General features: G+C 71.6%; 52 protein-coding genes and 3 pseudogenes (2 of these 55 cut by a window edge). 19 read left to right on the forward strand and 36 right to left on the reverse strand.

Going from position 1 to position 56,220, the window contains the following annotated elements; all coding sequences use genetic code 11:
• The 3 genes from B042_RS0119090 to B042_RS0119100 form a co-directional block, all read right to left on the reverse strand.
• A protein-coding gene (locus B042_RS0119090; protein ID WP_028649686.1) for a macrolide family glycosyltransferase crosses the window boundary here: on the reverse strand, positions 1-114 show its 5' end (the start). It extends 1,062 nt beyond the left edge of the window; 114 of the gene's 1,176 nt are visible here — the first part of the coding sequence; it begins with the start codon at positions 112-114; its stop codon lies beyond the left edge, outside the window.
• Between the two features lie 256 nt (positions 115-370).
• Positions 371-1,789 (reverse strand): LCP family protein, encoded by a 1,419-nt coding sequence (locus B042_RS0119095; RefSeq protein ID WP_028649687.1) that lies wholly within the window; start codon positions 1,787-1,789, stop codon positions 371-373.
• Positions 1,790-1,938: 149 nt separating this feature from the next.
• Positions 1,939-2,415 carry an RDD family protein gene (locus B042_RS0119100; protein ID WP_028649688.1) on the reverse strand — a complete coding sequence of 159 codons (477 nt, stop codon included), beginning with the start codon at positions 2,413-2,415 and terminating at the stop codon, positions 1,939-1,941.
• A gap of 336 nt (positions 2,416-2,751) precedes the next feature.
• Here B042_RS0119100 and glnA point away from each other — a divergent pair, with 336 nt between their 5' ends.
• Positions 2,752-4,176 (forward strand): type I glutamate--ammonia ligase, encoded by a 1,425-nt coding sequence (gene glnA / locus B042_RS0119105; RefSeq protein WP_028649689.1) that lies wholly within the window; start codon positions 2,752-2,754, stop codon positions 4,174-4,176.
• A 240-nt stretch (positions 4,177-4,416) separates the two neighbouring features.
• Complete coding sequence (locus tag B042_RS0119110; RefSeq protein ID WP_028649690.1) at positions 4,417-7,470, forward strand: bifunctional [glutamine synthetase] adenylyltransferase/[glutamine synthetase]-adenylyl-L-tyrosine phosphorylase; 3,054 nt, start codon at positions 4,417-4,419, stop codon at positions 7,468-7,470.
• A gap of 91 nt (positions 7,471-7,561) precedes the next feature.
• Here B042_RS0119110 and B042_RS26745 read toward each other — a convergent pair whose 3' ends face one another.
• From B042_RS26745 to B042_RS0119130, 5 genes and pseudogenes are all read right to left on the reverse strand, one after another.
• A complete protein-coding gene (locus B042_RS26745; RefSeq protein WP_231494153.1) occupies positions 7,562-7,897 on the reverse strand; it encodes a carbohydrate-binding module family 20 domain-containing protein in 336 nt (111 codons plus the stop codon).
• A pseudogene (locus B042_RS0119115) lies at positions 7,889-9,688 on the reverse strand (carbohydrate-binding module family 20 domain-containing protein); the annotation flags it as partial. The gene B042_RS26745 and the pseudogene B042_RS0119115, both read right to left, overlap by 9 nt.
• A 387-nt stretch (positions 9,689-10,075) precedes the next feature.
• On the reverse strand, positions 10,076-10,414 hold the full coding sequence (locus tag B042_RS0119120; RefSeq protein WP_028649692.1) for a hypothetical protein: 339 nt from the start codon (positions 10,412-10,414) through the stop codon (positions 10,076-10,078).
• Between the two features lie 78 nt (positions 10,415-10,492).
• Entirely contained in the window at positions 10,493-11,119 is a 627-nt protein-coding gene (locus B042_RS0119125) for a hypothetical protein (RefSeq protein WP_036555673.1), read from the reverse strand.
• Between the two features lie 92 nt (positions 11,120-11,211).
• A complete protein-coding gene (locus tag B042_RS0119130) occupies positions 11,212-11,790 on the reverse strand; it encodes a TetR/AcrR family transcriptional regulator (protein ID WP_028649694.1) in 579 nt (192 codons plus the stop codon).
• 95 nt (positions 11,791-11,885) lie between these two features.
• On the opposite strand from B042_RS0119130, the gene B042_RS0119135 reads away from it, so the two are divergent.
• Complete coding sequence (locus B042_RS0119135; protein ID WP_028649695.1) at positions 11,886-12,470, forward strand: dihydrofolate reductase family protein; 585 nt, start codon at positions 11,886-11,888, stop codon at positions 12,468-12,470.
• A 36-nt stretch (positions 12,471-12,506) separates the two neighbouring features.
• On the opposite strand, the gene B042_RS0119140 is transcribed toward B042_RS0119135, so the two are convergent.
• A complete protein-coding gene (locus B042_RS0119140) occupies positions 12,507-14,291 on the reverse strand; it encodes an NAD+ synthase (RefSeq protein ID WP_028649696.1) in 1,785 nt (594 codons plus the stop codon).
• Between the two features lie 219 nt (positions 14,292-14,510).
• Between B042_RS0119140 and B042_RS0119145 the strand changes: the two genes are divergently transcribed.
• The gene (locus tag B042_RS0119145) at positions 14,511-15,872 is read left to right on the forward strand and encodes a glutamine synthetase family protein (RefSeq protein ID WP_028649697.1); all 1,362 of its coding nucleotides are present in this window, start codon (positions 14,511-14,513) and stop codon (positions 15,870-15,872) included.
• Positions 15,873-15,939: 67 nt separating this feature from the next.
• Here B042_RS0119145 and B042_RS0119150 read toward each other — a convergent pair whose 3' ends face one another.
• Positions 15,940-16,245, reverse strand: a complete 306-nt coding sequence (locus tag B042_RS0119150) for a hypothetical protein (protein WP_051415799.1) — start codon at positions 16,243-16,245, stop codon at positions 15,940-15,942.
• A 43-nt stretch (positions 16,246-16,288) separates the two neighbouring features.
• Positions 16,289-16,486, reverse strand: a pseudogene (locus B042_RS27150) (porphobilinogen synthase); the annotation flags it as partial.
• Between the two features lie 186 nt (positions 16,487-16,672).
• Between B042_RS27150 and B042_RS0119160 the strand changes: the two are divergent.
• From B042_RS0119160 to B042_RS0119170, 3 genes are all read left to right on the forward strand, one after another.
• The gene (locus B042_RS0119160) at positions 16,673-16,924 is read left to right on the forward strand and encodes a metal-sensitive transcriptional regulator (protein WP_369797736.1); all 252 of its coding nucleotides are present in this window, start codon (positions 16,673-16,675) and stop codon (positions 16,922-16,924) included.
• 363 nt (positions 16,925-17,287) lie between these two features.
• Positions 17,288-18,142 (forward strand): 3-methyl-2-oxobutanoate hydroxymethyltransferase, encoded by an 855-nt coding sequence (panB, locus tag B042_RS0119165; RefSeq protein WP_028649701.1) that lies wholly within the window; start codon positions 17,288-17,290, stop codon positions 18,140-18,142.
• A 161-nt stretch (positions 18,143-18,303) separates the two neighbouring features.
• The gene (locus tag B042_RS0119170) at positions 18,304-19,344 is read left to right on the forward strand and encodes an LLM class F420-dependent oxidoreductase (RefSeq protein ID WP_028649702.1); all 1,041 of its coding nucleotides are present in this window, start codon (positions 18,304-18,306) and stop codon (positions 19,342-19,344) included.
• Between the two features lie 42 nt (positions 19,345-19,386).
• On the opposite strand, the gene npdG is transcribed toward B042_RS0119170, so the two are convergent.
• Both npdG and B042_RS0119180 read right to left on the reverse strand, forming a co-directional pair.
• Positions 19,387-20,082, reverse strand: a complete 696-nt coding sequence (gene npdG / locus B042_RS0119175; RefSeq protein WP_028649703.1) for an NADPH-dependent F420 reductase — start codon at positions 20,080-20,082, stop codon at positions 19,387-19,389.
• A gap of 66 nt (positions 20,083-20,148) precedes the next feature.
• Positions 20,149-20,331 (reverse strand): hypothetical protein, encoded by a 183-nt coding sequence (locus B042_RS0119180; protein WP_028649704.1) that lies wholly within the window; start codon positions 20,329-20,331, stop codon positions 20,149-20,151.
• A gap of 122 nt (positions 20,332-20,453) precedes the next feature.
• Between B042_RS0119180 and map the strand changes: the two genes are divergently transcribed.
• The 4 genes from map (at position 20,454) to B042_RS0119200 (ending at position 23,698) form a co-directional block, all read left to right on the forward strand.
• The gene (gene map, locus B042_RS0119185) at positions 20,454-21,305 is read left to right on the forward strand and encodes a type I methionyl aminopeptidase (RefSeq protein WP_081748887.1); all 852 of its coding nucleotides are present in this window, start codon (positions 20,454-20,456) and stop codon (positions 21,303-21,305) included.
• Positions 21,306-21,535: 230 nt separating this feature from the next.
• Positions 21,536-21,823 (forward strand): hypothetical protein, encoded by a 288-nt coding sequence (locus B042_RS24540; RefSeq protein ID WP_051415802.1) that lies wholly within the window; start codon positions 21,536-21,538, stop codon positions 21,821-21,823.
• 327 nt (positions 21,824-22,150) lie between these two features.
• Positions 22,151-22,405 (forward strand): hypothetical protein, encoded by a 255-nt coding sequence (locus tag B042_RS23880; protein WP_036555628.1) that lies wholly within the window; start codon positions 22,151-22,153, stop codon positions 22,403-22,405.
• A gap of 303 nt (positions 22,406-22,708) precedes the next feature.
• The gene (locus B042_RS0119200) at positions 22,709-23,698 is read left to right on the forward strand and encodes an LD-carboxypeptidase (protein ID WP_036555678.1); all 990 of its coding nucleotides are present in this window, start codon (positions 22,709-22,711) and stop codon (positions 23,696-23,698) included.
• A 37-nt stretch (positions 23,699-23,735) separates the two neighbouring features.
• Here the strand turns inward: B042_RS0119200 and B042_RS0119205 are convergent, their stop codons facing one another.
• Together B042_RS0119205 and B042_RS0119210 are read right to left on the reverse strand one after the other, a co-directional pair.
• On the reverse strand, positions 23,736-24,131 hold the full coding sequence (locus B042_RS0119205; RefSeq protein WP_036555631.1) for a type II toxin-antitoxin system VapC family toxin: 396 nt from the start codon (positions 24,129-24,131) through the stop codon (positions 23,736-23,738).
• On the reverse strand, positions 24,131-24,403 hold the full coding sequence (locus B042_RS0119210) for a hypothetical protein (protein ID WP_028649708.1): 273 nt from the start codon (positions 24,401-24,403) through the stop codon (positions 24,131-24,133). Before B042_RS0119210 ends, B042_RS0119205 begins: the two co-directional genes overlap by 1 nt.
• 161 nt (positions 24,404-24,564) lie before the next feature.
• Here B042_RS0119210 and B042_RS0119215 point away from each other — a divergent pair, with 161 nt between their 5' ends.
• Positions 24,565-26,535: an acyl-CoA dehydrogenase gene (locus B042_RS0119215; RefSeq protein ID WP_028649709.1), complete on the forward strand. Its 1,971-nt coding sequence runs from the start codon at positions 24,565-24,567 to the stop codon at positions 26,533-26,535.
• A gap of 80 nt (positions 26,536-26,615) precedes the next feature.
• Here B042_RS0119215 and B042_RS0119220 read toward each other — a convergent pair whose 3' ends face one another.
• Entirely contained in the window at positions 26,616-27,170 is a 555-nt protein-coding gene (locus tag B042_RS0119220) for a hypothetical protein (protein WP_028649710.1), read from the reverse strand.
• Between the two features lie 219 nt (positions 27,171-27,389).
• Here B042_RS0119220 and B042_RS25930 point away from each other — a divergent pair, with 219 nt between their 5' ends.
• Positions 27,390-27,857: a hypothetical protein gene (locus B042_RS25930; RefSeq protein WP_028649711.1), complete on the forward strand. Its 468-nt coding sequence runs from the start codon at positions 27,390-27,392 to the stop codon at positions 27,855-27,857.
• A gap of 254 nt (positions 27,858-28,111) precedes the next feature.
• Here the strand turns inward: B042_RS25930 and B042_RS0119230 are convergent, their stop codons facing one another.
• The gene (locus tag B042_RS0119230; protein ID WP_028649712.1) at positions 28,112-28,714 is read right to left on the reverse strand and encodes a TetR/AcrR family transcriptional regulator; all 603 of its coding nucleotides are present in this window, start codon (positions 28,712-28,714) and stop codon (positions 28,112-28,114) included.
• 130 nt (positions 28,715-28,844) lie between these two features.
• Between B042_RS0119230 and B042_RS0119235 the strand changes: the two genes are divergently transcribed.
• Positions 28,845-29,810 carry an alpha/beta hydrolase-fold protein gene (locus B042_RS0119235; RefSeq protein WP_028649713.1) on the forward strand — a complete coding sequence of 322 codons (966 nt, stop codon included), beginning with the start codon at positions 28,845-28,847 and terminating at the stop codon, positions 29,808-29,810.
• 50 nt (positions 29,811-29,860) lie between these two features.
• On the opposite strand, the gene B042_RS0119240 is transcribed toward B042_RS0119235, so the two are convergent.
• From B042_RS0119240 to B042_RS0119270, 7 genes are all read right to left on the reverse strand, one after another.
• Positions 29,861-30,625 carry an MBL fold metallo-hydrolase gene (locus B042_RS0119240; RefSeq protein ID WP_081748890.1) on the reverse strand — a complete coding sequence of 255 codons (765 nt, stop codon included), beginning with the start codon at positions 30,623-30,625 and terminating at the stop codon, positions 29,861-29,863.
• 172 nt (positions 30,626-30,797) lie between these two features.
• Entirely contained in the window at positions 30,798-32,087 is a 1,290-nt protein-coding gene (locus B042_RS0119245; RefSeq protein WP_028649715.1) for a thymidine phosphorylase, read from the reverse strand.
• A gap of 59 nt (positions 32,088-32,146) precedes the next feature.
• Entirely contained in the window at positions 32,147-32,557 is a 411-nt protein-coding gene (locus tag B042_RS0119250) for a cytidine deaminase (protein WP_028649716.1), read from the reverse strand.
• A complete protein-coding gene (locus B042_RS0119255; RefSeq protein WP_028649717.1) occupies positions 32,539-33,798 on the reverse strand; it encodes an ABC transporter permease in 1,260 nt (419 codons plus the stop codon). The genes B042_RS0119250 and B042_RS0119255 overlap by 19 nt, the downstream gene beginning before the upstream one ends.
• Complete coding sequence (locus B042_RS0119260; protein ID WP_028649718.1) at positions 33,795-35,351, reverse strand: ABC transporter permease; 1,557 nt, start codon at positions 35,349-35,351, stop codon at positions 33,795-33,797. The genes B042_RS0119255 and B042_RS0119260 overlap by 4 nt, the downstream gene beginning before the upstream one ends.
• Positions 35,348-36,934 carry an ABC transporter ATP-binding protein gene (locus tag B042_RS0119265; RefSeq protein WP_028649719.1) on the reverse strand — a complete coding sequence of 529 codons (1,587 nt, stop codon included), beginning with the start codon at positions 36,932-36,934 and terminating at the stop codon, positions 35,348-35,350. The genes B042_RS0119260 and B042_RS0119265 overlap by 4 nt, the downstream gene beginning before the upstream one ends.
• Before the next feature lie 158 nt (positions 36,935-37,092).
• The gene (locus B042_RS0119270) at positions 37,093-38,148 is read right to left on the reverse strand and encodes a BMP family protein (protein ID WP_028649720.1); all 1,056 of its coding nucleotides are present in this window, start codon (positions 38,146-38,148) and stop codon (positions 37,093-37,095) included.
• A 670-nt stretch (positions 38,149-38,818) separates the two neighbouring features.
• On the opposite strand from B042_RS0119270, the gene B042_RS0119275 reads away from it, so the two are divergent.
• Positions 38,819-39,310 (forward strand): Lrp/AsnC family transcriptional regulator, encoded by a 492-nt coding sequence (locus B042_RS0119275; protein ID WP_028649721.1) that lies wholly within the window; start codon positions 38,819-38,821, stop codon positions 39,308-39,310.
• 12 nt (positions 39,311-39,322) lie between these two features.
• Here B042_RS0119275 and B042_RS0119280 read toward each other — a convergent pair whose 3' ends face one another.
• From B042_RS0119280 to deoC, 6 genes are all read right to left on the reverse strand, one after another.
• Complete coding sequence (locus tag B042_RS0119280; protein ID WP_028649722.1) at positions 39,323-40,996, reverse strand: phospho-sugar mutase; 1,674 nt, start codon at positions 40,994-40,996, stop codon at positions 39,323-39,325.
• A 12-nt stretch (positions 40,997-41,008) separates the two neighbouring features.
• Positions 41,009-41,806, reverse strand: a complete 798-nt coding sequence (locus B042_RS0119285) for a purine-nucleoside phosphorylase (RefSeq protein WP_028649723.1) — start codon at positions 41,804-41,806, stop codon at positions 41,009-41,011.
• The gene (locus B042_RS0119290; protein ID WP_028649724.1) at positions 41,803-42,423 is read right to left on the reverse strand and encodes an N-acetyltransferase; all 621 of its coding nucleotides are present in this window, start codon (positions 42,421-42,423) and stop codon (positions 41,803-41,805) included. The genes B042_RS0119285 and B042_RS0119290 overlap by 4 nt, the downstream gene beginning before the upstream one ends.
• A gap of 7 nt (positions 42,424-42,430) precedes the next feature.
• Entirely contained in the window at positions 42,431-43,336 is a 906-nt protein-coding gene (locus tag B042_RS0119295; RefSeq protein WP_051415834.1) for an aldehyde dehydrogenase family protein, read from the reverse strand.
• Positions 43,337-43,418: 82 nt separating this feature from the next.
• On the reverse strand, positions 43,419-44,849 hold the full coding sequence (locus B042_RS0119300) for an aldehyde dehydrogenase family protein (protein ID WP_155989225.1): 1,431 nt from the start codon (positions 44,847-44,849) through the stop codon (positions 43,419-43,421).
• A 6-nt stretch (positions 44,850-44,855) separates the two neighbouring features.
• Positions 44,856-45,803 (reverse strand): deoxyribose-phosphate aldolase, encoded by a 948-nt coding sequence (gene deoC / locus B042_RS0119305; protein WP_028649727.1) that lies wholly within the window; start codon positions 45,801-45,803, stop codon positions 44,856-44,858.
• 301 nt (positions 45,804-46,104) lie between these two features.
• Here deoC and B042_RS0119310 point away from each other — a divergent pair, with 301 nt between their 5' ends.
• Positions 46,105-46,791, forward strand: a complete 687-nt coding sequence (locus B042_RS0119310; protein WP_028649728.1) for a hypothetical protein — start codon at positions 46,105-46,107, stop codon at positions 46,789-46,791.
• Between the two features lie 45 nt (positions 46,792-46,836).
• Here B042_RS0119310 and B042_RS0119315 read toward each other — a convergent pair whose 3' ends face one another.
• The 4 genes from B042_RS0119315 to B042_RS0119330 form a co-directional block, all read right to left on the reverse strand.
• Positions 46,837-48,096 carry a heparan-alpha-glucosaminide N-acetyltransferase domain-containing protein gene (locus B042_RS0119315; RefSeq protein WP_028649729.1) on the reverse strand — a complete coding sequence of 420 codons (1,260 nt, stop codon included), beginning with the start codon at positions 48,094-48,096 and terminating at the stop codon, positions 46,837-46,839.
• Between the two features lie 79 nt (positions 48,097-48,175).
• Entirely contained in the window at positions 48,176-50,329 is a 2,154-nt protein-coding gene (locus tag B042_RS0119320) for an acetoacetate--CoA ligase (RefSeq protein ID WP_028649730.1), read from the reverse strand.
• 89 nt (positions 50,330-50,418) lie between these two features.
• Positions 50,419-51,096, reverse strand: a complete 678-nt coding sequence (locus B042_RS0119325) for an HAD family hydrolase (RefSeq protein ID WP_028649731.1) — start codon at positions 51,094-51,096, stop codon at positions 50,419-50,421.
• Positions 51,097-51,149: 53 nt separating this feature from the next.
• Positions 51,150-51,782, reverse strand: a complete 633-nt coding sequence (locus B042_RS0119330; protein WP_028649732.1) for a DUF4126 domain-containing protein — start codon at positions 51,780-51,782, stop codon at positions 51,150-51,152.
• A gap of 265 nt (positions 51,783-52,047) precedes the next feature.
• On the opposite strand from B042_RS0119330, the gene B042_RS0119335 reads away from it, so the two are divergent.
• Both B042_RS0119335 and B042_RS23885 read left to right on the forward strand, forming a co-directional pair.
• Positions 52,048-52,374 carry a metal-sensitive transcriptional regulator gene (locus B042_RS0119335; RefSeq protein ID WP_028649733.1) on the forward strand — a complete coding sequence of 109 codons (327 nt, stop codon included), beginning with the start codon at positions 52,048-52,050 and terminating at the stop codon, positions 52,372-52,374.
• A 50-nt stretch (positions 52,375-52,424) separates the two neighbouring features.
• On the forward strand, positions 52,425-53,111 hold the full coding sequence (locus B042_RS23885) for a metal-sensitive transcriptional repressor family protein (protein WP_197024368.1): 687 nt from the start codon (positions 52,425-52,427) through the stop codon (positions 53,109-53,111).
• Here the strand turns inward: B042_RS23885 and B042_RS0119345 are convergent.
• Positions 53,096-54,472: an NAD(P)/FAD-dependent oxidoreductase gene (locus tag B042_RS0119345; RefSeq protein WP_036555634.1), complete on the reverse strand. Its 1,377-nt coding sequence runs from the start codon at positions 54,470-54,472 to the stop codon at positions 53,096-53,098. The two genes, B042_RS23885 and B042_RS0119345, sit on opposite strands and share 16 nt — an antisense overlap.
• Positions 54,473-54,736: 264 nt before the next feature.
• Between B042_RS0119345 and B042_RS24545 the strand changes: the two genes are divergently transcribed.
• Positions 54,737-55,717: a hypothetical protein gene (locus B042_RS24545; protein ID WP_028649735.1), complete on the forward strand. Its 981-nt coding sequence runs from the start codon at positions 54,737-54,739 to the stop codon at positions 55,715-55,717.
• A gap of 246 nt (positions 55,718-55,963) precedes the next feature.
• Here the strand turns inward: B042_RS24545 and B042_RS26755 are convergent.
• A pseudogene (locus B042_RS26755) lies at positions 55,964-56,220 on the reverse strand (SDR family NAD(P)-dependent oxidoreductase); its annotated part runs 112 nt beyond the window's last position; the annotation flags it as partial.

A 56,220-nucleotide genomic window follows, 5' to 3' on the forward strand; every position in this document is an offset into this window, starting at 1 on the left:
GGCGTAGGTGACGCGGTGGCCGCGGTCGACCAGTTCCCGGATGATCTCCAGGCTGGGCAGGACGTGGCTCACGGCGGGGACGCCGACCATGGCGACATGCAGGCGACGGGTCATGTGGTCTCTCCAAGGGCTGTCTACGGGCAGGGCTGGCGGGCGCCTGTCCTCGGCGGACGGCGCGGGGCGTCGGTGGACGCCGTGTTCCTAGCTGTAGATCAGGGCCTGGAAGTACATGCCTCCGAGCGAACAGGACGGCCGCCGTTCGGTCAACACGTTTTCCGTCCGGCGGGCCCTGCGGAGGGAACGAGACGGTGTCCCCCTGGAGCTTCCGTCGACCCGGTACGGGGAGGCCGTACGCGGAGGCCGATGGAGGTCAGCAGGCGTTCTGCGCCGCTTCCTCCTCGGCGGTGATCGCGCCCAGCTCCTCGGTGAGGGAGGAGTCCCCTCCGGGGCCGGTCCAGTCCGGACCGATGACGAGTTCGAGGGTGTAGGGCAGCCCTTCGGGCACCTCCTCGGTCACGGCGTCGGCCAGGCCGCCGGCCAGCAGCTCCGCAGCGGCCCGGTCTCCGGGGCCGTAGTAGACGGTGGTCACGTCGGGAAAGCGGAGCTCGGGGTTGCCGGTGCTGGGAACCTGGAAGCCCTCCGCCTGGAGCTGGAGCTGAACCTGCCCGGCCAGGCCGGTGGTGCCCGTGTTGTTGCGCACGTCGACGGTGACCGTCGAGGGGTCCGGAGCGTCCCCGACCGCGTCGTCCTCCTCTGGCCCGTCCTCCTCCCCGCCGTCGGCGAGGTCAGCCCCGGAGCTGATCGCCCCGAACAGCTCGGAGGCGGCGGGCTCGCTCAGGGCCAGCCGGTTGGGGTTCGCCGGGTGCGGGGTGTTGGGGACGGTCAGGAACTGGACGGCACCCAGATCGACCTCGCGCATGGAGATGGCCAGGTCGGTCATGGTGTCGACCGTCAGACCCTCGTCCGTGGTGATCGAGTCGGTCACCGCGCTGAGGAAACCGGTGATGGCGGCGGGGCTGGTCATCACCTCGCTGCTGAGCACCTGGCGCAGCAGCGCCCCCATGAACTCCTGCTGCCGCTCGATCCGGGACAGGTCGCTGCCGTCGCCCTGGCCGTAGCGGGAACGGACGAAGCCGAGCGACTCCTCTCCGTCGAGGGTCTGGAGCCCGGCGTCCAGTGTCAAGTGGGCCTTGGGGTCGTCCACGGGCTGGGGGATGCACATCTCCACTCCCCCGACCGCGTCCACCATGTCCTTGAACCCGCCGAAGTCCATCATGACGAAGTGGTCCAGGTGCACGCCGCTGATCTGTTCGATGGCCTTCCACTGGCAGCCCACCCCGCCGAAGTTCATCGCCGAGTTGAGCTGGGTGGCCTGCGCGGCCATCCCCTCGTAGCCCTCGACGGCCTCGCAGGCCGGTAGGTCGACAACCAGGTCGCGAGGCAGGTTCACCAGGGTCGCCGACCCGCTGTCGACGTTGACGCTGGCGATGAGCATGACGTCCGGGCGCTCCCCCTCGGCGTCGCCGTAGGCGGCGTTCTCCCCTGAGCGGACATCGGATCCGAGGACGAGCAGGTTGATCACGCCCTCGACATCGACCGGGCGGTCCCAGGCGTCGGTGTCCACCTGGGTGGTGGTGATGTTGCCGACGATCCCCTGGTACCAGCCGTACCCGCCGAGACTGATGATGATGGACACCGCCGTGACCACGCACGCGACCCACTGTCCCGCGGACATGCGCACTCCGGCGAAGGTACGCGGCACACGGGGGGCGGAACGTCTTCTAGGCATGAGGACCTTCGCGGGGAATGGTGGGAGACCCACGGGGGCGGGCGGTGGGGATCGCCCGGCAGATCATGGGATTTCCCGAAAAAATGGAAGTGAACGGATGCTAACAGCAGTGGATAGCGGACGCGTCACCCCGGCACGGGGCACACCCCCTAGTAACGGGTGGCGACGGTCCCGGCGGCGCGGTCGTGCAGTCCGCGTGTGTCCCGGTCGTAGACGACGGCGGGGATGACCAGGCACAGCAGCAGTGTGCGCACGGCCATCGAGACCGGCCAGGGCCAGCGGCGCTCACCGGTCGCGGTGATCCCGACCCCGGCCATACGTCTGCCGATCGTGGTGCCGAGGAGGGTGAGCAGCACGAGGTTCATCACGGCGAACACGGCCAGGGCCCCGGTCTGGACCACGGGGGCCGCCTCCTCAGAGGCGGCCGGGACCGGGCCGGCCAGCCCGGCTCCGACGGCGGCACCGGCGATCAGCACCGAGAGGACCCAATCCAGCACCAGCCCCGTGAGGCGTCGGGGTACGGAGGCGACCGACCCGCTGCCGTGCTCGGGAAGGCCCAGGCGGTTTCCGCGGTAGCGGAAGTCGTCCTCGGGGGCGGCCGTGCCGCTGCGCCTTTCGTCACTCATGTCCTTCACGGTATCGGCACCGCGCACCTCCCCTTCCCTGCCGTGCGGCTCCGATCCGGCGGACACCTCCGCGAACGGGACGGCGGAGCGGCGAGGAGCCTCCCGAGGGCCTACCATGCCGCCCTTTTCGTCCAGGCACGCGATGGAACCTCCTGTTAACACCGGTTGGTCTGCGACAACGTCGGGGTCCGTAACATGCAAGAAACAATAGAGACATGGCGTGGAAACCACCCACTTCTAGCTTCGATGACGAAGCCGGGAGGCGGCATGCGCCCGGGCACCCGCGACGGAGCGGGTCGGAGCCAGCCGCCTCAGCCACCTGCACGGAGGTTCGTTTTGTTCAGCAGCGTCGACGAGGTGCTCGCCTTTATCCGGAATGAGGACGTCAAGTTCCTCGACGTCCGTTTCACGGACCTGTTCGGAGGCGTGAACCACGTCACCCTTCCGACCGAGAACGTCGACGAGTCGACGTTCACCGACGGCCAGATGTTCGACGGTTCCTCGATCCGCGGCTTCCAGGCCATCCACGAGTCCGACATGCTGCTGCTTCCGGACCTGAGCACCGGCGTCCTGGACCCGTTCCGCAAGCACAAGACGCTGAACATGACGTTCTTCGTCCACGACCCGCTCACGCTGGAGTCCTACAGCCGCGACCCGCGCAACGTCGCCCGCAAGGCCGAAGCCTACCTGCGCGGCTCCGGCGTGGCCGACACCGCGTTCTTCGGTCCCGAGGCCGAGTTCTACATCTTCGACGACGTCAAGTTCGAGACCCGGGCCAACACCGGCTTCTACGAGATCGACTCCGTCGAGGGCGCCTGGAACACCGGCTCCTCCATCGAGGGCGGCAACCGCGGCTACCGTCCGCGCTACAAGGGCGGCTACTTCCCCGTCGAGCCGGTCGACCACTACAGCGACCTGCGCTCGGACATGGTCCGCGCCCTCATCGAGGCCGGCATGGAGGTCGAGCTCCAGCACCACGAGGTCGGCACCGCCGGCCAGGCCGAGATCGGCGTCAAGTTCGGCACTCTGCTCCAGCAGGCCGACAAGGTGCAGCTCTACAAGTACATCGTGAAGAACGTCGCCAACGAGGCGGGCAAGACGGCCACGTTCATGCCCAAGCCGCTCTTCGGCGACAACGGCTCCGGTATGCACTGCCACCAGAGCCTGTGGAAGGACGGCTCGCCGCTGTTCTTCGACGAGTCCGGCTACGGCCAGCTCTCCGACACCGCCCGGTACTACATCGGCGGCCTGCTCAAGCACGCCTCGGCGCTGCTCGCCTTCACCAACCCGACGGTGAACTCCTACCACCGCCTGGTGCCCGGATACGAGGCCCCGATCAACCTGGTCTACAGCCAGCGCAACCGCTCGGCCTGCATCCGCCTGCCGCTCACCGGTTCGAACCCGAAGGCCAAGCGCATCGAGTTCCGCGTGCCGGACCCGTCGGCCAACCCGTACCTGGCCTTCTCCGCCATGCTCATGGCCGGCATCGACGGCATCAAGAACAAGATCGAGCCGCCGGAGCCGGTCGACAAGGACCTCTACGAGCTGCCGCCGGCCGAGGCCCAGGCCATCAAGACGGTGCCCGCGTCGCTGGACGAGGCCCTGGAGGCCCTGGAGGCCGACCACGAGTTCCTGCTCGAGGGCGGTGTCTTCACCAAGGACCTGCTGGAGACCTACATCGACTTCAAGCGCACCGAGGAGATCGACTCCCTGCGCCTGCGCCCGCACCCGCGCGAGTTCGAGCTGTACTACGACATCTAAGCCCGCGACGCTCTGACGTGCGCCCCTGGGGGCCGCCCCCACCGGGCACGCGTCAGGGCCTGCGGCGAAGGCTTCAGAGGCCATCGACGGCGTTCCCCGCGCCGGCGATGGCCTCCTTCGTTGTGTGCCGTGTCCTCCCTCCCCGACCGAACCCCGGTGGGAAGGGGTGGCACGGCAGTCCGGTGCCTCCAGCGCCGGGCGCACTACCTTGGAAACGTGGCAAGGGACGGTAGGAGCACCATGACGGCAGGCGCACTCGCCAGGCGCGGATTCAGTGACAGCAACCGGGCACTGCGCCTGTTGGCGGAGGCCGGTCTGGACCCCCAGGCCGACACCGACGTCATCTCCGCGCTGGCCGAGGCGCCCGAGCCCGACCGGGCCCTGCTCGGACTGATCCGGGTCCTGGAGGCCGACGGAGACGCCGGGGAGGTGCTCGCCGCACTGCGTGAGGACGCCGACCTGCGCACCCGGCTGTGCGCCGTGCTGGGCACCAGCACGGCGCTGACCGACCACCTGGTGCGCCATCCCGGCGACTGGCGGGAGCTGCGCGGGGCCGACGCCGCACGCACGCCCGCTCCGGAGGAGCTGCGGCGCGGCCTGCTGCACACCGTGGGCGCGGACCCGGACGCGGCGGCACCCGTCGCGGCCGTGTTCGACGGGCAGTCCCTGGACGGGCTCAAGCACGCCCTGCGTGTGGCCTACCGCAGGCGGGTACTGCGGTTGGCTGGGCGGGACCTGTCAGGTCTGAGCCCGGTCGAGGAGGTCGCCGCCGAACTGGCCGCGCTGGCCGCGTCGACGCTGGACGCCGCCCTGGCCGTGGCCCGCGCCGAGCGCCCCGGGGACGCCGCGCGGTGCCGTCTGGCGGTGATCGGCATGGGCAAGTGCGGCGGACGCGAACTGAACTACGTCAGCGACGTGGACGTGGTGTTCGTGGCCGAGCCCGCCCCCGCTCCCGAGGGCGGGGAGCCCGTGGAGGAGCAGGCGGCGATGCGCGCCGCGACCAGGCTGGCCACCGCCATGATGCGCATCCCCTCCGAGACCGACGCCGAGGGCGTGCTGTGGGAGGTGGACCCGGCGCTGCGGCCGGAGGGCAAGAACGGGCCGCTGGTACGGCCGCTGTCGAGCCACGTCACCTACTACGAGCGCTGGGCCAAGACCTGGGAGTTCCAGGCGCTGCTCAAGGCCCGGCCGATCGCCGGGGACGCCGGCCTGGGCGCTGCCTACAGCGAGGCCATCTCCCCCATGGTGTGGGAGGCGGCGGGCCGCACGGACTTCGTCGAGGACGTGCAGGCGATGCGCCGACGCGTGGTGGCGCACATTCCCGCGGGCCAGGCCGAGCGCGAGCTGAAGCTGGGACCGGGCGGGCTGCGCGACATCGAGTTCTCCGTCCAACTGCTCCAGTTGGTGCACGGACGCACGGACGAGCGGCTGCGCTCGGGCAACACCCTGGAGGCCTTGGCGGCGCTGTCGGAACACGGGTACGTGGGACGACGCGACGCCGCGGGGCTGGCCGAGGCCTACCGGTTCCTGCGCCGGACGGAGCACCTGCTGCAGCTGGAGAAGCTGCGGCGCACCCACCTGATGCCCGATCCGAGAAGCCCCGACGGCCCCGACCACCTGCGGCGGCTGGGCCGGGCACTCGGGTTCACGGCAGATCCGGTGCGGGAGTTCACCGAGGCGCGCAAGAAGGTCTCGGCCGAGGTGCGGCGCCTGCACGAGAAGCTCTTCTACCGGCCGCTGCTCAACGCCGTGGCCCGTCTGCCGGAGGAGGAGGTGCGGCTCACACCCGACCAGGCGGAGGTGCGGTTGTCGGCTCTGGGCTTCGCCGACCCCTCGGGGGCGCTGCGGCACCTGAGGTCGCTGACCTCGGGGGTGTCCCGGCGGGCGGCGATCCAGCGGACGCTGCTGCCGGTGATGCTCGGCTGGTTCTCCGACGCCCCCGATCCCGACGCGGGCCTGCTCGGGTTCCGCCAGGTGAGCGACGCCCTGGGGACGACACCCTGGTACCTGCGCCTGCTGCGCGACGACGTGCGGGTGGCCGAGCGGATGGCCTGGCTTCTGGGCACCAGCCGCTACGTCACCGAACTGCTCGTACGGGCCCCCGACTCCGTCGCGACGCTGGCCGACGACGCCGACCTGGTGCGCCGCAGGCCGGAGGTCCTCGCGGCGGAGGCCGACGCCGCGCTGCGCCGCTATGAGCGGGCCGAGGAGTCGGTGGCGGCGCTGCGGGCGCTGCGCCGCCGCGAACTGCTGAGGACGGCCGCCGCCGACCTGTTGGAGGTGTCGTCGGTCCAGGACGTGGGCACGGCGCTGACCGACATCGCGGCGGTGACCATCGACGCGGCGCTGAGGGCGGCGATCGGCAGGGGCGTGGCCGAGACCGGCGGCGAGCGGCTGACGCGGATGTGCGTGGTGGCGATGGGCCGGTTCGGCGGCGGCGAGCTGACCTACGCCAGCGACGCCGACGTGATGTACGTGCACGATCCGCTGCCCGGGGTGGACACCGGCGCCGCCACCCGCCAGGCCCTGGCGATCGTGCGGGAGCTGGCGCGTCTGCTGGAGATGCCCGCGGCGGAGCCGCCCCTGAAGGTCGACACCGACCTGCGTCCGGAGGGCAGGAGCGGTCCGGTGGTCCGCACCCTGGACTCCTATGCCGCCTACTACGGCCGGTGGTCGCAGGTGTGGGAGAGCCAGGCACTGCTGCGGGCCAAGACGATCGCGGGCGACGCGGACCTGTGCGCGTCGTTCACCGCGCTGATCGATCCGCTGCGCTACCCGGAGGGCGGGGTGGAGCCGTCGGCGGTGCTGGAGATCCGCAAGCTGAAGGCGCGGATGGAGGCCGAACGTCTGCCCCGGGGAGCGGACCCGACCCTGCACACGAAGCTGGGCCGGGGCGGGCTGTCGGACGTGGAGTGGGTGGCGCAGCTCATCCAGTTGCGCCACGCCCACGAGCACGCGGACCTGCGGACGACGGGGACACTGGAGGCCCTGGACGCGGCCGTGGCGCACGGGTTCCTGGCGGCCGACGACGGTGCCGTGCTGGACCAGGCGTGGCGGCTGGCCTCCCGGGTGCGCGGGATGGTGATGCTGGTACGCGGGCGCGGCGGTGACTCGCTCCCCTCGGACCTGCGGGTGCGGGCGGCCCTGGCGGAGGCGCTGGGGTACCGGGCCGGTGAGGGCTCCGGGCAGGGTGAGGAGGTGTCGACGGGCACCGCCGAGCAGTTGACGGAGGACTACCTGCGGACCACGCGGCGGGCCCGGGCCGTCATGGAGCGCGTCTTCTACGACGACTGAGGGGCGCGAAACGGGGGCACCCCCGCGCGCAGGGGTGTGCGCGGGGGTGCCCCGCAGGGGAGCGGGCGGCCGCCTCGCCGGTGGTCCGGTGTCAGCTCCAGTGGTCGGTGAAGACCTGTGTGCAGTCGCCGTCGGCGGTCGCCGACCGGTTGCCGCCGGACTCCCACTCGACGTGGCCGGCGCCGTCGATCTTCACGTACTTGTACTCGAACCCGGTACCGGCCGGCAGCGCGGTGGAGCCGCCCCACCGCGGGTAGCCCGCCTCGTCGGTGCCCAGCGGCAGGCCGTCGGCCGGGTTCCAGGAGCCGAGTCCCAGGGCGGAGCCGACGACGTACACCTCCTGGCCGGGGTCGGTCTCGGCGCGGACGTCGAACTCGGTGGTGATCGTGGTGCAGGCGGGGCCGCCGCCGGTCGATCCCCAGGTCACCGCGCTGGAGGGGGGACCGGTGCGGTTGGAGCCCTCTTCCCAGACGGTGTTCCCGGAGCCGTCGGCCTTGACCAGCTTCCACTCGTCCCCTGCGTCGATCGCGGGCGAGCCGGTCCACACGGGGTAGGTGTCCTCGTCGGTGGTGAGCCGCACCCCGTCCCCGGGGTTCCAGGAGCCGAGCCCCGGGACGGAGCCGACGACATAGACCTCCTGGCCGGGGTCGGTGTGGACGGTCGCGGAGAGGGTGCCGGTCTCGCTGCCTCCGCACTCCTCGGGGGCGTCGCACTCACCGCCCACGTGCAGCGCGACGGCTCCGTCCGCGGGGACCGCGACGGTGACCTGTCCGCCGGAGACGGTGAACGTGCCGTCGCCGGCCGCGTTCTCGTAGGTGCCGTCGGGCAGGCGGGTACCGGTGGTCAGGTTCCAGGTGCCACCTCCGGCGTTGAAGGCGGCGAACCCGCGTGATCCGCGGTCGAAGGCCAGGCGGGAGCCGCCGTCTGTGGCGCGTTCCACGACGGCGGTGCCGCCCGTGGCGTTGCGGAAGGCGGCCATGCCGGCGACAGCGGGGTGGCGGTGCTCGCAGATCCAGGCGGCGCTGGCGCAGTCGGTGTCCTCGGTGATCCAGCCCGCCGGGTTGCCGTCGACCTCGCCGACGCTGGGCGGCCCCTGGGCCTCGTTGTGCCCGAACTCGTAGCTCGACATCACCTTCGGTTGCCCGTAGGGGTGGGCGAGCATGAACGCGGTGGCCAGGTAGTAGCGGTCGCCGTCCTTGTGGGTGAGTGCGGGGGCCGAGCGCTGGGTGTCGTGGTTGTCGATGAACACCGTGGCCTGGTCGTCGGAGAGTCCGCCGTAGTCGGGCAGGTCCGCCAACCCGGAGATGCCGCCGTCGGCGAACTTCGAGGCGATGTCGCGCTGGTAGTCGAAGTTGGTGACGCGACCGCCGTCGAAGGTGTACTGGGTGTAGGGGATGGTGGCGTCGCCGTAGACCTCGTAGTAGACGTCCGGCCTGCCGCCGAACCCGGGCACGTCGCCCAGGCCGCCGAAGATGTCCTGGACGTGGGCCTCGGGGACGTGCTTGGCGGCGTCCACGCGGAAGCCCGCCACTCCCAGGTCCACCAGGCCGTCGAGGTAGCGGCTGATCCGCTCACGGACCAGGGGGTCGGCCGTGTCGAGGTCGGACAGCTCCAGCAGGCGGCAGTTCTGCACCTGCCACTTGTCGTTCCAGTCGGAGACGGTCTCGTAGCAGGGTTCGAAGTCGGCATAGCCGTAGGAGGCCGAACCGTCGCCGAAGAGGTCGGGGTAGTCGTGGTACTCCCATGCGGTGCCGGCGCTTCCGGTGCCGGAGCCGGGGCCGGTCATGTGGTTGATGACCGCGTCGACGTAGATCTTGACGCCGTGGTCGCGGCAGGTGTCGACCATGGCCTGGAACTCCGCGGCGGTGCCGCGCCGGGTGTTGTCGATGCGGTAGGAGACGGGCTGGTAGTCCTGCCACCAGGGGTACGCGGCGCCTTCCGCCGAGGGGATGACCACGTGCTCCTGGGGAGGGGAGACCTGGACACCGCCGAACCCGTTCGGGCCGAGGAAGTCGGCGCACTCGGCGGCGACGGAGTCCCAGGTCCATTCGAAGAGGTGGACGATCGTCTCACCGTTGTGGTCGGCCTGGGCGGTCGGTGCCTGCGGGGGCTGCTGGGGCGTCTGCTGGGGGGCCGCCGAGGCGGGTGCCGCCGCCAGCGCGGTGCCGAGGGCGAGGGCCGCCAGAGCCCCGCCCGTCCTGTGTCGTCGTGGGCTCATACATGCTCCTTGGGGGGTTCGCAGTGGGCCGCTCCACCGCAATGCCACACCCTTGCATCAGATGCAAGAACTTGCGTGGCGGTGATGAATCTAACAGAGAAGCGGTCTCCTGTGAACGGAACTCCACATGCACGCCCCAGCCCTCACCCTCCGCAATCAAATCCGCGTCAAAGTGCGAAAACAGGGGAGTTCCCCTCTCCGGCCCTCTATGGACCACACAGTGCGCACCTCTTCGACCTGCAGAAAGAGATTCGCAAAATCTTGCAGAGATTCCGCAATACCACACTGGGAGTCATGGTGCGCAGGAAAAAGCCGGTGGCGGCGGGGGCCACCCCGCCGCCACCGGCGACTGCGCGGATCGGTCGGCCGCAGCCGACACAGGACGTCCTACCAGAACACCGCCACGGCGATGTTGACGATGGCGAGGACACCGGCGACGGTGGCCAGACGGGTGGAGGGCTTGCGCAGGTTGAGCACGCCCAGGACCACCACGGCCAGGGAGACCGTGAGTTTGACGGCGACCTTGACGTGGTCGAGCTCACCGATATCGGCCATCTCGGCGACGCCGACGAGGGCGAGACCGGTGACGAGCTGGAGGAGCGAACTGTGCAGCAGGACTTTCGGCGACTTCTCGTTGCCGGAGATCACCTGCATGAGGAAGCCCGCGACGATGCCGGCCAGGCCGAGCATGTGCAGGAAGACGAGCGCGGAGTAGAAGATGTCCATGGCGCCAGGCTACTACGGCACGTAGTACTCACCCGCGTTGATATGACACACTGACGTAACGATGCCCAGTCCGCCCGTTCAGCCCTGGCTCGGGGAGAACCGACGCCACAGCAGCAGGGCTAGGACCAGGGTGAGGGCCACCGCTGCCACCTGGAGGGTCTCGCTCTGCGCGACGAAGGCGCGGACCCTGGACAGCACCGCGGGCTCGACCACCGTGACCGTGTCACTGGCGCAGACCGCCGGCTCGGCGCCGCGGCCGTAGCGCAGGCAGGCGGTGCTCTCCAGGCGCTCGCCGTCGCGCGTCCCCTCCGGCACCCGCGTGCGCAGAGTGAACACAGACTCGCCGCCCTCGGGAACGTCCACCCCCCAGGACACCACGGCACCCTCCCTCTCGCCGCCGCCGACCCCGGTCACCTCGAGTCCCTCCGGCAGGTGCTGGACGAGCAGCGCCCCCCGCAGGGGCGCACCGTGGGCGTTGGCGACCCTGGCGCGGAAGACCACCTCCTCCCCCGGCCGCGGACTCCTCTCGTCGGCGGACATCCGCAGGCTGACGAACGCGGACCGGTCCAGGCCCGCCCGCGCGGCGGTGCCCGTCACCCCGTCGGCCGACACCGGAGCCCCGACCCCGACCGCGACCATCGCCCCGGCCACCGCGACGGCGATCCTGCTCCACCAGCCCATACCACTCCCCCGATCCTCACCCATGGTCACAACAAGACAACTACGGGCAATGACCAGGGGCGAGGGGACACGCCCCGGCGGCGGTTCGTCACCGAACCGAGTCCCGGGGGCCGGTGTCACCCCTCGGGAACGATCCGCTCCACGACGGCGGCGACCAGTTCGGGCACCGAGCCCTCGGGAGCCAGGACGCCGGGAAGCGTGAGGTGCTCGGTGACCAGCTGGTTGAGGGCAAGATAGAGCAGGACGACCGCACCGCGTCCGCCGGGCATCCCGGCACGGGCGTGGAGGTCGATGTTGGCCTCCAGGTCCTCACGGACACGGCCCGTGAGCCCGCTCCGCAGTTCAGGGCGGCGCGCGGCCTCCAGTTGCAACTCCAGCAGTGCGAGGTGGACCTCGGGAGCGCGGAGCATCCGACGCACCACGCCGTGCATGAGTTCGGTGAGCCCCGCGCGGTCGCGGGACACCTCACGGACCCTCTCCCATTCCGCGGGAGCGGGCATGAAGCGCTCGTAGGCGCGGAGGCCGACCCCGGACAGCAGGGCGTCCCGGTTCGCGAAGTAGTTGGAGGCTGTGCCCATCGGCACCCCCGCGCGCGCGTCGACCGCGCGGAAGGTGAGTCCGCGCGCGCCCTCCTCGGCGAGTACGTCGATAGCCGCGTCCAGCAGCGCGGTGCGCCGCTGCGGATTTCTGACCATGTCCCTCCCGTCGCATCACCTTGACCGAACCACTCCAGCCAAAGTACTTTACTTGAAGTACTTCAATTATAGTGGTTTTGGGTTCGAGGAGGGCCATGCGCACGCTCACCTATGTCGTCGGTGTCACCCTGGACGGTTTCGTCTGCGGCCCCGACGGCTCCTTCGGCTTCTTCCCAGTCGCCCAGGGCACCGTTGAACACCTGCTGCGCGAACTCCCAGAGCTCGTGCCCACCCACGCCCGGGGCCATCTGGGGCTGGATCCGGACACGCCCAACAAGCGCTACGGCACCCTGATCCAGGGCAGGGGCAGTTACGAGGTCGGGCTGAGAGAGGGCATCACCAGCCCCTACGCCCACATGGAGCAGTACGTCTTCTCCACGGCGCTGGCGACGGACACCGATCCGGCGGTGACCGTCACCGGCACCGACCCCGTCGAGACGGTCCGTCGGCTCAAACGTGAGAAGGACGGTCTGGACCTCTGCCTGATCGGCGGCCCGACCCTGGCCGGGACCCTGCTCCCAGAGGTCGACGGGATCCTGCTCAAGCGCTACCCCGTCCTCGCCGGGGCCGGCCGACCGCTCTTCGACACCGGATTCGACCCGACCGCCTTCACACGCGTGGAGACCACCGCCTTCGACAGTGGGGCGGACTTCACCCTCTTCCGCCGCACGGCCGTGTGAGGGGCACACCCCGCGGCGCGCCCGCTCCGGGGCCGGTCACACGGTCCAGCGGTTGGTGATGGGCAGGCGGCGGTCCCGGCTGAGGTTGCGGGAGCTGATCTTGGTGCCGGGCGCGCTCTGGCGGCGCTTGTACTCGGCCCGGTCCACCAGCCTGATGACGCGGCGGACCAGATCGCGGTCGAACCCGGCGAAGACCAGTTCGGCCTCGCCCTTGTCGGTGCCCACGTAGGCGTCCAGGACCGCGTCGAGCACCTCGTAGTCGGGCAGCGAGTCGCTGTCGAGCTGGTCGGGGCGCAGCTCGGCGCTGGGCGGCTTGCTGATCGAGTTCTCCGGGATCGGCGGCACCTGGCCGCGGCGCTCGGCCTCGGCGTTGCGCCAGCGCGCCAGGTCCCACACCAGGGTCTTCCAACAGTCCTTAATGGGCGCGAACCCGCCCACGGAGTCGCCGTAGAGGGTGGAGTAGCCGGTGGCCGACTCGCTCTTGTTGCTGGTGGCCAGGACCAGGTGGCCCTCCTGGTTGGAGACGGCCATCAGCAGGGTGCCGCGCACACGGGCCTGGAGGTTCTCCGCGGCCAGGCCGCTCAGAGGAGTGTCGGCCGACGCCGATGCCCGCTCGAAGGCGGTCACCATCGGTGCGATGGCCACCGTGCGCGCGGCGAAACCCTGGCGTTTGGCGAGGTCCTCCGCGTCGGCGACCGAGTGCCCGCTGGAGTGCTCACTGGGCAGGAGCAGTCCGTGCACCCGGTCCGCGCCCACCGCGTCCACCGCGATCGTGGCGACCAGCGCGGAGTCGATGCCGCCGGAGACGGCGACGAGCACGGACGCGAAGCCGTTCTTGACCACGTAGTCGCGCAGACCCACCACCAGGGCCTGGTACACCTCACCGGTGTCGGAGAGCGGGTCGGGGCGGGGCGTCACCGTGTTGCGCCGGGGCTCGTAGGGCGCTACCGGGGTGCCGGAGAGGGTGTGGCGGACGATACGCAGCCCGTCGGCCCCGTCCGGGGCGGCGGCCGGACCGGGGTCGTGCGCCTCGGGCAGGTCGAGGTCGGCCACCAGGAGGTGCTCCTCGAACTGGGGGGCACGGGCCACGAGCTCGCCCTCGGCGTCCACCACCAGCGAGTCGCCCTCGAAGACCAGGTCGTCCTGGCCGCCGACCATGTTCACGTAGGCCAGCGCGGCCCCGATCTCCCGGGCGCGGCGCTGGCACAGGTCCAGGCGCACATCGTCCTTGTGGCGCTCGTAGGGGGAGCCGTTGAGGGAGAGGACGAGTCCGGCCCCGGCGACACGGGCCGCGGTGGCGGGCCCGCCCTCCTGCCACAGGTCCTCGCACACGACCAGGGCGACATCCACGCCATGGACGCGCACGACGGGCAGGGTGTCCCCGGGGACGAAGTTGCGGAACTCGTCGAAGACCCCGTAGTTGGGCAGGTGGTGCTTGGCCGAGGTGAGCACCACCCGGCCGCGGTGCAGGACGGCGACGGAGTTCTGGGGCGCCCCCGCGGGCTGGCCGCTGTGCCCCCCGGCACCAGAGCGGCCCTCCCGGCGCGAGAGGAAGCCCGCCACGACCGGGGTCTCCCCCAGACCCGCGCTCTCCAGGTCGGCCGCGAGTTCGCGCGTGGCGCGCACGGAGGCCGACACGAAGGAGTTGCGCAGCGCGAGGTCCTCCACCGGGTAGCCGGTGACGACCATCTCGGGCATGACCACGAGGTGGGCGCCCTCCTCCGCGGCCCGGCGCGCGGACTCCACGACGAGGCGCCGGTTCCCGGCGAGGTCGCCGACCGTGGGATTGACCTGGGCGAGTGCGATTCTCAACTGTGCCACGCCTTCGAGGGTAGCGTTCCCGCTCTCCGGGGCCGGGGGCACCTCCCCCCGGCTCCCACCAGCGGTGACGCCGTTGCGGTGCGCGCCGCCGAGGCCGGGTGTGCGCGGAAACACTCCGGAAATATGCGCGCGGCACACTGGGTCTGGGACACTGTGCCCGACGCGGCTCCGCACGGGGCGGACCGGGATCGGACACGACCGCATCGAGGAAGGTTGAACGTGAATCGACAGCAGGAATTCGTGCTCCGCACGCTGGAGGAGCGCGACATCCGGTTCGTGAGGCTGTGGTTCACCGACGTGCTCGGGTACCTCAAGTCCGTGGCCGTGGCCCCGGCCGAGCTGGAGGCGGCCTTCAGCGAGGGCATCGGGTTCGACGGTTCGGCGATCGAGGGCTTCGCCCGGGTCTACGAGGCGGACATGCTGGTCCAGCCGGACCCCTCGACCTTCCAGGTGCTGCCCTGGCGCAACGAGCCGCACGGCACCGCGCGCATGTACTGCGACATCCTGATGCCGGACGGCTCTCCGTCGCCGGCCGACCCGCGGCACGTGCTCAAGCGCCAGCTCAGCAAGGCCTCCGACCTCGGTTTCACCTTCTACACGCACCCCGAGATCGAGTTCTACCTGCTGAAGAAGTTCCCCGAGCACGGGGAGTTCCCCGAGCCCAACGACTCGGGCGGCTACTTCGACCACACGCCGCACAACAGCGCGCACGACTTCCGGCGCAGCGCCATCAACATGCTGGAGTCCATGGGCATCTCCGTGGAGTTCAGCCACCACGAGGGCGGCCCGGGCCAGCAGGAGATCGACCTGCGCTACGCGGACGCGCTCACCACCGCCGACAACGTCATGACCTTCCGGCTCGTGATGAAGGAGGTGGCGATGGAGCAGGGCGTGTACGCCACGTTCATGCCCAAGCCCTTCACGGAGTACCCGGGTTCGGGCATGCACACGCACCTGTCGCTGTTCGAGGGCGACCGCAACGCCTTCTACGAGCCGGGGGCGGAGTTCCAGCTCTCGAAGGTGGGGCGCGGGTTCATCGCGGGGCTGCTGCGGCACGCCGACGAGATCACCGCCGTCACCAACCAGTGGGTGAACTCCTACAAGCGGCTGTGGGACGACCCCGCCGCCTCCGCGGGGGCGGGCGGAGAGGCCCCCGCCTACATCTGCTGGGGCCACAACAACCGGTCGGCGCTGGTGCGGGTGCCGATGTACAAGCCGGGCAAGTCCAACTCCAGCCGGATCGAGATCCGCTCAATGGACACCGCCTGCAACCCCTACCTGGCCTACGCGGTGATCCTGGGCGCGGGCCTGAAGGGCATCGAGGAGGGCTACGAGCTTCCCCCGGGCGCCGAGGACGACGTGTGGGCGCTCACCGACGCCGAGCGCCGGGCGCTGGGGATCAAGCCGCTGCCGCAGAGCCTGGACGAGGCGCTGCGGATCATGGAGAACAGCGAGCTGGTCGCCGAGACCCTGGGCGAGCACGTGTTCGACTTCTTCCTGCGCAACAAGAAGGCGGAGTGGAACTCCTACCGCCGCCAGGTCACCCCGTACGAGCTGGCGCGCTACCTGCCCACGCTCTGAGCGGTTCCCGCGAAGAGCCCCGGACGGTGAAGGCCGACCCCGCGGGGTCGGCCTTCACCGTGTCCGCCTACCGGGGCCGGGGCACCCGGGCGAGGTGCCGTGCGGCCTCCCGGGCGCTGTAGGTGATCACCGCCGCCGTACCCGACCGCTTGTACATGGTGAGCCTCTCCACCAGGCCGGGCAAGTAGTCGACGATCAGGCGGGTACCGGAGTGGGTGAGCTGTGCCCACTCGCCGGACACGCAGAACGGCACCAGGGGCACATCGACCTGGTCGTCGCACTTCAGACGTGCGAACAGGTCGATCGTGTGCAGGGCCGGTTCGAGCAGGATCGTGTCGGCCCCCTCGTCGACCATCCTGCGTGCCACGCTCACGGCCTGCTCCGGCCGCGACGGGTGCACCCTGGAAGGAGGCACGGTCGCCCTTGGGCTCGGCGTTCATCGCGGTGCGGTACCCGTCGTACATCCGGATTGCCATGATCAGGTGCGGCATCAGGGCGACGTCACGGTGTCCGGCCTCGTCGAGGACGGTACGCACGCGCCCGGTGAGCCCATCGACCATCGCTGCCGGACCAAGGATGTCGGCACCGGCCTCGGCCTGGTGAACGGCTTGCACGCCAAGGACGTCGAGCGCCGCACCGTGGTCGTACCGCCCCTGCCGGTCGGTGAGAACGCACCCGCGCGACGCGGTGTTCGCGGGCGGACCGGGGGGGTGAGCCCCGCCTCACCGAGAGCGGAATAGGTACGGGTGGGGGTATGTTGGCAACGATCGAGGTGATGCGAAGTGGAACTCAAGCCGGAGATGATCGGTGACGCCCTCACGCGGCTGCGCCGCGCCCAGGGCCAGCTTTCCGGGGTGATCTCGATGATCGAGGAGGGCGAGGACTGCGTCGACGTGCTGCAACAGCTCGCCGCCGTGTCCAAGGCCCTGGACCGGGCCGGATTCAAGATCGTGGCCACGGGCATGCGCCACTGCGACGCGGCCCGCCAGCGCGGCGAGGAGCCGCCCATGACCGAGAAGGAGCTGGAGCGGCTGTTCCTGGCGCTCGCCTGACCCTGCCCTCCCACCTTTCGAAGGGCCCGCGCGGCGGGCCCCTCCGCCGCCGGAACAGTCCCGGGGGTGCCCCAGCGGTGCCGGGTCCGGTCCGTACCGCTCAGTTCCGGCCAGACCCGGACCTATGCCCCGGGGGTGGTCGGCGGCCGGACCGCCCCACCGTCCCCTTGCGCCCCTCCCGCCCCGGGGAATACCGCACGGCCGGAAAACGGTTGTATCCCAAGGAATGCGGCATCGGACCGGCATGCGATGATGCTGATGCCCGGCCCGTCCGGGCCTCTCACGCCAGAGGGCGCGAGACCCCATTCGTCCACACGTCCGGAGACACCCCAGGTGCTTCGAGACAGACGGAGGAAGACACACATGACCACCTCAGCCCAGAACTCCTCCGACGGGAAGACCCTGTACGGCGGAGTCACCAGCCGCCGTGTCACCGTCCGCGACCTGGCGCGCGCCAAGAAGCACGGCGAGCGCTGGCCGATGCTGACCGCCTACGACGCCCTGACCGCCCGTATCTTCGACGAGGCCGGGATCCCGGTCCTGCTCGTGGGCGACTCGGCCGCCAACGTCGTCTACGGCTACGACTCCACCGTCCCTGTCACGGTGGACGAGCTGGTCCCCCTCACCGCGGCCGTGTCCCGTTCCACCAAGCGCTCCCTCGTCGTGGCGGACCTGCCCTTCGGCTCCTACCAGGGCTCGCCCCAGCAGGCACTGGAGTCGGCGAGCCGCTTCATGAAGGAGGGCGGTGCCCAAGCCGTCAAGCTGGAGGGCGGCCACACGGTGGCCCCCCAAGTGGAGATGCTCGTGGCCGCGGGCGTCCCGGTGATGGGCCATCTGGGTCTGACGCCCCAATCCGTCAACACCCTGGGCGGCTACCGGGTGCAGGGCCGGGGCGAGGCCGCCGCCCGGCTGCTGAACGACGCCAAGGAACTGGAGCGCGCGGGTGCCTTCTCCCTCGTGCTGGAGTGCGTACCCGTCGACCTGGCCGCCCAGGTGACCGCCGAGCTGACCATCCCCACCATCGGCATCGGCGCGGGCCCGGCCACGGACGCCCAGGTGCTGGTGTGGCAGGACATGGCCGGTCTCAGCCCCAAGGTGGCCAAGTTCGTCAAGACCTACGCCGACCTGGCCGGGACCCTGCGCGAGGCCGCGGCCGGCTTCGCCGACGAGGTCGTGGGCGGCACCTTCCCCGAGGAGCGCCACTCCTACGCGAGCTGACGGACGCCGTCGCCGTCGGCTGGGCAAGGCCCGGTCGACGGCCGCGCGTCCGGGTCCGCGCCTCGCCCGGGTGCGGCCCACCCGACAAACCGAACAGAACTCGGTAGTACAGTCGCTGCGTACTCATCGCCGAAGCGGGCCGGAGCCCGCCGGGAGGACACATGCGCATCTCGATGCCGCTCCAGTACGCGGGCGACCCCAAGGCCGCCGTGGACCAGGTGGTCGAGCTGGAGAAGGCCGGTCTGGACACCGTGTGGGTGGCCGAGGTCTACGGGTTCGACAGCCCGACCCTGATGGGCTACATCGCCGCGCGCACCGAGACGGTGGAGATCGGCTCAGCCATCCTGCCGCTGTACAGCCGCACCCCGGCCCTGATGGCGATGACCGCGGCCGGACTGGACGACCTGTCCGGCGGCCGCGCCATCCTCGGCATGGGGGCCAGCGGCCCGCAGGTGATCGAGGGGTGGCACGGTGTCCCCTACACGAAACCGCTGACGCGCACCCGCGAGACGATCGAGATCTGCCGCAAGATCTGGCGGCGCGAGGAGCGCCTCACCCACGACGGCAAGGCCTTCCAACTGCCCCTGCCCCCGGACCGGGGCACCGGCCTGGGCAAGCCGCTGAAGCTCATCAACCACCCGCACCGAGCGGACATCCCCATCTACGTCGCCGCGCTCGGTGAGAAGAACGTCGCGATGACCGCGCAGATCGCCGACGGGTGGCTGCCGCACCTGTTCATCCCGGAGAAGGCCGACCTGGTGTGGGGCGATTCCCTGGCCGCGGGGAAGGCCGACCGCGACCCGGCCCTGGGCGAACTGGAGATCGCCGCCGGGGGCCTGCTCGCCGTCGGCGAGGGCGAGGAGACCAAGAAGCTCCTGGACTTCGTGCGGCCGATGATCGCACTGTACGTGGGCGGCATGGGAGCCAAGGGCAGGAACTTCTACAACTCCGTCGCCCGCCGCTACGGCTACGAGGAGGCCGCGGAGAAGATCCAGGACCTGTACCTAGACGGGCGCAAGGAGGAAGCGGCCGCGGCCGTTCCCGAGGAGTTCGTGGAGCTGACCAACATGGTCGGCCCCGAGAGCTACGTGCGCGAGCGTGTGGAGGCCTTCCGTGCGGCGGGTGTCACCCGGCTCAACGTCACCCCCCTGGGCGGCGACCCGGTGGCCCTGGTGGAGAAGGTCAAGGGCTGGCTGTCCTGACCCGGGGCGGGGCCGCGGAGCGCTTCCGCGGCCCCGCCGCCGTCAGAGCCCGGTGACGCGCAGCGCGGCGTGCGTCTTGTACCGGCGGTTGACCGCGATGAGGTTGGCGGTGAGCGCCTCGACCTGGTGGGCGTTGCGGAGCCTGCCGCCGAAGACGCCCCGGACTCCGGGGATGCGGTCGGCCAGGGCGCGCACCACGTCGGTGGCGGACCGGTCCTCACCCAGGACGAGGACGTCGAGGTCGACCTCCTCGACCTCGGGGTCGAGCAGCACCGTCGCGGACACGTGGTGGAAGGCGGCGGTGACGCGGCTCTCCGGCAGCACCTCCGCGGCCTGCTGGGCGGCGCTGCCCTCGGCGACGGGCAGAGCGTAGGGGCCGCGCTTGTCGAACCCGAGCGGGTTGACGCAGTCCACGACGATCTTGCCCGCCAGGGGCTCGGCCAGGGAGACGAGCAGGTCGCGGTGGCCCTCCCAGGGCACCGCGATGATGACGATGTCGCCCTCGGCGGCGGCGGCCGCGTTGTCCAGGCCCCGGACGTCGATCCGCGTCCGCTCGGCGGCGACCAGGTCGGCGGCGGCCGTCTCAGCTCGCTCGGCTTTGCGGGAGCCGATCACGACCGGGTTGCCCGCCAGGGCGAACCGGCGGGCCAGCCCGCGCCCCTGGTCGCCCGTGCCCCCGAGGACGGCGATGGTGGCTCCCGCGATGTCGACGCCCTCCGGCGTGGTGGTGTCAGTCATGCACCGAATCCTGCCAGAGCGCACCGGGCCGGGCCGACGGGCCGCCCCGGTGCGTCGGGGCGGGCCTCAGCGTCCCTGTTCGTCCTCGGCCTCCCAGTCCTCGTTGCGCTCGGCAGCGATCGACAGTGCGCGCGCGGCCGTGGCCTCGTCCCCGTAGGGGCCCATCCGCTGCTTGTTCGGACAGCCCGCGCCGTGTTCGACCCGCATGTGCTTCAGGCAGTACCACCAGTCGCCGTGGACGTCGTTCACCGTCGCCCGCCTCTCCCGTGTCCCTCAGCGGTCGTGGGAAACGTACCCGCCCCCGGGCTCCCCCACCACCGGCTCTCCTGGTGAACATGGGGGGCGCGGGAGACGAACTAGAATGTCTACCCATGACTACTCCGCTGGTTCCTGGGCGCATCTCGCCCCAACGTTCGGTCCCCCCGCACATCGTCCGGCCGGAGTACGTCGGCCGCAAGCACCCGGTGGAGGGGGTTCTCGGGGACGTGCAGACGCCCGAGACGATCGAGCGGATGCGCGAGGCGGGGCGGATCGCCGCCCAGGCGCTCCAGGAGGTCGGCAAGCGCGTGGAGCCGGGGGTGACCACGGACGAACTGGACCGGGTCGGCCACGAGTTCCTGCTGGACCACGGTGCCTACCCGAGCACGCTCGGCTACAAGGGCTTCCCCAAGTCTCTGTGCTCGTCGCTCAACGAGGTGATCTGCCACGGCATCCCGGACGACACCGTGGTCTCCGACGGCGACATCGTCAACATCGACATCACCGCCTACAAGGACGGCGTGCACGGTGACACCAACGCCACGTTCCTGGCCGGGGACGTGGCCGAGGAGCACCGCCTGCTGGTGGAGCGGACCCGCGAGGCGACCATGCGCGCGATCAAGGCGTGCCGCCCGGGTCGGCGGATCAACATCATCGGCCGGGTCATCGAGTCCTACGCCAAGCGCTTCGGCTACGGGGTGGTCCGCGACTTCACCGGCCACGGCGTGGGCCCCGAGTTCCACTCGGGGCTGGTGATCCCGCACTACGACGATCCGCGCGCGGACACCGTCATGGTGCCGGGGATGACCTTCACGATCGAGCCGATGATCACGCTCGGCGGGGTCGACTACGACATGTGGGACGACGGCTGGACGGCCGTGACGGCCGACCGCGCGTGGACCGCCCAGTTCGAGCACACGCTCGTGGTCACCGACTCCGGCTCGGAGATCCTCACCCTGCCCTGAGCCCGTCAGCCGTACCGCCGGCCCCGGGTGCCCGCCGCGCGTCCGGGGCTTTCGCCGTGCCCTCCGCCAGACGGCCCCATCAAAGCCCACACACAACCCATTTCGTCAATCTGGTTACAAAGCGCACATAATCGGACACGATTCGCGCATGCTCTTAGGCGTGCCGCCCGAACGGGCGGGAAGCCGACCGGCAGCACCACACGCCGGCCGACACACGAGGAGAAATCCGTATGAGCATGAAGACCGTCTCGCGAGTCCTGGTCACCGCCGTCGCGGCCCCGATGCTGGCCTTCGGCCTGCCCAGCGCCGCCTTCGCGGACAGCTTCTTCGAGGCCAACGCCACGTGGGCGGGCCCGAAGGGCGCCGGCTCCCAGAGCGTCTGCAGCGCCGCCACCGACCACGGCCACCACCACGGCCTCCTCGGCTACGGCGGCGGCTACGGCAAGAAGGGCTGCGGCGACGACTTCAAGAAGCGTCCCTGGGCTCCCGGAAGCGTGACCAACGGACTGTTCGACTAGCGCGGCGGGCGCCCCGGGCGCCCGAAGCCGTGAACCGAGCGCCGGGGGGTGAGCCGCCCCCCGGCGCTCGGGCGTTCGCATCCCCGAGAGCACGCCACCCCCGCCCGACATAGGGCACTTCACACCCCCACACCGGACTTATCCGCACTCACTTCGTCAAGTAGGTTACAAACAGTGAATAGACAACCACTTTCTGCGCATAACCTTCGACGTGACGCTCGAACGAGCAACACCAGACCGGATGCGGGAACCGGCTGTCGGACGGGAGCACAGGGCCCCCGTCGGGCCGGATCACGAACCGCCGGTCGCACACAGGGAGGAGTTCCCATGACGATGAAGACCGTCTCGCGAGTCCTGGTCACCGCCGTCGCGGCCCCGATGCTGGCTCTCGGCCTGCCCGCCGCCGCCTTCGCGGACAGCCTCTACAAGGCCAACGCCACCTTCGCCGGCCCGTACGGCGCCGGCTCGCAGAGCATCTGCAGTTTCGCGGGCGACAACCACGGCTTCGGCCACGGCTTCGGCCACGGCTTCAGCAAGAAGGGCTGCGGCGACGACTTCAAGAAGCGTCCCTGGATCCGCTAGCCGACCGGCGTCCCGGAACCCCGAGAACCGGGACCGCCACCGGGACCGGAGCAGCCGACCGCTCCGACCCCACACAGCGCCCCCCGCGTCCGACACCCGGACGCGGGGGGCGCCCACGTGTGCGCGCACCGCCGCTTCGGGGGCTAGAGTCACGCTGTGCCCACCCTCACCTCCCGCGATAAGGGGAAACACCCGCTGCGCGCCCCTCCCCGGCGCTCCCGGTCGACGCAACCGCGATGGTTCGACGACCGTCGAACCGTGGGAGAACACCGACGAAGGGGACGGTGACGGGTGGGGGACACGATGATCGAGACGCGCACGGACCGCTCGGCCGGGGCCGGGACCGCCGCGTACGCCCGCGGCGTGCGGCCCCTGGTCCGGCCGCCGCGGCTGCGGGCGGGCGACCGGGTCCGGCTGGTCGCGCCGTGCAGCCCCGTCCCCGACCCCCGGCTGAGGGCCGCCTCCGAGGTCCTGGAGGCCTGGGGGCTGCGCGTGGAACTGGCACCGCACGTGCGCGCACGGCACCCGCGCCTGCCCTACCTCGCGGGCGAGGACGCCACCCGGGCCGCCGACCTCCAGCAGGCCTGGTGCGACCCCGGCGTCGCGGCGGTGTTCTGCGTGCGCGGCGGCGACGGCGCGCACCGGACCCTGGAGCACCTGGACTTCGACGCGATGCGCGGTGCCCCGCCCAAGGCGCTGGTGGGGTTCAGCGACATCACCGCGCTGCACGAGGCGTTCGCGGTGGAACTGGGCGTGGCCACGGTGCACGGACCGGTGGTGGGGACCAAGTACTTCGTGGGCGACCCCGTCGCCCAGCAGGCCCTGTACACGGCCCTGTTCGCGCCCGAACACGGGACCGTGCTGACCTCGCCCGGAGCGCACGCCCTGGTGCCGGGTCGCGCCCGGGGGGTGACGTTCGGCGGGAACCTGAGCCTGCTCAACGACGGCCTGGCCGCCCCGTACAGCAGGCTCTCGGCGCGCGGGGGGCTGCTCATCCTGGAGGACGTCGGGGAGGACGTGGCGCGTCTGGACCGCATGCTCACCCACCTGCTGCGCACGGGGTGGCTGGAGGGGGTCGCCGGGATCGTCCTGGGCACGTGGACCGACTGCCCGCCCGGCCTGGGGGTGGTCGCCGACCTCATGCGCGACCGGCTGTCACCGCTCGGCGTCCCGGTGCTGTGGGGGCTGGAGTTCGGGCACTGCGCCGCCCAGCTCACGGTCCCGCTGGGGGTGCCCGCCGTGCTCGACGCCGAGGGCGGGGTTCTGGAGCTGGCCGTACCCGGCCTGGCATGAGCCGCCCGCACCGCCCCGGGGGCGGCACCGGCCCCGCTCACAGCAGAGTCACCTGGCAGTACCCTTCCGCCGCCTTCGCCAGACGAGCGTCTCCTGTGAACAGCGGGCAGTCGAACATCCGGGCCGAAGCGGCATAGGCGGCGTCGTATCCCGTGACACGGCCACGCAGTTCCCACATCAGAGGAAAAAGACGCCGCACACCGATCAACTCGATCTCCATGTGCTCCGCCAAGTCCTCCAGAATCCCGCGTGCGCGTTCCTCGGTGATCTTTCCACCCAAACAGAACCCCCGGACCGCGGAGAAGACCTCCACCGGCATATGCTCGGGGGCCGCCCAGGCGTGCTCCCCGGAGAGGAGCTCCCGGGCCCGCTCGCCCTCGGTTCCATCGAACGCCAGGGCGTTCACAAGAGCACTCGCGTCAACGACGACCATCAATCGCCGTCCGATTCCTCATAGATTCCATACCGTTCCGTACGATCCCGGCGTCCAGCACGGATGATCTCGGCGGCCGATACCGCTTCGCCCCTGACGCCGTCGCCGCGCCCCGCGTACCTCCGCAGTACCTGTGCGTTGCGTGAACGCCGGGCCTCGGTCTCGACCAGGTCGAGCAGATATGCCTGGAGCGACTGCCCCCGACCCTTGGCCAGACGGGCCAACTCGTCTCTGGTCTCTTCCCTGACACCTCTGATCTGCAAAGCAATCATGCATGCATGATGCATGCGATCACTATCGGCGGCCAACACGCGGCCACCGACCGGGACCTCTGCGGTGGGGACCGCCACAGGCGTGTTCCCGACATGCCCGATCCAGGAGTGGTAGTACGAAGGTGGCCGCGTTTTCTCACCGGACACCGCAGGGGGACGAGATGACCGAACAGGCACTGCGCGTGAACGAGAACGAACTGCGCCAACTCCTGGACGGGCGCTGGGCGGGCGTGCGCCAACGCGCCCGCGACCTCCTGCGCGGCGAGCGGTTCGCGCCGGTGTCGGGGCTGTCGGTGGAGGAGCACCGCGCCCGCGTCCTGGACCAGCTCAAGGCGCTGGCCGCCGAGGACATCTCCGGCTACGGCTTCCCCGAGTCGGTCGGCGGCAGCGACGACGTGGGCGCCTCCGTGGCCGCCTTCGAGATGCTGGTGGCCGATATGTCGCTCATGGTGAAGGTGGGCGTGCAGTGGGGGCTGTTCGGCGGGGCGATCCGCGCCCTGGGCACCGAACGCCACCACGCCGAGTACCTGCCCGGTGTGATGAGCGTCGACCTGCCCGGCTGCTTCGCGATGACCGAGACCGGTCGCGGTTCGGACGTGCAGCGCCTGCGCACCACGGCCGAGTACGACCCCGCCACCGAGGAGTTCACCGTCCACACGCCCGACGAGTCGGCGCGCAAGGACTACATCGGCAACGCCGCCCGCGACGGCCGCGTGGCGGTGGTCTTCGCCCAGTTGCGCACCGGCGGCCGCGGGCACGGCGTACACGCCCTGCTGGTGCCGATCCGCGACGCGCAGGGCGCCCCGATGCCCGGCGTGCGCATCGAGGACTGCGGGGCCAAGGCCGGGCTCAACGGCGTCGACAACGGCCGCCTGTGGTTCGACCGGGTACGGGTGCCGCGCGCCAACCTGCTCGACCGCTACGGCGCGGTGGCCGCCGACGGCACCTACTCCAGCCCCATCGACAACGAGAACCGCCGCTTCTTCACCATGCTCGGCACACTCGTCCGGGGCCGGATCAGCGTGGCCGGGGGCGCGGGCACGGCCGCCAAGGCCGCGCTGGCGATCGCGCTGCGCTACGCCGACACCCGGCGCCAGTTCACCCGGCCCGCCGCCGACGGCGAGCCCGAACGCGAGGTCCGCGTCCTGGACTACCTCGCCCACCAGCGCAAGCTCCTGCCCGCGCTGGCCCGCAGCTACGCCCTGCACTTCGCCCAGGAGGAGCTGGTCACCCGCCTGCACGAGCTGTCCCGCGCACCCGAGCGTGACGAACGGGCCCAGCGCGAACTGGAGTCGCGGGCCGCCGGGCTCAAGGCGGTCGCCACGTGGCACGCCACCGCCACCATCCAGACCTGCCGCGAGGCGTGCGGTGGCGCCGGATACCTTGCGGAGAACCGTATTCCCCAGCTCAAGGCCGACTCCGACATCTTCACCACGTTCGAGGGCGACAACACGGTCCTGCTCCAGCAGCTCACCAAGGGACTGCTCACCGACTTCCAGGAGTCCTTCGGAGACCTGGACCAGTTGGAGCTGGCACGGTTCATGGCGGGCCGGGTGTTCGGGGCCGTCATCGAACGCACGGCGGCCGCGCCGCTCATCGAGAGCCTGGTCTCGGCGCGTCCGGGCCGGAGCACCGAGGAGGACCTGTACAACCGGGGCTGGCAACTGGAACTGTTGGAGGACCGCGAGCGGCACGTCGTCGAGGGTCTGGCACGCCGCCTGCGACGGGCCCGCAAGGACGGCGGCGACGCGTTCGAGGTGTTCAACCGGGCCCAGGGCCACGTGCTCGCCGCGGGCCGGGCACACATGGACCGGGTGGTATTGGAGGCGTTCGTGGCGGGCATCGACCGCTGCGGCGACACCTCCACGGCCAAGCTGCTCAACCGGGTGTGCGACCTGTACGTACTCTCGGTCGTGGAGGAGGAGCGCGCCTGGTTCCTGGAGCACGAGCGGCTCTCCGCCACCAGGTCCAAGGCGGTCACCGCGGCGGTCGACGACCTGTGCCGGGGGCTGCGGCCCTACGCGGTCACACTGGTGAACGCCTTCGGCCTGCGCGACGAGTGGCTGGGGGCACCGATCGCCCTGGGCGCCGAGCACGCCCGCCAGGGCGACGCTCCCCCGGCAAGGGGCTGAGCGGGGAACCGGGCCGGGGGCGCGTACCCAGGCCCGGGGCCGCACCGGCCACGGCACCTCCTGCGGGCCGGAAACGCCGGTCAGGCTCCGGCGACCGTGTCGAGGGGGCCGCTGTCGCCGGGGGCGCTCTCACCGCGCAGGCGCGCGGGCTCCCACCACCACCAGTGCGAGTCCGGCACCCAGGCAGGCACGTCCCCGTCGGCACGGGTGTCGGCGGCGGCCTCGGCCAGCGCCTCGTCGATGCGCGGCAGCGCCTCCAGGTCGCCCGGCCGCAGGAAGACCTCCCAGTCGACGAACTCCTCGCCCAGCAGTTGCAGCATGGACCGCCGCCAGCAGGCCGGGCGGTAGCCCTCGTGGCGGCCGTGCTCGGCCGCGGTCTGGCTGCGCACCACGTACAGCCCGAGGCGGTCGGGGTTGCTGCCCGAGGCCAGGAGTCCGGCCAGCCGGCCGGCGAAGTCTCGGCCGGCCGGGGAGCGGCGTTCGGGGCGCGTGGTGGCCCGGTACAGGTCCAGCAGCGCGGCGAAGGCGTCGTCGATCAGTGCGTCGCGGTCCCGGCGCCGCTGCGCGCTCTCCTCGAAGGCTTCCAGTGCCCTCCCGGCGAGGCCGGGCAGGTCCCTGTCAGCGTCCGCCCGCATGGTCGCACCACCTGTCCCATCGACTCTCCGACCGATATCCGTGCCGGGTCGGGCCCGGCCCCTTCGATGATAGACACCGGCCCGGCGGCACAGGAATCGGACCGGTTCGGGGCCCCGGCGGCCGAACCGGTGCCCCTCTGACGGAAATGGCCGGAAGCGGCCACGGAGAGCGTGACCGGGGTCTCTGGTAACAGAGGGTTCCCGCGATAGTTTGGCGCGGTGAATACCTCCCAAGATCAGAACACGGCCGACGACCCACCCCCCGGTGCGGAAGAGACCGATGCCGAAAGCCCCGGTGCGGTCAAGGGGACCGACGCCGGTGCGGCCTTCCTCAGCGGCGCGCCCGCCCCGGCCGGAACCCCCGGGATCCTCTCCGCTGAGACCCTCAGTGTGGCCGGAGTGCTGTTCCTGGCCCCCGTCCTGTTCAGCAGCCGCGTCTTCCAACTGTTCGGCTGGTTCGTCCTCACCGACACCGGAGCCGAGCAGCCGGCCCTCATCAGCGCGGAGATCGCGGTCGCGGGCGGGACCGGCGCCCTGGCCGTACTGTCGGCTGCGGTCTCCCTGGTGCTCAGCGGCACCCGCACCCGCGCCTGGGCCCGCTGGACCGCCGCCGCGACGGTCCTCGTGGGCCTGGTGGCGCTGGTGGCCTCCCTCATCACCTTCGTGAACGTGCCGTCCGGGTCCTGACCTGCGACGGCGTCCCGATCGGCGGCCCCGCGAGAAGAGTTCGGCGGCCGTGTCGATCAGCAGCACCCCCGTTCGTCCCGGGGATGGACTCATCCGTGCCGGTGTCCTGCTCGCCCGGATGGGGCGAAGGCGGGAGGCCCGAGCCATGCCGGGACGCGCGGTGGAGCCGTGCGGCGACGAGCGCGGGCTGGGCACCCCGGAGGGCAAGATCGCCGCTCTGGGCCGAGGGGCCGCTCACACCGGTGCGACGGGTCCTACGCCGGGGGTGACGGTGACCGCCGCAGTCCCCGGAGGAGCAGCGCGATCAGGCGGCGCGGGTCGTAGCGGGGATCGCTGCCGTGTCCGACGCAGAGGTTGCCGATGCCGCGCATCAGTGCGTAGGCCTCCGTGTCGGGCCTGATCTCCCCGGATTCGACCGCGGCACCGAGCAGCCGCGCGCAGACGGGGACCAGGCGGTCGAGGAAGTAGTCGTGCAGCGCGGCGAAGCCGCCGCTGTCCGACCGCAGCGCGTCGGCGAGCCCGTGCTTGGTGACCAGGAAGTCGACGAAGAGGTCGACCCACTGCCGCAGGGCCTCGAACGGCGAGTCGGTGTCGGCGAGCAGTCGCGGACCGGCCTCGGCGCAGGCGTCGACCTGGTGCCGGTAGACCGCGACGACGAGGTCGGCCCGTGTCGGGAAGTGGCGGTAGACCGTCCCCATGCCGACGCCCGCCCTGGCCGCGATCTCCCGTATCGGCGCGTCGACGCCGGAGGTGACGAACACCGCGGCGGCGGCGTCGAGCAGCTTCGCCTGGTTGCGCCGCGCGTCGGCCCGCTTGCCTCGGACCGACGCCTCCCCGGGCCGACTCGTACCGGTCACGGTGTGCTCCCCCCTTGGGTGTCTCTCAGCGGAACACTACTCCGCTTGAAAAGCGGAGCGCTGTTCCGTATGTTAATCGGAACGATGCTCCGTTTTTTGTCGCCGCGGGGCCCGAAAGGAAAGAGCCGCCATGAACCCGTCGACGTACACGTCCGGTACCGCCGGACCGCCCTCCCCCGTCCTCTCGGTCGCCCCGGTCGTGCTGCCGGTCCCCGGCCGCCCCGTCGACCTGGAGGTACGCGTCTCCACACCCGTGGCCGGGGACGACCTGCCGGTCCTCCTCCTCTCGCACGGGCAGGGCTTCTCGCGCCACCTCTCCTCACTCCACGGCTACGCGCCGCTCGCGAACCGCTGGGCGGCTCGGGGTTTCGTGGTCGTCCAGCCCACACACCTGAGTTCGACGACACTGTCCGGGGTCCTCCCCCCGGACAACCCCGAGGGGCCGATGTACTGGCGGTCACGTGCCGAGGACATGACGCACGTCCTCGACCGGCTGGACCTGATCGAGGCCCTCGTCCCGCAGCTCCACGGACGCGTGGACCACAGCAGGGTCGCGGTCGCCGGGCACTCGATGGGCGGGCACACCGCGAGTCTGCTGCTGGGCGCGCGGCTCACCGACCCCCTCGACGGAACGGAGGCGGACCTGGCCGAGCCCCGGATCGGGGCCGGGGTGCTGCTCGCCGCGACCGGCAGGGGCGGTGACGCGGTCACCGGATTCGTGGCGGAGAACTACCCGTTCCTCCAGACCACGGACTTCTCCCGGATGACGGCACCCGCGCTGGTGGTCGCCGGGGACAAGGACGCCTCCGCGCACCTCACCGTCCGAGGACCGGAGTGGCACGCCGATCCGTACTTCCTGGCCCCTGCGCCCAAGTCCCTGCTCACCCTGTTCGGCGCCGAGCACGGGCTCGGCGGGGTCTCCGGGTACGACGTCGCCGAGACCACGGACGAGAGCCCGGAGCGGGTGGCGGCGATCGCTGAACTGACCTGCTCCTACCTGCGCAGCGCGCTCTACCCTGGGGACACCGCCTGGCAGGAGGCGTGCCGTGCGCTGGCGGCCGACCCGGACCCGCTCGGGCGGGTCGAGTCGAAATAGGCTTGTCCCGGGGTGGTCCCGATTACGGGTCCCGCCCCGGGTACCGGCGGCTACCAGACCCGGGAGGCCATGGCCCTCGCGGTGTCGACCGCCTCGGCGACGGGCATGCGCGTCAGCGGCCCGTGTCCGGGCAGCAGGAGGTCGGCGTCCAGGCCGGCGATGGCGTCCAAGGAGGCCAGCATGGCCTCGCGGTCGTGGTGGAAGATCGACGGCAGCGGCTGGGGCCCCTCCAGGCGGGAGATGGCGTGCCCGGTGACGAGGGTGTCCCCCGTGACCACCGCGCCCGCCTCGGGCAGGTGGTAGCAACTGTGGCCGGAGGTGTGGCCGGGGGTGAACACCGGAACGGGCCTGCCCGGAAGGTCCAGCGGACCCTCCTCCCGCGGGAAGGGGAGGGCCTTCACGGGCTCCTTGCTGGTACCGCCCGCCTTCAGGACGTGCAGGGTCCAGGAGAGCACGCCCGGCCGCCACGCCTGGGACAGGATCGTGGCGGGGGTGACCTGCTGCACGTACTCGCGGGCAGCGTGCGCCACCTCGCGCCCGTCCGTGTACACGGGGGTGCCGTAGCGTTCGGTGAAGCGGGGCAGCGACCCGATGTGGTCGACGTGGGCGTGGGTGACCAGGATCCCCCGCACGTCCTCGGGCCGGTGCCCGATGTGGCGGATGGACTCCTCCAGCGCGTCGATGTCGCCGGGGTAGCCGCCGTCGATGAGGGTGAGGTCCTCGCCCTCCTCCAGGATCACCCAGTTCACGTGGGCACCGCCGACGAAATGGACACCCTCGGTGGCCTCGACCACCGCACCCGAACTCGCTGACACGACTCTCCCGACTCCGAAACCGACAGTGTGAACGGGGCCGCTCAAGCCCGGCACAAACGTAGCAGTAACACCGCGTCCGGGCCCGTGGAGCGTTCCGCCCCACGGGCCCGCCCCGGCCCGGTCGAACCGCGCGGCCTCCGTCCGGCACGGCCCCTTCCAGGTCGCTGGAAGGTCAGGCCACGCGGTCGATGACCAGCGGGACGGCCGCGAAATCCGTTTCGCGTCCGATGTCGAACGCGCCCTCCAGTACCGCCTCGGCCCGGTCGAACCGCGCGGCCTCGTCTGCGTGCAGGGTGAACAGCGGCTCACCCGCCCCGACCGGCTCCCCCGGCTTGGCGTGCAGCACCACTCCCGCGCCGAAGGACACCGCGTCCTCCTTGCGGGCGCGCCCGGCGCCCAGCCGCCACGCCGCGAGCCCCACACGGTAGGCGTCCAGCCGGGTGAGGGTCCCCGAGACGGGTGCGGACACCGTCCTGGTCTCGGCCGCCTCGGGCAGCGGCGCGTCGGGGTCACCGCCCTGGGCGCGGACGAGCACCCGCCACGAGGCCAGGGCGCTGCCGTCGGCGAGCGCCTCGGCCGGATCCTTGACGCCGCCGCGGCCCGGTGTGAGCCCGGCCGCGGCGAGCATCTCGCGGGCCAGTGCCACGGTCAGCTCCACCACGTCGGCCGGTCCGCCGCCGGAGAGCACCTCGACGGCCTCGGCGACCTCCAGGGCGTTGCCCACGGTGCGGCCCAGCGGCGCGGCCATGTCGGTGAGCAGCGCGACGGTGCGCACGCCGTGGCCGGTGCCGATGCCGACCATCGTGCGCGCCAGTTCACGGGCGGAGTCCAGGTCCTTCATGAACGCGCCGGAGCCGACCTTGACGTCCAGGACGAGGGCACCGGTGCCCTCGGCGATCTTCTTGCTCATGATGGAGGCGGCGATCATCGGGATCGACTCGACGGTGCCGGTGACGTCGCGCAGCGCGTACAGCTTGCGGTCGGCGGGGGCCAGCCCGGGGCCGGCCGCGCAGATCACGCCTCCGGTGTCGGTGAGCACGGTGCGCATCTCACCGGTGGAGAGCGAGGCCCGCCAGCCGGGGATCGACTCCATCTTGTCCAGGGTGCCGCCGGTGTGCCCCAGCCCCCTGCCCGACAGTTGCGGTACGGCGGCGCCGCAGGCGGCGACGGTGGGGGTCAGGGGCAGGGTGATCTTGTCGCCCACCCCTCCGGTGGAGTGCTTGTCGACGGTCGGCCGTCCCAGGCCGGTGAAGTCCAGCCGCTCCCCCGAGGCCAGCATCGCCTCGGTCCAGCGGCCCACCTCGGCAGCGGTCATCCCGCGCAGCAGGACCGCCATGGCCAGGGCCGACATCTGCTCCTCGGCGACCTCGCCCCGGGTGTAGGCGCCGACCACCCAGTCGATCTGCTCGGGAGTGAGCTCTCCCCCGTCGCGTTTGGCACGGATGACGTCGACGGCGTCCATGTCGCTCCTTCCACACGGGAGGGCGGCCCAGGAAGGGCCGTCCTCATCGGTTCCCTGGGTCACTGCGCGAGGTGCTGCGGTCCGAAGGCCTGCGGGAGGACCCGTTCCAGGGGCATGATCCCCTCGGGGGTGTCCACGAGCAGGTCCGGGCCGCCGTGTTCGTAGAGCAACTGTCGGCAGCGCCCGCACGGCATCAGGGCCCGGCCCCGGCCGTCCACACAACTGAACGCGGTGAGCCTGCCCCCGCCGGAGGCGTGCAGGGCGCTGACCAGACCGCACTCCGCGCACAGGCTGAGGCCGTAGGAGGCGTTCTCCACGTTGCACCCGCTGACGGTCCGGCCGTCGTCGACCAGGGCCGCCGCCCCCACCGGGTAGTCCGAGTAGGGCGCGTAGGCACGGGACATGGCTTCCCGTGCCTCGGCTCTCAGGGATTCCCAGTCCACACCGGCCATCAGCGGCCCGCCCTCCACTGTCTACCGATCCCGGCCGGCGCCCGGAGCCGCTGCGCCGCCAGGGACAACACCAGAAGGGTAGCGATGTGCGGGCTGTAGGTGGACAACTCGCGCGGCAGCGAGTCGGTGGTGAAGTACCAGGCCAGCAGTGCGGCGGCGGCGAGCGCGGCGGCGATCGCGACGCCCTTGCGGTCACCGCGCACCTGCCAGAGGGCGACCGCGAGCAGCACCACGGCCAGGAGCAGCAGCAGGGCGTGGATGGCCTCGCCGCCGCCGCGCACCTGGAGTGCGTCGGTGTAGCCGAACAGCCCGGCGCCCATGGCCAGCCCGCCGGGGCGCCAGTTGCCGAAGATCATCGCGGCCAGGCCGATGTACCCGCGGCCGCCGGTCTGCCCCTCCTGGTAGATGTCGGAGGCCTCCAGCGCCAGGAACACGCCGCCCATGCCCGCGAGGCCGCCGGAGACGACCACGGCGAGGTACTTGTAGCCCAGGACCCGCACGCCGAGGGACACGGCGGCGTCGGGGTTCTCCCCCGAGGAGCGCAGCCGCAGGCCGAAGGCGGTACGCCACAGGACCAGGTAGCTCACCGGGATCAGGAGGATCGCGATGAGGGTCAGGGCGGACATGCTGTCGGTCAGCCCGATCACCAGGTGCCCCAGGTCGCTGACCAGGAACAGGTTCCGGTCGGCGAGGGGTTGGAGCAGCCCCTCCACACCCGGCAGGCTGACCCTGGGGAAGTCGGGGGTGGTGGGCGACTGGGCGGCGCCCGCACCGGGCACGTCCGCGTACAGCAGGATCGACATGTAGCGCATGGCGCCGAGGGCGAGGATGTTGATGGCCACGCCGGAGACGATGTGGTCGACGGCGAAGGTCACCGTGGCCACCGCGTGCACCAGTCCGCCCAGCATGCCGCCGACCACGCCGGCGAGCAGTCCGATCCACGGGCTGTCGAAGCTCCACGCGAAGTAGGCGCCGAACCACGTGCCCAGGATCATCATGCCTTCGAGGCCGATGTTGATGATGCCCGAGCGCTCGGCCCACAGACCGCCCAGTGCGGCGAGCCCGATGGGCACGGCGAAGGCGATCGTGGTGCGGACGGTGCCCGCGTCGGTGAGCATGTCCTGTCCGGTGACGACCCGCAGTCCGGCCAGGGCCACGAAGACCGCCCCGGCCAGGGTGAGGAAGCGCCAGCGGGCCCATCCCCGGGGGCGGATCGGCGACGGACGCACCGCCCTGGTGACGTCGAGTTCCTGACTCATCGTGCCTCCCCGCCGTGTTCTCCGTCGGCGGCCGGCACGGTCGCGTCCCGGCCCCGCTCGTCGGTCCCGCCCTCGGGCGGGGCCTGCGCGGACTCCGCGCCGGGCCCGGCGACCGTGCCGAGCTGTCTGCCGATCTGCTGCTGCTGGTAGCGGCGGCCCCAGCGGTGCACGACCTCGTAGACCACGACGACCGTGAGCACGATGGTGGCCTGGGCGATGACCGCGATCTCCTGCGGGATGCTGTCGAAGGGCAGGATGCCCGACGCCTGGGTGAGGAAGGACCAGAACAGGGCGGCGAAGGCGACGCCCACGGGGTGGTTGCGGCCCAGCAGGGCGATGGCGATGCCGGTGAAGCCGATCCCCGTGGGGAAGTCGAGGGCGTAGTGGTGGGAGTGCCCGAGCAGTTGGGGCAGGCCCACCAGTCCGGCGACCACGCCGGAGAAGACCATGGCCAGGAAGACCATCTTCCTGACGTTGACGCCACTGGCCTCGGCCGCCGTCTTGGACTGCCCGGTGGCCCGCAGTTCGAAGCCGAAACGGGTGCGGTTGAGCATCACCCAGTAGGCGACGCCGACCGCGACGGCCAGGAACACGAAGCCGAAGATCCTCTCGTCCGAGCCGAGGAAGGACGCCGGAATGCCCGGGACCCACGCCGACTCGGGCATCGGCGGGGTGCCGATGTTGTTGGTGCTGATCTCCACCGCGATGCGGTCGGTGCTGAGCAGGTAGGCGGTGATGCCGGTGGCGATCGCGTTGAGCATGATCGTGGAGATCACCTCGGACACACCGCGGGTGACCTTCAGGTACCCGGCGATACCCGCCCAGAACCCGCCGACGACGACCGCCGTCAGGACCAGGACGATCTGGCTGATGACCGGCGGCAGGACGAGGTAGCCGCCCACGGTCGCCGCCATCAGGGCGGCGAGCCGGTACTGCCCGTCGACGCCGATGTTGAACAGCTTCATCTGGAAGCCGATCGCCACCGCCACGGCCGCCAGGTAGTAGGTGGTGCTGTCGTTGATGATCTGCACCATGCTGTCGGGCCGGGTGCCGTACTCCAGCATCCGGGCGAACGTGTGCAGGGGGTCGATGCCGCTGGCCAGGAGCACGAGCGCGGTCACGGCGATCGCGATGGCACCCGCGGCGAACACCGCGGCGAAGGACAGCGCCAGCATCCCCGACAGGCGGCGCAGCAGCAGGAGGGCCAGCAGGGAGCCGAGGGCCCCGCCCATCAGGGCCGCGACCGGTTCGATCAGGCTCAGGTCCAGCAGCCAGGCGGCCAGCAGGCCGCCCGCCACCGACAGCACCAGGGCCGTGGGGACGACCAGCACGCCGTGCAGGACGCCCCGGTCCCGCTCGAAGGCGTCCCCGTCGGCCGACGCGAACCGGTCCGTGGCGAACACGAACGCGAACGCCGCCACCACACCGATCATCAGCGCGGCCCACCACAGCAGCACCAGGTCGAGGCCGAAGGTCAGGCCCGCGCCCAGTACCACCGCGAGGACCGGGCGCGCCGGTCCGGAGAGCACTCTGTCAACGGGGGCGTCGCTCATGCCCGGCCCCCGTTCTCGTCGTCGGCACCGGTGTCGCCTTCCTTGGGGCCGTCCAGTCCGGCGCCGGTCATGGCGGAGCCGAGCTGTTCGGGGGTGACGGTGGTCGGGTCTGCCTGGGCGACCAGTCGGCCGCGCAGGATCACGTGGATGCGGTCGGACATGCCGATGAGCTCGTCGAGGTCGGCGGAGACCAGCAGTACCGCGAGTCCGGCCGCGCGGGCGTCGCGCAACTGCTCCCAGATGGCGGCCTGGGCTCCCACGTCCACACCGCGGGTGGGGTGGGCGGCGACGAGGAAGCGCGGTGCGCCGCTCATCTCCCGGCCGATGATGAACTTCTGCTGGTTGCCGCCGGACAGGGCGTCGGCGATGACGTCGATACCGGGGGTGCGCACGTCGTACTCGGAGACGATGCGCGCGGCGTCGGCGCGCGCCCCGGACCGGTCGATCCAGGGGCCGCGCACGCTGGGGGGCTTGGTCTGGTGGCCGAGGATCCGGTTCTCCCACAGGGGGGACTCCAGCAGGACGCCGTGCCGGTGGCGGTCCTCGGGGATGTAGCCGACCCCGGCCTCGCGCAGGCGCAGCGTGGACCAGCCGGTGACGTCGCGCCCCTCCAGGCGGACGCGCCCGGAGGCGAGGGGGCGCATGCCCATGACCGCCTCGATCAGCTCGGACTGGCCGTTGCCCTCCACTCCGGCGATGCCGACGATCTCGCCCCGGTGGATGTCTGCGCTGACACCGTCCACGACGGCGCGCCCGCCGGGCGCACGGACGGTGACCGCCTCCAGGGAGAGCACGACGTGGTCGGTGACGGTGGACTCGCGCAGTTCGGGGACGGGCAGTTCCCCGCCGACCATCATCGTGGCCAGGTCCCGCGCGGTGGTGGCGGCCGGGTCGACGGTGTCCACGGTGGTGCCCCTGCGGATCACCGTGATCTCGTCGGCCACGGACAGGACCTCGTCGAGCTTGTGCGAGATGAAGATGACGGTGAGGCCCTCCCGCTTGAGTCCGCGCAGGTTGTCGAAGAGCTCGTCGACCTCCTGCGGGACCAGGACCGCGGTCGGCTCGTCGAGGATGATCGTCTCGGCGCCGCGGTAGAGGACCTTGAGGATCTCCACGCGCTGGCGGTCGCCGACTCCAAGCTCCTCCATGAGGCGGTCGGGGTCGATGCCGAGCCCGTACTGCTCCGACAGCTCCCGGACGCGCGCGCGGGCGCGCTTGCCGATGCCGAAACGGCGTTCGGCGCCCAGGACCACGTTCTCGAGGACGGTGAGGTTGTCGGCGAGCATGAAGTGCTGGTGCACCATGCCGATGCCGTGCTTGATGGCGTCGGAGGGCGAGTGGAACCGCACCTCCCGACCCTTGACGTAGACGTGGCCCTCGTCCGGCCGGTGCATGCCGTAGAGGGTCTTCATCAGGGTGGACTTGCCCGCGCCGTTCTCGCCGACGATGGCGTGCACGGTACCGGGGGCCACAGTGATGTCGATGTCGTGGTTGGCCACGACGCCGGGAAAACGCTTGGTGATCCCGTGCAGCTCGACGGCGGGGGATGGGGTGGTCCCGCCGCCCGATGAGGTGCTGCTCATCAGTCTCCTCGGGGAACGGGCGGCGGAGCCGCCGGGCCGGGGTCCGGCCGCGGGCGCCGTCGCCTGCGACAGTCGGCGGCGGCACCGGAACGGGGGTGCCCGCTCTGGTGCCGCCGCCGGTGGGGTGCCTCGGGGCGGGCCCGGGCACCGGATGCGCCTTACGGCTCGGTCGGAACCTCGATCTCGCCGTCGATGATCTGCTGCTTGATCTCGTCGAGCTGCGCGGTCAGCGGGTCGATCAGGTCGGAGTTGGTCTGGGTGTAGTCCACACCGCCCGAGGCCAGGTCGAAGCGCTGGACGCCGCCCTCGGCCTCGCCGTCGACCGCCGACTGGATGAGTTCGAACACCGACACGTCCACCTGCTTGATGGCGGAGGTGAGGACGAAGGGCTTCTGCTGCTCCTCGGCGTTCTCGTACTGGTCGCTGTCGACGCCGATGAACAGGAACTCGTTCTCCACGGCGGACTGGAGCACGCCGTTGCCGGAGGCCCCGGCGGCGTGGTAGATGACGTCGGCGCCGCGGTCGTACTGGGCCTGGGCGGTCTCGCGGCCCGCGGCGGGGTCGCTGAAGCCGCTGAAGTCCGGCGGCTGGCTGATGTAGTCGATCTCGACCTCGACGTCCTCGCTGATGTGCTGGACGCCGGCGACGTACCCGGCCTCGAACTTCTGGATCAGCGGGTTCTCGACACCGCCGATGAAGCCGACGTGGTCCTCCTCGGTGGTCAGCGCGGCGGCGGCGCCGGCCAGGAAGGAGGCCTGCTCCTCGGAGAAGACGAGGCTGGTGACGTTGTCGACGTCGGCGATCTCGGAGTCCACGATGGCGAAGTGGACGTCGGGGTACTCCGGGGCGACGGCCCGGACGGCGCCGTCGTAGGCGAACCCGACGGCGATGACGACGTCGAAGCCCTCCTCTGCCATGGTGGACAGGCGCTCCTCCTTGGCGGAGTCGGCCTCACCGTCGGCGGGCTCGAAGTCGCGGGTCTCGACGTCGAGTTCCTCCGCGGCCTGGCTCAGGCCGCGGTAGGCCGAGTCGTTGAACGAGCGGTCGCCGCGGCCGCCGACGTCGTAGGCCAGGCCCACGCGGAGGGCGGTGCTCTCCTCGCCGCTCCCGCTGGCGCCCTCGGCGGATTCCCCGGCCCCGTTGTCACAGGCGGTGAGGGCCAGCGCGCCCGCCGCCGCGACGGCGGCGAACTTCACTGCGTTGCTGCGCTTCACTTCGGTCGCTCTCCCCTTCGACGTCTCAACCGCCCGCAATAGCGCGGACGGCTTGAGTTCTGCTGCCGGACGATATCCCGTGTCCGAATAGTCATGAAACACACAGACTGAGTTGTTATGAAGGCGAGAGCAGAGCGACATGAAATACCCGAAAAAGTTACAAAGAACACATTACACAGCGTCCAGGTTCGGCATCCGAGCGTCCTGTCCGGCCCCCCATGCAGGGACGGAGCACCATGCCGGAGGCGATCCGCCCCGCGGATCCGCGCCCCGGGGCGAGCGGCCGCTCCTCCCTGGTTTCACGCCCGCGACGCCTTCGGTACCCGTGGTTTTCGGTGATCCGCACAGGGAAATCGGCGGCCCCGGATCGGAGATTCCTATAAAGACCGTCTTGCCCCGGTTTCAGGCCCACCGCCGGGGCCGCCACCCGCGAGCCGGGGAGGGCTTCGTCCGGATTCGGGCGTAGTTACCCGCCAGTCGGGGAAACCCGCAGCCCGTCTACAGCGTCCACCTGGGTACAGTCGGGCCTCCCTCGGTCGGCCCGCCCCGCCCCGTGGTCTCGTCTACTGAGACCACCGTGGACGGGCACCACCTCCACCTGGCAGTTCGGTATCCCCAACCAATGGCGAAAGGGACCGGACGCTGAGACAAGAGCGCAAGGAGTACCCACATGGCCATGGGCGGGCAGCACAGGAGCGGCCGACGGCCGGACGCCACTGACCAGACCATCCTGAGCGCGCTCGCCAAGGACGCGCGGACCGGGATCACCGAAATCGCCGCGCTGGCCAACGTCTCCCGTGCGACGGCCTACAACAGGATCAAGCGGCTCACCGACGAGGGGGTCATCCGCGGCTACTCCGTGGTGACCGACCACGCCAAGATGGGGCTGGGCGTCACCGCGCTCGTCCTCGTCTCCGGAAGCCAGCCGGACTGGCGCGCCAACCGCGCGGTCCTCTCCTCCTACCCCGAGGTCGAGTACTGCTGGTACGTGGTGGGCACGGTCGACATCGCCCTCCTGGTCCGCGTCTCCGACACCCACCAGTTGCGCGACCTGATCCTCACCCGGCTCCAGTCGCTTCCCGGCGTGACCTCCACCCAGACGCTCACCGTGATAGACGAGGTCGTCCACCGCCCGGTCGTGGAACCGGCCCCGGAGGGGTGAGGCGCACGGCGCCTACCCCACCGCCTCGGCGACCGAGGCCATGAGCTCGGCGAGCAGTTCCCTGCCCTGCACACGCGCCGACCCCGTATCGCCCTCCACACCGAGCACCACCTCGGCGTAGGCCTTCAGCTTGGGCTCGGTCCCCGAAGGGCGCAGCGTCACACGCCCCCAGACACCCCCCTCCAACCGGAAGCGCAGTGCGTCGGTCGGCGCCAGAGCGCCCAGCCCCTCGGCGAAGTCCTCCACCCCGGTCACCGCCAGAGGCCCGAACACGGCCGGCGGCCGCTCGCGCAGACGACGCATCACCTCGGAGAGCACCGACACGTCGTCGACCCGCACCGAAAGCTGATCGCTCAGGTGCAGGCCGTGGCGGCGCGCCTGGTCGTCCAACAGGTCGACCAGGGTGCGCCGCTCCCGCTTGGCGCGGGCAGCCAGGGCCGCCATGACCAGGGCCGCCCCGATCCCGTCCTTGTCGGCCACCGGTCGTCCCCCGTCACCGCCGACGCAGTACCCCAGCGCCTCCTCGTAGGCGAAGACCGGGCGCAGTCCGGGCAGGCCGGCCCTGGCCAGCCACTTGAACCCGGTCAGGGTCTCCTCGTAGTGCACACCCCGGTCGCGGGCGATCCCGGCCAGCAGAGCGGAGGAGACGATGGAGGTGGCCACCACGCGGTCGGCGCCCGAGGTCTCCCCCAGCACGTACTCCGCCATCAGGGCACCGACCTCGTTTCCGGTGAGCAGCCCGTACCCCGGGACGGCGACGGCGAGGCGGTCGGCGTCGGGGTCGTTGGCCAGCACCAGGTCGGCTCCCGCGTCCTCCCCCGCCGCGAGCGCCAGGTCCATGGCCCCGGGCTCCTCCGGGTTGGGGAACTCCACCGTGGGGAAGTCGGGGTCGGGGTCGAACTGGGCTCCGACCACGGCGGGGCGTGCGAACCCGGCCCGCTCCATGGCCCGGATCAGGAGCCGCCCGCCCACACCGTGCATTGCGGTGTAGACGACGGACAGGTCGCGGTCGGTGCCCAGCGGTAGGGAGGTGACCGCCTCCAGGTAGCGCTCCACCGCCTCCTCACCCAGGACCGTCCACTCCGAGCCCAGCGGCAGGGTGTCGACCGGCCCGGTCCGGGCGATGGCGGCGGAGATCTCGGCGTCCACCGGGGCGACGATCTGCGCTCCGGCGGCGGCCCCGGTTCCGCCGACATAGACCTTGTAGCCGTTGTCCCCGGGCGGGTTGTGGCTGGCGGTCACCATGATCCCCGCGTCCGCACCCAGGTCGCGCACGGCATGGGCCAGCACCGGTGTGGGCAGCGGCCGGGGCAGCAGCGACACCCGGTGGCCCGCCCCGGTGAGCACGGCGGCACTGTCCTCGGCGAAGTCCGCGGACCTGTGGCGGGCATCGTAGCCGACGACGACGTGCCCCGCGGAGCCGAGCCAGGCACCGATCCCGGCGGCGGCGCGCATGACCACGACCCGGTTCATCCGGTTGGGGCCCGCGCCCAGGGCGCCGCGCAGGCCAGCGGTGCCGAACTCCAGGTCGGCGACGAACCGGTCGCTGAGGTCGGCCAGGGCCGCGGGGTGGCCGGACTCGGCTCGCGCCAGCAGCCCCTCCAGCTCCCGGCGGGTGGCCGGGTCGGGGTCCTGGGCGAGCCACTGCCGGGCACGGTCGGTGAGGTGGGCGGGGACGGCGGTCATCGGGGGCTTCCTCTAGAACTGGGCGACGATGTCGGCGAGCAGGCGGCCGACCCTGTCCGCGGCGCCGCGTCCGGCGGCCAGCACCTCCTCGTGGTCCAGGTTGGCCCCGTCCAGCCCCGCGGCGATGTTGGTGACCAGGGACATTCCCAGGACCCGGGCACCGAGGGCGCGGGCGGCGATGGCCTCCATGACGGTGGACATGCCCACCAGGTCGGCACCCAGCACGCGCAGCATCCGGATCTCGGCGGGCGTTTCGAAGTGCGGACCGGGCATGGCCGCGTAGACGCCCTCGGGCAGGGCGGGGTCGACCTTGCGGGCCGCCTCCCGCAGGGAGGGGCTGTAGGTCTCGGTCAGGTCGACGAACCCGGCTCCGCTGAGCGGCGAGCGCGCGGTCAGGTTGATGTGGTCGGCGATGAGCACGGGCGTGCCGACGGCGTAGGCGGGGTTGATACCGCCGGCGGCGTTGGTGAGCACCACCGTCTTGGCACCCGCGGCGACGGCGGTGCGCACGTTGTGTACGACGGCGTTGGTGCCGTGGCCCTCGTACAGGTGGGTGCGGCCCAGGAAGGCGAGCAGGTTCCGGTCGCCGTCGCGGATCGAGCGCACGGTGCCGCTGTGGCCCTCCACCCCCGGGGGCAGGAAGCCCGGTAGTTCGGAGGTGGTGATCTCGTGGGTGGACTCGCCGAGCAGGTCGGCGGCGGGCGCCCATCCCGAGCCCATGACCAGGGCGGTGTCGTAGGAGTCCGTGCCGGTGCGCGACCGCAGTTCCGCTGCGGCCCTCTCGGCGATCTCCTGGGGTGTGCGTGTCACCGCGTGTTCTCCGTTCGCTTCGGCCGCCGGGTGGGCGGACAGTGGGCTCCCGTGCGCACCGGCCGGGCCATGACCGTCTGCGGCCCGGCCCCGCCGTCGAGGTAGCGGCGGCCCGTGGGGGAGAACCCCGCGGCGGTGTAGGCGCGCCGCCCGGCCTCGTTGGCCTCGTTGACGCACAGCACGATCTCCTCAGCCCGGGGCGCCACCCCGGCCACGAGCAAGTCCAGCAGAGGTGCGGAGCAGGCACCGCTGCCCACGCCGCGTCCCTGCCACTCGGGGATGATGTAGAAGGCCCGCAGCAGCACCGAGCGCTCGGGGGCGTCGGCCACCTCCCGCAGCAGGCGTCCGCCCCGGTCGATGATCCCGAACCCGACACAGGCCCGGCGCGCGGTGTCCGCGCACGCGAGGTCGGCACCCGTGCGTACGACGGCGAACGGGAAGCGCCCGGGGTCGGCGTCGGCGACCGGCAGGGTCTGCACGGGCAGTCCGGCGTACCTGGACTGCCCTGGGGCCAGCCGGTGGCCGAGCACGGCCCCGCGCAGGACGGCGGCCTCCGGTGTGGCCCGGTCGAGCCGGACCAGGCGCAGTCCGCGCACGCGTGTGTTCGCCTCGTTCACGGGCCGATCACACCCCGACCGGGTGCCAGACCGTCTTGGTCTCCAGAAAGGGGCGCATGCGCGAGGTGCCGGGGTCGGTGCCCCGCCAGGCCTCCTCACCGCCGTCGGACCCGGGTCCGGGCCGCAGGACCCGGGTGAGGGTGGTGGCGGCGGCCTCCTCCAACTCCACGGCCGCCTCGCCCGCACCGGTCAGGTCGAGCGCGTCGACGTCGGCGTGCGCGGCCAGGTGGGGTCCGATCTCGGCCGACCTGCCGGTGAGCACGTTGACCACGCCGCCGGGCAGGTCGGAGGTGGCCAGCACCTCGGCGAGGTCGATCGAGGGCAGGGGAGCGCGTTCGGAGGAGACCACCACCGCCGTGTTGCCGGTGGCGATGACCGGGGCGAGTACGGAGGTCAGGCCGAGCAGCGGGGCGCCCTGCGGCGCGAACACGGCCACCACGCCCACCGGTTCGGGGGTGGACTGGTTGTGGAAGGGGCCGGCCACCGGGTTGGCCCCGCCCAGCACCTGGGTGAACTTGTCGGTCCATCCGGCGTAGTAGACCCACCGGTCGACGGCGGCGCCGACGGTGGCGGCGGCGTCCGCGCGCGACAGGCCGAGGGCGTCGGTGAGGGCGGCGGCGAACTGTTCCCGCCGCCCCTCCAGGACCTCAGCGATCCGGTAGAGGATCTGGCCCCGGTTGTAGGCGGTACGCGCCGACCAGCCGCCGAAGGCCTTGCGGGCGGCGGCGACGGCGTCGCGTGCGTCCTTGCGGGAGGCCAGCGACACGTTGGCCAGGTGTGCGCCGTCGGAGGAGGTCACCGGAGAGCACCTGCCCGATTCCGAGCGGGGGAACGCCCCGCCCAGGTAGAGCTTGTAGGTCTTGCGGACCGTCAGGCGCGGGGCCGGACGGCCCTGGCCCGCCTTCCCGGTCACGGCGGACTCAGGGTCCTTGGCCGTCTTGGCCGTCTTGGCCGTCTTGGCCGCTCCGGAGCCCTTGTTCTTCGGCTTGTGCCCGTCAGCCAAGGTAGGCCTCCAATCCGTGCCGGCCGCCCTCGCGGCCGTACCCCGACTCCTTGTAGCCACCGAAGGGGCTGGCCGGGTCGAACCTGTTGAACGTGTTGGACCAGACGACCCCAGCGCGCAGCCGCTGGGCCGTCCACATCATGCGCGACCCCTTCTCCGTCCACACCCCGGCGGACAGGCCGTAGGGGGTGTTGTTGGCCTTGGCAACGGCCTCCTCTGGGGTGCGGAAGGTGAGTACGGACAGCACGGGACCGAAGATCTCCTCACGGGCCACCCTGTGGGCCTGACTGACCCCGGTGAGGATGGTGGGCGCGAACCAGTAGCCGCTCGCGGGCAGGTCGCAGGGGGCGGACCAGCGCTCGGCCCCCTCCCGCTCGCCCACGGCCGCCAGATCCCGGATCCGCTCCAGTTGCGCGGCGGAGTTGATCGCGCCGAGGTCGGTGTTCTTGTCCAGCGGGTCGCCCAGGCGCAGCAGGGACACGCGGTCCCTGAGCCGGGGCAGCAGTTCGTCGGCGATCGACTCCTGCACCAGCAGGCGCGACCCGGCGCAGCACACGTGGCCCTGGTTGAAGAAGATGCCCGAGACGATCCCCTCGACGGCCTGGTCGAGGGCGGCGTCGTCGTAGACGATATTGGCGCCCTTGCCACCCAGTTCGAGGGTGAGGCGCTTGCCGGTTCCGGCCACCGACCGGGCGATGGAGCGGCCGACCTCGGTGGAGCCGGTGAAGGCGACCTTGTCGGTGCCGGGGTGCTCCACGAGCGCACGGCCGGTCTCCCCCGCACCGGTGATGATGTTGACCACGCCCGGCGGCAGATCGGCCTCCTGGCATATCTCGGCGAAGACCAGGGCGGTCAGCGGCGTGGTCTCGGCGGGCTTGAGCACCACGGTGTTGCCCGTGGCCAGGGCCGGGGCGACCTTCCACGCGAGCATGAGCAGCGGGAAGTTCCAGGGGATCACCTGGGCGGCGACGCCGAGCGGCCGGGGGTCCGGCCCCAGGCCCGCGTGGGCGAGCTTGTCGGCCCAGCCCGCGTGGTAGAAGAAGTGCGCGGCGACCAGCGGCAGGTCGACGTCGCGGGTCTCCTTGATGGGCTTGCCGTTGTCCAGGGACTCCAGCACGGCCAGTTCGCGCGAACGCTCCTGGATGATCCGGGCGATGCGGAACAGGTACTTGCCGCGCTCGGCCCCGGGCATGGGGCCCCACACCTCCTCGTGGGCGCGGCGGGCGGCGGCCACGGCCCGGTCGACGTCGGCGGGTCCGGCCACGGCGAAGCGGGCGAGCTCGGTCTCGTCGGCCGGGTTGAGCGTGGTGAGGTGCTCCCCGCTCTCAGCGGGGGTGAACTCGCCGTCGACGAACAGGGCGTAGTTGGGGCGCAGGGCGACGACGGAGCGGGACTCCGGCGCGGGCGCGTAGTCGAGGTTCACGGAAATCTAGTCCAGCGTGTAGTAGTCGGGGCCCGGATAGGTGCCGGTGGTCAGCCTGGTCCGCTGCATGAGCAGATCGTTGAGCAGGCTGGAGGCACCGATGCGGAACAGGTCCGGAGTCAGCCACGCCGGGCCGGCGACCTCGTTGACCAGCACGAGCTGGCGGATGGCGTCCTTGGTGGTGCGGATGCCGCCGGCGGGCTTGACGCCCACCCGGGCGCCGGTGGCGGCGTGGTGGTCGCGGACCGCCTGGAGCATGACCAGGACGACGGGCGGGGTCGCGGCGGGCGACACCTTGCCCGTGGAGGTCTTGATGAAGTCGGCGCCGGCGAGGATGGCCAGGTGGGAGGCGCGGCGCACGTTGTCGTAGGTGGCCAGTTCGCCGGTCTCCAGGATGACCTTGAGGTGCGCGCCGCCGCAGGCCTCCCTGACCGCGGTGATCTCGTCGTGGACCTTCTTGTAGTCCCCGGCCAGGAACGCCCCGCGGTCGATGACCATGTCGATCTCGGCGGCGCCGTCGGCCACGGCGCGCCGGGTGTCGGCGAGCTTGGCCTCCAGGGGCGCGCGCCCGGCCGGGAAGGCGGTGGCGACCGAGGCAACGCCGATCCCGGTGCCGCGCAGGGCCTCGACGGCGGTCGCGACCAGGTCGGAGTAGACGCACACCGCGCCGACACGGGGCACGGACCGGTCCGCCGGGTCGGGCAGTGCCGCCTTGGCGCACAGCGCGCGGACCTTGCCGGGCGTGTCGGCGCCCTCCAGGGTGGTCAGGTCCACCATGGAGAGGGCCAGGTCGATGGCCTGGGCCTTGGCGGTGGTCTTGACCGACCGGGTAGCCAGGTCCTGGGCGCGGGCACGCGCGCCGACCTCGTCGACGCCCGGCAGGCCGTGCAGGAAGGCCCGGAGCGCGCGGTTGGACGCGGCCTCGGGCGCGGTTGCGGTGTGGGGCACGGGCACCTTCAGCTCGGTGGGACGGTGTGCGGCCGACACGGGCCGACCGGCGATCACGATAACGCCGGACGGGGTGGCGGTCGGTACCGGCACGGGCGGGGACGCCGAAGGTTGGAGGAGCCTCCAACAGGACATCCGCTGATCATTCGTCGATACCTCCAGTTCCCCTCATGGAACCGCAGAAAACCACCGGAAGGAAGCATCGGCCGTCCGGACCCGCGAACCCGCCGGTCCATACCGGTCCGCGGCGGTCGGCTCCCGCGCCGCGGTGGGCGCCCGCCGCCCGCGCACTCACTAGGGTGGGGGCATGGCCGAGTTCCGGATCAGCACCGACGACGACCGCGTCGACCTGCGCAGGCTCGCGACGGCCCTGGCCGAGTCGCAGGGGTGGGCGCGCGAAGAGATCAGCGTCTGGGACAACCGGCGCGGCGAGGTGCGCGTGGAGGTTCCCGACCGCCTGCTGCACCCGCCTGAAGCCGACCCCCTGCACCGGACCCGCCACACGCCGCGCGACATCCACGAGGCCTGTGAGCGGCTGCGGCGCGAGGACCCCTCACTGCGCGGGGTGGACTTCGCCGAGCTGCGCGGTGCGGCGTCGCGGTTCTTCTCCGCCGGATGGACCCTCGCCGACCTGCGGCACGCGCTCGACCACCGCCCCGACCACGCGCCGTGGCCGAGCGGCCCCGAGCACTCCGGCCCCGGGTGGCTGCGCACACGGTTGAAGGCGTGGCGCACCCCCGACGGCGACATCCGGCCCTCGCGGTCCCAGGAGGAGGCCCAGTTGCGCGTGATCAGCCGCGCCGGCCTGCCGATGGACCTCGGACTGCCCGAGGACGCCGAGATCGCCCACCGCCCGGTCGCCCGTCCCGAGGTGGCGCGGTCGGCCGCCGACGACGCGCGCCGACTCATGCGGGAGAGTACCCGCACCACGACGGACGCGCTCGCGCACCGGGACCGGACCGCCGGGCACATCCGCCGCCCCGAGCGGGGTTGACGCGCCCTCGGGGAAGGCAGAACCGTTTCCGGGACCGGGCCCCGGTCAGCGGGTCCGGCGCTCGCGCAGGGCCTCCTCCACACTGGTATCCGCGCCGTCGGCGATCGCCCCCACCACGAACTCCATGGGCCCCCGCCCCACGGTGACCCGCCACAGCACGGCGAACACGACCGCGCCGAGCACGAACCCCTCCATGAGCCAGGGAGCGCGCCAGGGCATGCCCGGGTCGGTGAGGGCCATGACGACGACGATCGCGAACAGGTGCCCCGAGTAGACCGTCAGCGGCATCCGGCCGACCGACGAGAGCGGGTACATCAGCAGGCGGAAGCGCTCGGCCAGCCACACGCACGCCACGATGACGAGCAGAGCCTGGCCCACCGCCTGCGCGATCTCGAACGTGGTGCCGGTGTGCGGCGCGGCCGTGGCCAGCCACCACCAACTGTCCGTGGGCACCTGGCCCGAGACGGAGTCCATGTCCTGCTCCGCCCCGGCCCGCAGCGTCTCCAGCAGGGCCGGGTCGCCCGCCGGGGACGGGCCGGAGAAGCCGGAGGCGTCGGCGGCGGCGATCCGGTCGATGCCGCCCAGCGGGTACAGCAGCAGCCAGGAGCCGGAGTAGGAGAACACCGTCAGGCCCGCGCCGGTGGCCAGCAGTCGCAGCCGCACGGCGGTGGAGGCCAGGTCGAGGCGGCCCACGGCCATACCCGCGCAGACGAAGGCCATGAAGGTGACCGCCGGATAGTAGCCGGTCAGCAGGAACTCAGTGAGCGAACCGAGTGAGGAGACACGCGGCGGGAACGGTCCCAGCGCCTCACGCAGGGCGTAGGACAGTCCCGGGCCGAGGAGGGCGAGCGCCCCGGCCACCGACCACAGTGCGGTCGCCCCCAGCCGGGAGAGCGGCAGGGCCAGGACGAAGTAGCCCGCGTAGTAGGTGAGGATGATCGCCACCGGCGTGCCCAGGAAGTCCAGGAACACACCGAGCAGTCCGATGATCAGGGCGCGCGTGAGGATGCGCACGGCGGCGCGGCGCCACGGGTCGCCGGACAGCGGGGCGGTCCGCCCCGTCATGAACGCCAGCGACAAACCCGCCAGGAGCGCGAACAGCGCGGAGGAGTTGCCGCGCAGCAGGGCGTGCAGGTACTCGGCACCCTCCTGCGGCAGGAGACCGAAGGAGGATGCCCCCAGGTGGACCGTGAACATGCCGATGACCGCGAGGGCACGGGCCGCGTCGATACCGTCGATCCGGGGGCGGCGGGCCGCGGGGCCTGCGGCGGCCGCGGTGCTGTCGTCGGGTTGCTGGTGTGCCACGGATGTCACCCTATGCCCGGGCTGGGAAGGGTCCGACCGCCCGGAGCGCGTGCGCCGCTGTGCCCCGGGCGGCCCGTCCTCACCCCCGGTCGGCGAGGCGGGTGAAGTAGTCGAGCGCCTCGGGGTTGGCCAGGGAGTCGCGGCTGACGACCTTGTCGGGCCGCTCCCCCATGAGGATGCGCTTGACGGGGACCTCCAGCACCTTGCCCGACAGGGTGCGCGGAACGGCGGCGATCGCCCGCACGCGGTCGGGCACGTGCCGGGGCGAGCAGTCGGTGCGCACGCGGCGGGCGATCTCCTTGGGCAGGTCACCCGCCAGGTCCGCGCCGGGGCGTAGCACGGTGAACAGTTCGATGGCCGAGGATCCGTCCTCTTGGGGCACGTCCACCACCAGCGCGTCGACCACCTCGTCCAGGGCGAGGACGGCGCGGTAGATCTCGCTGGTGCCCATGCGCACGCCGCCGCGGTTGATCGTGGAGTCCGACCGGCCGTAGATGATCGCGGTGCCGCGGTCGGTGATCTCGATCCAGTCGCCGTGCCGCCAGATCCCCGGGTAGATGGAGAAGTAGCTGTCGCGCAGCCGCTCTCCGTCGGGGTCGCTCCAGAAGAAGACGGGCATGGACGGCGCGGGCTGGGTGACCACGAGTTCGCCGACCTCCCCCACCAGCTCCCGGCCCTGGGGGTCCCAGGAGGCCACGGCCATGCCCAGGGCCCGGGACTGGATCTCGCCCTCGTAGACGGGCAGGACGGGGGTGCCGCCCACCAGGCAGCTGCACACGTCGGTGCCGCCGCTGGTGGAGAACAGCCACAGGGAGTCGCCGAACTCCCCGTAGACCCAGGCGAAGGCCTCCGGGCTCAGCGGGGATCCGGTGGAGCCGATCCCCCGCAGTGCGGACAGGTCGCGCCCCTGCCGGGGGTGCAGGCCCGCCTTCATGCAGGTGGACAGGAACCCGGCGCTGGTGCCGAACACGGTGACGCCCGCCTCCGCCGCCAGGTCCCACAGCGCACCCAGGTCGGCGGGGGGTTCCCCGGCCGGAGGCCGACCGTTGAGGGTGGCGGCGGGTGACGAAGAGGNGGGTTCCCCGGCCGGAGGCCGACCGTTGAGGGTGGCGGCGGGTGACGAAGAGGNGGGTTCCCCGGCCGGAGGCCGACCGTTGAGGGTGGCGGCGGGTGACGGGGGGGAGGGGCTGCCGTCGTAGAGCACGATGGAGGCCTCGGTCAGCAGCACGCTCACCAGGAAGTTCCACATCATCCAGCCCGTGGTGGTGAACCAGAAGACGCGGTCGCCCTCGCGGGCGTCCAGGTGCAGGTGCAGGTTCTTGAGCTGTTCGAGGAGGATGCCGCCGTGGCCGTGCACGATCGCCTTGGGCAGGCCGGTGGTCCCGGAGGAGTAGAGCACCCACAGCGGGTGCTCGAAGGGGACCGGGGTGAAGTCGAGTTCGGCCCCGGCACCGGAGCGCTCCAGTTCGGCCCAGGGCAGGGCGCCCTCCAGTTCCGCTCCGGGGTCGAGGTAGCCGAGGAGGACCGTGTGCTCGACGGTGGGCAGGGCGGCGCGCAACTCCTCCACCACCGGGCGGCGGTCGAAGTCCCTGCCGTTGTAGCGGTAGCCGTCCACGGCCAGGAGCACGGTGGGCTCGATCTGGGCGAAGCGGTCGATGACGCTGCGCACCCCGAAGTCGGGTGAGCAGGAGGACCACACCGCGCCCAGGGAGGCCACCGCGTAGAAGGCGGCGACGGTCTCGGGCAGGTTGGGCAGGTAGGCGACCACCCGGTCGCCGGGGCCCACCCCGCGTGCGCGCAGGCCCACGGCGATCGCGGCGGTACGCCGACGCAGTTCGCCCCAGGTCCACTCCCCGAGGGGGCGCAGTTCGCTGGCGTGGCGCAGGGCCACCCGGTCGTCGTCGCGCCCCTCGAAGACGTGGCGGGCGTAGTTGAGCGTCGAACCGGGGAACCAGCGCGCACCGGGCATGACGCGTTCGGCCAGGACGGTGTCGTAGGGGGTGTCGGCCCGGACGCCGTAGTACTCCCAGACCGCTTCCCAGAAGTCCTCGATGTCGGTGACCGACCAGCGCCAGAGCGCTTCGTAGTCGAAGTTCCGTGCGGTGGGCTCCTTCCCGCCGAAGGCGCGCACCCCCTTGTGCTCGGCCGCCCACCGGGCGAACGCGACGATGTTGGCGGACTCGGCCGCGGTCTCGTCCGGTTCCCAGAGCAACCGGGGAACACTCTCCGTCATGGGACCGCCTTTCCGTTCACGTGGCTGTGTGCGACCCACTATCCAACAGCGGGTCGCGCATGGTGGAAGGCGCACCGGGCCCTGTCGCCTCAGCGGCCGCGCAGGGCGTCGACGGCGGCGACCGGCGAGTCGACGACCGGGGCGCCGGTGGCCTCCAGGCGGTCCCGTGCCATGAGCCCGGTGGCGACCAGGAGCGCGTTGGCCCCGGCCTCGTGGGCGGCACGCGCGTCGTCGTCGATGTCGCCGATCAGCACGACCCCGGCGGGGTCGATCCCCTGCTGGTCGAGGTGGCGGACGAGGTGTTCGGCCTTGGAGTCGCGCTCCGTGGCGAACCTGCGCCCGTCGATCCGGGTGAAGTGCTCGGTGAGCCCGCGCTCGGTGACCAGGGGGACCAGGTGGTCGTGGCCGGCCATCGACAGCAGGGACTGGGTGCCGCCGTGGCCGCTCCAGTCGTACAGCACGTCCGGGACGCCGTCGGTGAGGGTGCAGGAGTGCAGGTGCTCGAGGTAGCTGCTGTCGTAGAGCCGTTCGACCCCTTCCCAGTCGTCGGCCTCCAGCGAGCGGCCGAGCAGCTCCTCGTAGCAGGGGACGAGGGGACGCCGGAACACGGAGCGCCAGTACTCCATCTCCACTGGGGCGCGGCCGAAGCCGGCGCACACCGCGTTGACCGCGGCGAGGTTGGCGTGGTTGTCGTCCAGGAGCGTGCCGTTCCAGTCCCAGACGATGTGGGTTATGTCTTTTCGGTCAAGAAATGTCGTGTCAGCCATCAAAGAGCACTTTACGGGCAGCGGACCGGCAAGGGAACGGGTTTTCCCGCACGTCAGGGCGCGTCCGCCCCGTTTCCGCTCCGGGCGCGCCGCTCCGCCCGCCTGCGCCTGCCGCGCCGCACGGCCCAGACGCCGGAGACCAGCATGAGGGGGAACACCACGACGATCAGGAGCGGCAGCACGATCGCCAGGAACGAGGTGAGGGCACTGGCGACGTCCTCGGCGACGGAGACCACCGGCCCGCCGGTCCCCACGGTCGCGGTGTTGATCACCGGCCGTGCACCGGCCTTGATGACGTGGAAGACGAGCGCGACGACCACCCCCGCGATGACCGCGCCCCAGTCGACCCCGCCGCCGGAGGCCGCCACGGCCTCGGCGGGAACGATGTCGGCCAGGTCGACGGAATCGGCGCCGGCGCCGAACGTGATGCCTCCGGCGGTGGGCCTGACCACGGTCTGGACCACGTCGTTGATCGAGTCGACGGCGGGGACCTTGTCGGCGACCAGTTCCAGGACCAGGAGCAGGCCGACCACGACGAGGGTGGCCGGGTGCTCCAGCCAGGCCCAGGCCGAGCCGAGGTCGACGAGTTCGGTGTAGCGGGCGAGCAGCCCGACCATGAGCAGGGGGATGTAGGCGTTCAGTCCCGCGGCCGAGGACAGGCCCAGGCCGGTGAGGGCGGCGATCATCTGCGTCCTTACGTGCGTCCGTGGCAGGGGGCGGGTGCGCGTCCCGGCGCCGTATACCCGTGTTGACGCGCGCACGGGCACCCGGGTTTCGGTTTGTAGGGTTGCGCCCGGAAAACGGAATGCGGCGGGGGACGGAGCGGACCGCGCTCCGACCGGGCGCCAGTTCTGGGAAACTCACCTTGGGCCGGTTTCGGCGACACACACGCGCACACCGGCGGAATGCCCCGCGATCCGCCGCGGTTTCCTACCTTGAGGGGGTATCAGGATGTCTTCCGAACAGGGGCGGCACGAAAGCGGCCCCGAGCCGGCCACACACGGCTACAGCGGCGACAAACAGAGCCACATCAACCGGCTCCGGCGTATCGAGGGCCAGATCCGCGGCCTCCAGCGCATGGTGGAGGACGACCAGTACTGCATCGACATCCTCACCCAGACATCGGCGGCCAACAAGGCACTGCGCTCCTTCGCGCTGTCCATGCTCGACGAACACCTCAAGCACTGCGTGGCCCACGCCGTCGCCACTGGCGGTGAGGAGGCCGAGGAGAAGGTCCGCGAGGCCTCCGACGCGATCGCCCGCCTGGTGCGTTCCTGAAACCCGGGCCGAACCTCCCCCTGGGCAGGACGCCGACTAACGTTTGCGGTATGTCCCCCGACACGTCCCCCTCCTCCCCTCCTGAGAACGCCCTGTCCGCCACGGTGGAGCGCCGCCTGGCCATCCCCGTCCTCGTCTCCGCCCTCGTCTCCGTGCCCGCCATGTTCCTCGACATGTGGGGGCAGGGCGCGTGGGCCTCGCTCGGCCGTGCGGTCGGCTGGATCGCCGGGATCATGCTCTGGATCGAGTGGGCCCTGCTCTTCGTCCTGGCCGACAACCGGCGCGCGTGGCTACGCCGGAACTGGTGGCTGACGGTCGTCGCCGGGGTGACCGTGCCGGCCGTCGTCTTCGCGATCGGCCCGTCCCAGGTCCTGCGCCTGGTCCACCTGGTGGGAACACTGCGGTTGCTGCGGGTCACCCGGATCATCCAGGCCGGCGGCATGATGCGGGAACGGCTCAGGCTGAAGGGCCCGTGGGGCACCGCCGTGGTGGTCGTCTCCACGGGACTGGCCGCGGTGTTCGTCACCGCGGTCCTGTCCGACCCGACCTCGGCCACCCGGCAGCTCCTGGAAGGAACGATCGAGCAGTACGGGTGGTGGCCGACGGCCCTGGCCGGTGCCCTCACCCTGGGTGCGGGCACCGTCGTGGTCCGGAACCGCTGGCGTCACGTCCGGGACCTGCGCCGGGAGAAGCGGGACTCCGGGAGCTCCCCGGAGGGCTCTCACTCGTCGCCGTAGCGTGCCCGGAGGTTGTCCATGAGCCGCGCGCCCTCCCTGCGTGAGGACTCGGCGTCCAGGTAGTCGAACGCCTCCTGGTCCACGAACGAGGACGGGCGGCCGCTGTCGGCGAACCCCAGACGCGCCACCTCGCCCCCGGTGAGCTCCCGGATGGTCCAGTTGGCCAGAATCCGCGCCCGCGCGGTCAGGGAGGGCACCGACACCAGGTGGTAGCCGCGCGTGGCCGCCAGCGCGGCCGGACCGGTCAGATCGAACCTGAACACGCGGGCCAGCGCGTCCCTTCCGCTGAAGTCCACCGCCAGCCCGAGGTCCGTGTGTTTGAAGTCGGCCATGGGCCGTCCCAGGATGGAGGCGACGACGTTGTCGGCGGCGGTGGCAGCCTGCCGCGTGGCGTACTGGGCCGTGGGGGGGCAGTAGGCCCCTTCCCCGTCGGCCAGATGGGGGACGGCCGCGGCGTCGCCCAGCGCGAACACGTCGTCCAGGCCGGGGACGCGCAGGTCGGTGCCGACTTCCAGGCGACCGCGCCGCGTGGGCTTGCCGAGCGTCTCCATGAGCGGGCTCGGTGAGACGCCAGCGGCCCAGATGAGCGTGCGGCACGGCAGGGCCCGGCCGTCGGTGAGGACCACCTTGTCGGGAGTCACCTCGCGGACGGTCACCTTGAGCTTGACCTCGATGCCCAGGCCGCGCAGCAGGTCGAGTGCCCTGCTCCCCAGGCGCTCGCCCAGCTCGGGCAGGACCCGGGGGGCGATGTCGACCAGGTGCCAGCGGATCACCGAGCGCAGCTCGGGGTAGCGCTTGGCGGCCTCCTCGCACAGCCGCATCAGTGAGGCGGCGGTCTCCGCTCCGGTGTAGCCGCCGCCGACGACGACGAAGCGGCAGCGCTCCTCGCGTTCGACCGGATCGCGGCTGTCGTGGGCCAGTTCGAGCTGGGCGAGCACGTGGTCGCGCAGTAGGACGGCCTCGGCGAGCGTCTTGGCGCCGTAGGCGTGCTCGCCCAGACCCGGGATGTCGAAGGACCGGGTCAGACCGCCGGGGGCGAGCACCAGCCGGTCGTAGGGGCAGGGAATGAGCTCTCCGCTGGAGCGCCGCACGAGCACCGTGCGGTCGTCGGTGTCCACACCGACCGCGTGTCCGGGGACGAGCCGTGTCTGGTGGGTGAGGCGGTGCACGGACATCGCCACCGACTGGGGTGTGAGCAGGCCGGAGGCCACCTGGGGCAGCAGCGGGCTGTAGAGCATGTAGTCGTGCGGCGCGACGAGGGCAAGGTCGGCCATTCCCCGGGGTATCCGGCGTTCGAGGTGGCGCAGGGTGTGGAGGCCGCCGAAACCCGCGCCGACGACCACGATGCGAGGCCGAGCCATCAGTTCACCGTTTCCTTGTCTCATGATCTGGCCGCCAGCGAACGCAGGCGTGCCCGTCCGCCGCCGACCATACGGCGCGGTGGCCTCCGGGCACCGCTCACACACGAGACACGGCCGGGACTTTGTGGCCCTTTGCCTCCCCCTGGCAAAGGCATACGCGCACTTCAGACCCATGTAACCGAATCATGACCCACGAAGGAGAACAATCATTACGGAGAGTTGCTAGGCAAGAGCCGTAAGCACCGAAAGGAGCTGGGGACACGTATGCGCGCGTTCACCAGGATCGCCGCCGCCTCGACGCTGGCCGGAGGGCTGACCATCGCCGGGGTCGGGAGCGCCCTCGCACAACCCGCGGACGACCACGTGGAGACCGACACGGCGCAGGGAGCCGTGCCCTCCGCGGGCTCCGCCGAGGAGGCGACCGCTCTGGAGGGTGTCCCGGCGGAGGCCGCTGGAGCCGGAGAGGCCGTCTCCACCGCTCCCGGCTCCGAGGAGGCCCCGGCGGTGGCCCAGGACACCGTGGGAGACACGGCCGACGAACTCCCCGCCACCGAGCTGACCGAAGCCGCCCCCACCGAAACAGCCACCGACCCCGCCGGGGACACCCCGGCCACAACCGTCCAGGACACCGTGGGAGACACGACCGACGAACTCCCCGCCACCGAGCTGACCGAAGCCGCCCCCACCGAAACAGCCACCGACCCCGCCGGGGACACCCCGGCCACAACCGTCCAGGACACCGTGGGAGACACGACCGACGAACTCCCCGCCACCGAGCTGACCGAAGCCGCCCCCACCGAAACAGCCACCGACCCCGCCGGGGACACCCCGGCCACAACCGTCCAGGACACCGTGGGAGACACGACCGACGAACTCCCCGCCACCGAGCTGACCGAAGCCGCCCCCACCGAAACAGCCACCGACCCCGCCGGGGAGGCCGTTGGAGAAGCCCCCACCGCAGCCGTGGAGGAGGCCGGGGCGGGCGCAGTCGGCGAGGCCCCCGCAACCGACACCGTCGGCGACACGGTCGGGAACACCACGGGCACCGCAGGTGACACGGTCGGGGGCCTGTCCCCCGAGGCACTCGAACTCCTTCAGGACGAGAAGGCCGTCGCACTGCTCAGCGACCCCGAGACGGTGGAAGTACTCAGCCGCCCGAACGCCGTCCAGGCGGTCGACCGCCTGATGGGGTTCCACGACCCGGTGGCGGTCTTGGACGCCCTGAGCGCGACCGAGTCCCAGTAGCACAAGCCGTGTGCCGGCCCTCCGGAGCATCCGCTCCGGAGGGCCTTCCCGCGTCCTCCACGCCGCGGCCGGTGTGGGCGCCGTGCTTGTCGACGGCGGCCGGGCCCTGGCTCTCGCTGATCTGCGTGTCGTCGTAGATGTTGGTGGCGGTACCGCCGAGGGGCGACGGCGTTGACGCGGAGGCCCGCGTCGCGGTACGTGAGCCGCGGTCGACTCCACCAGGCCCACGACGGCGTGCCGGGACACGGTGCAGGCGGCTCCGGCGGCGCTGCCGCGCGGGGATGCCTCGGAGGCGGTGAAGACGATCGAGCCTGCGTCCTTCTCCTTCATGCGCGGCAGGACGGCGCGGGTGAGCAGGAAGAGCGCGGTGAGGTTGAGGCGCGGCAGCCGCTCCCAGGAGGCGTCGGTGACATCGGCGGTGGCCGCCTTGTCGTCCATGATCACGGCGTTGTTGATGAGGCCATCGATGCCGCCGGGTTCACCCGGGGCGGTGTCCACCGCCC

This window comes from Nocardiopsis sp. CNT312 (genome assembly GCF_000515115.1).
Classification (GTDB): Bacteria; Actinomycetota; Actinomycetes; order Streptosporangiales; family Streptosporangiaceae; genus Nocardiopsis.

Excerpts from the sequence above, each read along its gene's own strand:
- B042_RS24545 (WP_028649735.1), top strand. The coding sequence starts at position 54,737 with ATGCGCGCGTTCACCAGGATCGCCGCCGCCTCGACGCTGGCCGGAGGG.
- B042_RS23880 (WP_036555628.1), top strand. The coding sequence starts at position 22,151 with ATGACGATGAAGACCGTCTCGCGAGTCCTGGTCACCGCCGTCGCGGCC.
- B042_RS0119110 (WP_028649690.1), top strand. The coding sequence starts at position 4,417 with ATGACGGCAGGCGCACTCGCCAGGCGCGGATTCAGTGACAGCAACCGG.
- B042_RS0119330 (WP_028649732.1), bottom strand. The coding sequence starts at position 51,782 with ATGATCGCCGCCCTCACCGGCCTGGGCCTGTCCTCGGCCGCGGGACTG.
- B042_RS0119275 (WP_028649721.1), top strand. The coding sequence starts at position 38,819 with ATGGCCATGGGCGGGCAGCACAGGAGCGGCCGACGGCCGGACGCCACT.
- B042_RS0119170 (WP_028649702.1), top strand. The coding sequence starts at position 18,304 with ATGCGCATCTCGATGCCGCTCCAGTACGCGGGCGACCCCAAGGCCGCC.
- B042_RS0119325 (WP_028649731.1), bottom strand. The coding sequence starts at position 51,096 with ATGGCTGACACGACATTTCTTGACCGAAAAGACATAACCCACATCGTC.
- B042_RS24540 (WP_051415802.1), top strand. The coding sequence starts at position 21,536 with ATGAGCATGAAGACCGTCTCGCGAGTCCTGGTCACCGCCGTCGCGGCC.
- B042_RS0119120 (WP_028649692.1), bottom strand. The coding sequence starts at position 10,414 with ATGGACATCTTCTACTCCGCGCTCGTCTTCCTGCACATGCTCGGCCTG.
- B042_RS0119220 (WP_028649710.1), bottom strand. The coding sequence starts at position 27,170 with ATGCGGGCGGACGCTGACAGGGACCTGCCCGGCCTCGCCGGGAGGGCA.
- B042_RS0119160 (WP_369797736.1), top strand. The coding sequence starts at position 16,673 with ATGATCGGTGACGCCCTCACGCGGCTGCGCCGCGCCCAGGGCCAGCTT.
- B042_RS0119245 (WP_028649715.1), bottom strand. The coding sequence starts at position 32,087 with ATGGACGCCGTCGACGTCATCCGTGCCAAACGCGACGGGGGAGAGCTC.
- map (WP_081748887.1), top strand. The coding sequence starts at position 20,454 with ATGACTACTCCGCTGGTTCCTGGGCGCATCTCGCCCCAACGTTCGGTC.
- B042_RS0119205 (WP_036555631.1), bottom strand. The coding sequence starts at position 24,131 with ATGGTCGTCGTTGACGCGAGTGCTCTTGTGAACGCCCTGGCGTTCGAT.
- B042_RS0119260 (WP_028649718.1), bottom strand. The coding sequence starts at position 35,351 with ATGAGCGACGCCCCCGTTGACAGAGTGCTCTCCGGACCGGCGCGCCCG.
- B042_RS0119135 (WP_028649695.1), top strand. The coding sequence starts at position 11,886 with ATGCGCACGCTCACCTATGTCGTCGGTGTCACCCTGGACGGTTTCGTC.
- B042_RS0119100 (WP_028649688.1), bottom strand. The coding sequence starts at position 2,415 with ATGAGTGACGAAAGGCGCAGCGGCACGGCCGCCCCCGAGGACGACTTC.
- npdG (WP_028649703.1), bottom strand. The coding sequence starts at position 20,082 with ATGACTGACACCACCACGCCGGAGGGCGTCGACATCGCGGGAGCCACC.
- B042_RS0119130 (WP_028649694.1), bottom strand. The coding sequence starts at position 11,790 with ATGGTCAGAAATCCGCAGCGGCGCACCGCGCTGCTGGACGCGGCTATC.
- B042_RS0119125 (WP_036555673.1), bottom strand. The coding sequence starts at position 11,119 with ATGGGTGAGGATCGGGGGAGTGGTATGGGCTGGTGGAGCAGGATCGCC.
- B042_RS0119265 (WP_028649719.1), bottom strand. The coding sequence starts at position 36,934 with ATGAGCAGCACCTCATCGGGCGGCGGGACCACCCCATCCCCCGCCGTC.
- B042_RS0119345 (WP_036555634.1), bottom strand. The coding sequence starts at position 54,472 with ATGGCTCGGCCTCGCATCGTGGTCGTCGGCGCGGGTTTCGGCGGCCTC.
- panB (WP_028649701.1), top strand. The coding sequence starts at position 17,288 with ATGACCACCTCAGCCCAGAACTCCTCCGACGGGAAGACCCTGTACGGC.
- B042_RS0119095 (WP_028649687.1), bottom strand. The coding sequence starts at position 1,789 with ATGCCTAGAAGACGTTCCGCCCCCCGTGTGCCGCGTACCTTCGCCGGA.
- B042_RS23885 (WP_197024368.1), top strand. The coding sequence starts at position 52,425 with ATGTCCCCCGACACGTCCCCCTCCTCCCCTCCTGAGAACGCCCTGTCC.
- B042_RS0119335 (WP_028649733.1), top strand. The coding sequence starts at position 52,048 with ATGTCTTCCGAACAGGGGCGGCACGAAAGCGGCCCCGAGCCGGCCACA.
- B042_RS0119235 (WP_028649713.1), top strand. The coding sequence starts at position 28,845 with ATGAACCCGTCGACGTACACGTCCGGTACCGCCGGACCGCCCTCCCCC.
- B042_RS0119210 (WP_028649708.1), bottom strand. The coding sequence starts at position 24,403 with ATGATTGCTTTGCAGATCAGAGGTGTCAGGGAAGAGACCAGAGACGAG.
- B042_RS0119255 (WP_028649717.1), bottom strand. The coding sequence starts at position 33,798 with ATGAGTCAGGAACTCGACGTCACCAGGGCGGTGCGTCCGTCGCCGATC.
- B042_RS0119215 (WP_028649709.1), top strand. The coding sequence starts at position 24,565 with ATGACCGAACAGGCACTGCGCGTGAACGAGAACGAACTGCGCCAACTC.
- B042_RS0119310 (WP_028649728.1), top strand. The coding sequence starts at position 46,105 with ATGGCCGAGTTCCGGATCAGCACCGACGACGACCGCGTCGACCTGCGC.
- B042_RS0119280 (WP_028649722.1), bottom strand. The coding sequence starts at position 40,996 with ATGACCGCCGTCCCCGCCCACCTCACCGACCGTGCCCGGCAGTGGCTC.
- B042_RS0119200 (WP_036555678.1), top strand. The coding sequence starts at position 22,709 with ATGATCGAGACGCGCACGGACCGCTCGGCCGGGGCCGGGACCGCCGCG.